Here is a 57,671-nt window from a genome sequence, read left to right on the forward strand (position 1 = left end):
AAGTGTTTTGGGGAGGACTACTCTAGTGTAGTAAGTATTATTTCTATTTTTTGAAAGGTACATATTGATTGTTGATCCATAGAGTTGATCTACAAAACAACAAAAAAAAAGCGTTTGACTTTAAATTTCTTTAAAATCAAACGCTTATATTTGGTGGAGCGGGGGGGAATCGAACCCCCGTCCAAAAAGCCTACATCCTCGGTACTACATGCTTAGTCGCTTATTTATTTAACCAATTAGACGCCAAGCGACAGGCTTCGTCATGGTGAGCTTAATACTATTTCGCGGTTCAGCCTTAAGCGTGCTTCCCTCGCTATCCTATTTGGGGTGACCATCGATCCTCTAACCAATAGGAGAGATTTCAAGGCGATGGCTAGCCTAAGCGGCTAGTGCGAACGTATCGTCGTTAGCAATTATAGTTTTTACGGCTTTTTACCAGGCAAACCGCCCCTGGGCATGCACCTTGGGTTTCATGAATCTTGTCGAATCCTAGATCCGCCCCAAAGTTTACTTTTGTACTTTTTTCTATTCTATTTTGCTAATACTATTTCTAATATTATCATAGACTCGATATGCCTATAATCTCATTATACAACGCTAAACATGAATAGACAACGTGGTAATTTTTAACCACTTATCTAAATAATCAATTTAACGGTCTAAATTTTTATTCTTCATTAAACGGCCTTTATCAACAGCCCATTCTCTGTCTTTTATGTCGGAGCGCTTGTCATGATCTTTTTTACCTTTACCCAGATAAAATTCGAGTTTTACCCAACAGGCTTTCCAGTACATCGCGGTTGCAATCAAAGAGTAACCGTCACGTTCAACAGCAGCAGTAATTTTCTCTAACTCTCTACGATTAAGTAATAATTTTCTATCACGATTTGGATCACATACCACATGACTAGAGGCGGCATTAAGTGGCGATATTTCAGATCCTAATAAATAGGCTTCACCGTTTTTTACATGGACGTAACAATCAGAGATGTTAACTTTACCACTTCTTATGCTCTTTACTTCCCAACCTTGCAAGCTCATACCACCCTCAAACTTATCAGTTAGGCTGTAGTTGTGCCTCGCTTTTTTATTTAAAGCGATAGTATTGCTATTGGATTTATTTTTAGATTTCTTTTTAGCCATTTTTTGTTCCATTTATCGTTGCTATAACAAGCAGCAAGCGCGGTGATTATACCGACATAAAGGCTTATTTACATGGCAAATTAGTGTTTTTTATAAAAATGACCAGATTAATGCGGTTTTAGCTGCATTTTGTTATGATAGTGCCATTATTTGCTGGCCAATAGGTGAAAAAAGGTGGAGAGAGAATGCCAACCATAAGTCGTAGTGCGTTAGTTATGCACAGTGTTGATCAAATGTATCGGTTGATAAATGATATTGTCGCTTATCCTACTTTTTTACCTGATTGTAATGACAGTAAAATTATTTCTCAAGATGAAGATACGGTTACCGCAGCTTTACTTGTATCTAAGGGCGGTTTAAGTAAATGGTTCACCACTAAAAATACTATGGTTTCTAATGAAAAAATAAAACTATCTTTAGTTGATGGACCCTTTAAAAGCCTCGAAGGCTATTGGTTACTAACACCCTTGTCAGACGAAGCTTGTAAAATAAGCTTAGAGTTAGAGTATGAGTTTTCAAATAAACTTGTTTCATTAGCCTTCGGTAAAGTCTTTGGTCACTTTAGTAACAGCTTAGTGCAAGTGTTTACTCAACGAGCAAAAGAGATATACGGAGTTAATGTCTCATTATGACTTTAGCTAGTTCCGCGTTAAATAGTGCTGATGATGCATTAATAGATGATAAAATCACCATAGAAATTGTCTATGGTGTTCCGCATAAACAGAAAATATTAACCTTATTACTTGCTGCTGGTATAACAGTAGAGCAAGCCGTTATTGAATCAGGAATAATCGATTTATTTCCTGAAATTGATTTAACGGTAAACAAGGTTGGCGTGTGGAATAGAGCAGTAAAGCTAACTGATACGGTAAATGATCTTGATAGAATTGAAGTGTATCGTCCGCTGATTGCAGACCCTAAAGATGTAAGGAAGCGTCGTGCAGAGAAAGCTAAATTAGAAGGGCGAGCGGATAAAACCACCGGTGGTCGGGTTAACCCACTACGGGTAGATGCAAAGAAATAGTGATTCAATAACCGCTATATTCAGACAATAAAAAACGGCATAAATGCCGTTTTTTGTTGCAAGATTTTAATCTCTGCTAAATTAGCTTAATTAAAAGTAATGCTAATTATTAAGCGTCTCTTTGTTTTCAGCAGGCTTACTTTCTATAGCCTTATCTTCCATCGGCTTAACCTCTACAGCATCAGCTTGCTCTGTGCTGAACTTGCTGGTATTGGCCGGCTCTGCTTGTTCTGCAGGCGCATTGAACGGGGTATTAAACTTTTCAGAAAGTTTAAAATCCCCGGAAGCTGAAATTAATTTGTCGTCGGAAAAGTTAATGGTGAACTGTTTTCTTTTATCGAATTTTTTACTTCGGCCAGATTTCAACTTGTAGATATAATTCCAAGTATCATCATTGAAAGCGTCTACAACAACCGGGCTACCGAGAATAAACTTAACTTGCTCCTTGGTCATACCCACTTGCAGTTTATCAATACTTTTTTGCTCAAGGTAATTTCCTTGTGGAACATCGTAGCGATACACCCAACTAGAGCAGGCAGATAACGTCAGGGCTGTGATAACAATGGCAACACGAAAATACATAAAATTTATTTACCTTAAAGTAGCGCTAAAAAATAGGCTAAAAGTGTGAGCAGGGATAATACCCAAGCCCAGCTTGGATGCAAAGCTATTTATACCAATCGGACTGATTTTTTGCTCACTTAGCGAGAATTAAAAGGCTTAGAGGCAAGGCATTGATTGAAGATAATGGTTATTCCCTTATCAAAATCAATAACGCTGCATGTAAGCCTTTACCTTTTATTAGGTACTCGCCCTTCGGGAGCTCATTAGCAAACTGATAACATCACAAAATGTATGAAATATAGAATAACTATGTTTAATCCATTTTGTTTGTTCTAAGCTCGCTAGTGCAGCTCTAAGTTGGTCAATTAATTAATCCGTTTGGTATTATTACATCAGTTAAAAAAACGCTATTTACACTACGCTATTGAAAGTAAAAATATTACTGTTATTAGCGGCTTCATTTTATTGAAGCCAATCGCAGATAAATGCAGTTAGCTAGCTAATAGCTCTTGTGCATTTGCTAAGCTGTGCTGTGATATTTTATCACCAGCTAACAAGCGAGCAATTTCTTTGACACGGTTTGACTCACTTAGTTCACTTACATGGGTTTCTGTTAATTCACCATCGGTTGTTTTACTGACAAAAAGTTGTTGATGACCCTTACAAGCCACTTGTGGTAAATGAGTGACACAAATAACTTGGGTGTTTTTCGACAACTGTTGTAGTTTTTTACCGACCATGGCAGCTGTTGGACCGCTAATACCAACATCCACTTCATCAAAGATTAATGTTGGGGTAATAACTTTATCAGCCAGAATTACCTGCATGGCTAAGCTGATACGTGATAATTCTCCACCTGAAGCAACCTTGTGCATAGCCTCAAGTGCTTGACCTGGGTTAATACTCACTTGGAAACTAATATTATCAGCACCATTGGTACTGATAGGTTCTTTGCCTTTATTACAGTCATTCGGGGTGTGATTGTCTTGTAGCTTATTACTCTCAACAGCAATATAAAACTGACCATGGGGCATATTTAGCTCTTGCATGCTTTTACTTATCCGCTTGCTCAGGCTTTGCGCTGACTTTATTCTTGAAGCTGATAGGGCAGCTGCACTTTCATAATAATGCTGTTTAGTCAGTTCTAACTCTTCAATAATGGTATTAATTCGTGTTTCATCACCCGATATTGAAGCAAGTTGCTGCTTTAATTCACTATGAAAGTTAACTAGTTTTTCTGGAGACAGTTGATGTTTCTTCGCTAATTGTAAAGCGGTGGAATAACGTTCTTCAATAATGGCGTAACTTTGTGGGTCTAACTCTAATTGCTGGTAATAGTGTTTTAAGTCGTTATTTGCTTCATCTAATTGAATGAGTGTGTCAGCAAGTATAGTGGCGACATCGTTTAATTGATTATCAACCCGCGCGATGGAACTGATATTTTCGCTACATTCTCGAAGTGAGTCCAAAATATTGAAGTTATCATTTTCAGAGAGAATCTGTAGTGAACTTAGCGTTGAATCGAGCAAATCTTGGGCGTTACTGTGCCTTTTATAATCTTTTTCTAGCGTGGTAAACTCATCTGGCTGAAGAGAAAACTCATCAAGTTCAGTGACTTGATATTGAATGAGTTGCTGTTCAGCTTCGCGTTGTTGCTTACTTTGCTGTAACATTTCTAGTTCTTTATTGAGTTTATGCCATTGTTGCGCGTAATGTTTTACCTCGCTAAGTAACCTTGGATGATTAGCGAAGTTATCGAGTAAACGGCACTGTTGATTGGCTTTAACAATAAGTTGATGATCATGCTGGCCATGGATATTAATTAATAGTTGGCCTATTTCTTTTAATTGCACCAAGGGCACTTGGCTGCCATTGATATAAGATTTTGAACGGCCTTCGGCTGATATCACGCGGCGCAGTATACATTCGCTGTCATGCTCGGCAAGAAGCTCATGCTTTTTTAACCAAGCTTTCGCCATTTTATTTTTTTTTGTTTCAAAGGTTGCTGCTAAATCGGCTTTTTTGCAGTTTGGCCTAACAATATTGGTTGTTGCTCGGTCACCTAAACATAAACCTAAGGCGTCAATGGCAATAGATTTACCCGCGCCAGTTTCACCGGTAATTGTCGTCATGCCCGCTTGCCAATCAATATCTAATGAACGGACAATGGCGAAATTTTGAATGTTAAGTTGCAGTAGCATAGTTAACCTTTAGCATGAATACAAAACCAGTACCTGTTAATTTATACAGTAACTGAGTTTTATTCAAGCTTATTTGAAACTATTGGCTTATTTTTTGATAGGTGTCTAACCGTTATTTATCTGTAGAGTAGATAAAACGGGCTAATAGAGTTTATTACCCCAACTTAATTTATTTCTTAATACGTTAAAGTAATTGTGATCAAGGGGATGAATTAAGCGAATACTGCATTCGCTCTTTTTAATAATAACTTCATCGCCAGGCATTACCGATAAAATCACATGACCATCACAACTTACTTGTAAATTTTCATGGTTATCATTGGCGAGTATCAATTTAATCTCACTATTACCATCGACAACAATAGGACGACTGGTTAGCGTATGCGGAAACATTGGTACCAGTGATAGTGCATTAAGGTTAGGAGTTAAAATAGGTCCGCCAGCAGACATTGAATAAGCCGTTGAGCCAGTTGGAGTGGACACTATTAAGCCGTCAGAGCGCTGGCTAAACATAAAGCTACCATCAATATAAACCTCAAACTCGATCATACTGGCAACTTTACCGGCATGCAGTACCGCTTCATTAACGGCACTGTTTGAGCTTTTCAGTTTGCCATGGCGATACACTTCAGCTTCAATAATAAAACGTTGTTCACTGCGAGACTCACCCGCGAGTATTTGTGCTAGCGGTTCGATAATTTCAGCAGGTGAAAGATCGGTTAGAAAACCTAAGTTACCGCGGTTCACGCCAATAACTCCGATATCAAAACAAGCAAGCACCCGAGCAGCGCCGAGCATGTAGCCATCACCACCAACAACAATGGCTAAATCTGCTTGCTCACCAATGTCGGTTAATTTACCGATGGTCATATTTTTTATATCGAGTGATTGTGCTACAGACTGTTCAACAATCACGTGATATTTATTAGCTAATAAATAGTCATGTAAGGTTTTTATTGTGGCACTGGCACCATCGTGATTTGGTTTGCCAATAAGGCCTATAGTTTTATATAATTGAGCCATAACGATTATTTACTTAGTTTGCTAGGTATAGGGGCAGTTTCGCTGGATTTTATCCGCTTGTAAAGTTCACTTTTTTATAAAATGTATTAAATCACGCTTGAATCCTTTTTCACAGCCCCCATAATGTTTGCATTAGTTACACAAATTGAGGTTTATTCCATGACAACAGAGTCAAAAAACAACGAAGAAGAGTTAAATGCTGAGCAATTAGCCGATGACATTGTAAAGCAAGTTGAAGGACAAGTAGAAGAGCAGGCTGAGCCTGTTGCTGAAGTGATTAGTGCTGAGCAAGAAAAAATTAACGAGTTAGAGTTAGCGTTAGCTGCAGCAAAATCTACTGTTGCCGATCAAAAAGACTCGGTTATTCGTGCTAAGGCAGAAGTTGATAATATTCGCCGTCGCGCAGCGCAAGATGTAGAAAAAGCACGTAAATTTGCTTTAGAAAAATTTGCCGGTGAAATGTTAACAAGCGTTGATAACTTAGAACGTGCTTTACAAAGTATCGATAAAGAAGATGAAAGTAACAAAGGTATTATCGAAGGTGTTGAATTAACCCTGCAAGGTTTAATTTCCTCATTAGAAAAATTTGGAGTAAATGCGGTTGATCCAAAAGACCAACCTTTTAACCCTGAACTTCATCAAGCCATGTCTATGCAAGAAGTTCCAGATGTAGCGCCAAATACAGTTATTGCGGTAATGCAAAAAGGTTATGAGCTTAATGGTCGTTTAATTCGTCCAGCTATGGTGATGGTATCTAAAGCGGCACCGATTGTTGACGCTACGGCTTAACACCCTCTTTTAACAAGAGTATTAACAGATAGCGTTAACTTATTATTTTAAACGAGTTAACGTTGTTTAAATAAAAAAGCAAAGGTCTATGCCTTTGCTTTTTTTATATGTACTTTTTACCTACACACTTTTATGTATGAATCACGCTGAAAGATATTGGCGAAAAGCAGGTCTTTTACCATACCATACCATTCTTTTATTCGTGATTTTTATAATGAATCAACTGCTAAGAACCGTATCTTATATTTTTATTAGCTATTTAATTGTCATCAGTTTTAGTCTGCAAGCCTATGAAACAGCAAAACCTTGGCAGCTAAAAACCCAAGACGGGCAGCTAATTAGTTTAGCCCAATATAAAAACAAGCCAGTTATTCTCCATTTTTGGGCTACTTGGTGTCCTTATTGTAAAAAAATTCAACCCACCTTGGTCGAGTTACAAAAAAAATATCAAGAACAAGGCGTAGAGTTAATATCCATTAGCTTTAAAGAAGATGAAGGAACATTGCCCCAAGATGAAATTAACAGTAGAGGTTATTCTTTTATCACGGCGGTAATGGGAGAGGAGGTTGCTGAACTTTATGATGTTCGAGGTACTCCGACAACATTCTTCATTAATAGAAAACATGAAATCATTTTTAAAACGTCTAGCTCCAATAAAGCCGACCCTCGCCTTGAATTAGCATTAAAAGAAATAATTAAAATTTAAATTATGAACTGTGACCCTCATCATTAAAATTTATATATCTGGATAAATTAGCCTTAAGTCAATAACTCGAACTAAAGCTAAAGACAAGTAAGGTAAAAAATTACTCTGATGACGTTAATGTTATTTGTCGTTGTACGCTTCCCTGCGAGCAGGGTAAACCTCAAGGCTTGTTATTTTACGAAATTTTTTTTCACTATATTTCAACATAAAAGAAAGTTTTTTAAAGTTATCTATTGAAAAGCATTTCGCCGACCCCACTTACTATTCAACAAACAATTTAATTAATATTACTTTATCTTTTCCAGATAAAGACTAATGAATAGGAGCTCCCAAGATGGGCAAAATAATCGGTATTGACCTAGGAACAACTAACTCATGTGTTGCTGTATTAGACGGCGACAGTGTACGTGTTATTGAAAATGCAGAAGGCGATCGTACAACTCCTTCTATCATTGGTTATACGGCTGAAGGCGAAATATTAGTAGGTCAACCTGCTAAACGTCAATCAGTAACTAACCCTGAAAACACTTTATATGCTATCAAGCGTTTGATTGGTCGTCGTTTTGAAGACGAAGAAACCCAACGTGATATTAAAATTATGCCATTTGGCATTGTTAAAGCCGACAACGGTGATGCTTGGGTTGAAGTAAAGGGCGAAAAAATTGCGCCACCACAAGTATCTGCTGAAGTGTTAAAGAAAATGAAAAAAACAGCGGAAGACTTCCTTGGTGAAACAGTAACTGAAGCGGTTATTACCGTTCCTGCTTACTTTAACGATTCACAACGTCAAGCAACTAAAGATGCTGGTCGTATTGCTGGTCTTGATGTTAAACGTATTATCAACGAGCCAACTGCTGCTGCTCTTGCTTACGGCATGGACAAGCAAGAAGGCGATAAAGTTATTGCGGTATACGATTTAGGTGGTGGTACTTTCGATATTTCAATCATTGAAATTGATGAAATGGACGGCGAACATACTTTTGAAGTATTAGCGACTAATGGTGATACTCACTTAGGTGGTGAAGATTTCGATAACCGTTTAATCAACTATCTTGTAGCTGAATTCAAAAAAGACCAAGGCATGGACTTAACGTCTGATCCTCTTGCAATGCAACGTCTTAAAGAAGCGGCAGAGAAAGCGAAATGTGAACTTTCTTCAGCACAACAAACGGATGTTAACTTACCTTACATCACGGCTGATGGTTCAGGTCCTAAGCACATGAACATTAAAGTAACACGTGCTAAGTTAGAGTCTCTTGTTGAAGACATGGTTAAAGCAACTTTAGTACCGCTTAAACAGGCGCTTAAAGATGCTGATTTATCAGTAAGTGACATCGATGATGTTATCTTAGTTGGTGGTCAATCACGTATGCCTATGGTACAAAAAGCGGTAACTGACTTCTTTGGTAAAGAACCTCGTAAAGATGTTAACCCAGATGAAGCAGTAGCTTCTGGTGCTGCGATTCAAGCCGGTGTTCTTTCTGGCGAAGTAACTGATGTATTGTTGCTTGATGTTACACCTTTGTCTTTAGGTATTGAGACTGCTGGTGGTGTGATGACAAATGTTATTGATAAAAATACTACTATTCCAACCAAGCAATCACAAACTTTCTCTACTGCTGATGATAATCAATCTGCTGTTACTGTACATGTTTGTCAAGGTGAGCGTAAGCAAGCCTCAGCTAACAAATCTTTAGGTCAATTTAACCTTGAAGGTATTCCTGCTGCTCCTCGTGGACAGCCGCAAATCGAAGTAACTTTCGATATCGATGCTGATGGTATCTTGCATGTTACTGCTAAAGACAAAAATACGGGTAAAGAGCAAAAAATCACTATCAAAGCTTCTTCTGGTTTATCTGATGAAGAAGTAGAGCAAATGGTACGTGACGCTGAAGCAAATGCTGATGCCGATGCTAAGTTTGAAGAGTTAGTTACTGCACGTAACCAAGCTGATGGCATGATTCATAGCACTCGCAAGCAAATCGAAGAAGCGGGCGAAGAGTTACCAGCAGAAGACAAAGAGAAAATTGAAACAGCATTAACTGAGCTTGAAGAAGCAGTTAAATCTGATGATAAAGAAGCGATTGATACAAAAACTCAAGCGTTAATGGAAGCATCAGCTAAGTTAATGGAAATTGCTCAAGCTAAGCAACAAGCACAAGCTGCTCCAGAAGGTGCTGATCAAGCAACTGATGCTGGCGCACCTGCAGACGACGTAGTAGATGCTGAGTTTGAAGAAGTTAAAGACGACAAGTAATTAATTTTTTATTCGCTTAGCTGTCGTTATATCGCTTAATTTCTGCGGCGAAGGTACTCACGTATAGTCATACGCTCTGTGCCTTCTTCTTGAACTAAAGCGATATAACTTAATCTTAGCGAGTAAAAGAGTTAAGCTATGTCATCTGTACTTGTATAGAAAAATAAAGCGTCGATATTTCTCGGCGCTTTTTGTGTGTAAAGCATTAGTAAAATAATTTTTATTTGGTGCTGATTTTCTTGATTTTTTATCGTGACAATAGAATAAATCACGGAGAAATGAAGAAAATTAGCCTCAATCAACTTGAAGTAAAGAAACAGATTTATGTCAAAACGTGATTATTATGAAACTCTAGGGGTTAGCCAAAGCGCCACTGAGAAAGAAGTCAAAAAAGCCTATAAAAAGTTAGCAATGAAGTATCACCCAGATCGTACCCAAGGTGATAAGGCTAAAGAAGAGACGTTTAAAGAAGTTAAAGAGGCCTATGAAATCCTCAATAACGATCAAAAACGTGCTGCTTATGATCAATATGGTCATGCTGCTTTTGAACAAGGTGGTCACGGTGGTGGCGGCGGTGGTGGTTTTGGCCAAGACTTCGGTGATATCTTCGGCGATATTTTTGGCGGCGGTGGTCGTGGACGTCAACGCCAGCAACGTGGCTCAGATTTACGTTATAACGTAGATTTAACACTTGAAGCTGCGGTTAAGGGTAAAAGCTTAGAAATTAAAGTACCTACCTATGTTAGTTGTGATCCATGTGACGGCTCTGGTGCTAAAAGAGGCACTTCGGCTAAGACTTGTAGCACTTGTCACGGCCACGGCCAAGTACAAATGCGTCAAGGCTTGTTCGCTGTACAGCAAACGTGTCCTACTTGTAGTGGCAAAGGTAAAGTTATTGCCGAGAAGTGTACTTCATGTCGCGGTCAAGGCCGTGTTGAGAAAACTAAAACTTTATCAGTTAAAATTCCACCAGGTGTTGATACCGGTGATAGAATTCGTTTATCTGGTGAAGGCGAGGCGGGTGAGCATGGCGCCCCTGCAGGCGACTTGTATGTACAAGTGAATGTACGTGACCACGAGATATTTGTTCGTGATGAAAATCACTTATATTGTGAAGTGCCAATTAGCTTTGTAACAGCTGCTTTAGGTGGTGACATTGAAGTGCCAACACTTGGCGGTAAGGTTAAGCTGAAGGTTCCGAAAGAAACACAAACAGGTAAAATGTTCCGCTTACGTGGTAAAGGTGTTAAGTCAGTACGTAGTTCTACTACCGGTGATTTAATGTGTAAAGTGGTTCTTGAAACGCCTGTTAACTTATCAGGTGATCAAGCTGACTTATTACGTCAATTAGAAGAGAAAATGGCGAATAGCAGTAAAAAACACAGTCCAAAAGAAACTGGTTTTTTTGATGGTGTTAAAAGGTTCTTTGATGACCTGAAAAGCTAAATCATTATGTTAATACTTTAAGTATTAGCTCTGTGATAATAAAAAATCCCGCGTTATTAAACAATAACAGCGGGATTTTTTATGCTTTATTTTTATGGTATAAAATTAAAGCTGTTACTCGTCAAAATTTGGCAGTACGCCACTGCGGCTATGATCAAACACCAGTGATGTTTCTACTGTAGTGACTTCTTCGCGTGAGGTGATGTTTTTGAAAACAAACTGGCGTAAATGCTCACTATCTTTAACCGACATGTGAATGTAGTAATCATAACTACCACCCATGTGGTATAAATTTAATATTTCGGGATACATCAATAAATCATCACGTAAGCTATTAACTATTTCTTCTGAATAAGGCTGCAAACGTATAGCTGCAATGGCTTCGATATTACCGCCAATGGTTTTTAAGTTAACATCGATAAACGCACCCTTAATAACACCGCTTTGCTTTAGGCGCTTTACTCGCTCTAAACACGTAGAGGGGGCAATACCTATTTGGGCTGCAAGTTCTTTATTCGTAATATCTGCATCATCATATAGTATGGTTAATACTTGTAAATCGATGCCATCAAGCTTTTTCATTAGTCACCCGTGAATTTATTACCGCTTCTTTCGCTAAATATTACACTTAATGCAGGTAGAGAGACTAGTGAAATATAGGGTTTATTTGAATTTTTGACGTGAAAAGTTAAATTATCCGAATTATTTTTAGACTTTAGTCAGTATTCCTGTGTTGTAGCGTGATAAAAGCGTTACAAATATACATAGCGATAATGTTTGCCAGTACTATCCTTTGTGACATATTATGGCGTTATATCTTTCGATATGATTACTTCTAGCTAGAAAAATAAAAAAGGTTAACTCTATGACTTTGCTTTGGATACCCTTGTTATCCTTACTTGGCAGTATTATTTCTTCAATGACGGGTAAATTAACACGTAATCAATCTACTGGTTTGACGTTGTTAATGCCAATCACCGCATTATTAATGACGATTAGCTTAGCGCCTGCTGTTTTCTCTGGCGAAGTTATTCGATCAACATTTTCCTGGATCCCTTTACTAGGTATAGATATCGCTTTTCGTTTAGATGGCTTAGCGCTGCTGTTTGTATTTATGATATTAGTCATTGGCATATTAGTTATTTTTTATGCCCGTTATTACCTCAGTAGTAATGACTCTATGCCTAAGCTTTATGCCTATCTGATGTTATTTATGACGGCGATGCTGGGTATTGTTATGTCAAATAATGTCATCCAGCTGTGGTTCTTTTGGGAACTTACCAGTATTAGCTCATTTTTGTTAATTAGTTATTGGTGGCATAAAGCAGAAGCGCGTAATGGCGCAATAATGGCTTTAACTATAACCGGTGGTGGTGGATTAGCATTATTAGCTGGTTTGCTGTTGTTGGGGAATATCGTTGGTAGTTATAATTTAGATATTATTTTAGCCAGCAGAGATATTATTCAAGCACATGACTGGTATGAAGTAACCTTAATATTAATACTACTTGGCGCTTTCACTAAGTCAGCACAATTTCCTTTTCATTTTTGGTTACCACATGCGATGGCTGCACCAACACCGGTCAGTGCTTACCTGCATTCGGCCACTATGGTCAAGGCAGGGGTTTTCTTATTAGCGCGTTTTTATCCGGCTTTAGCGGGTACTGATATATGGTTTATTATTGTCAGTTTAACCGGGCTAGCGACATTATTGTTTGGCGCATATGTAGCGTTATTTAAACATGACTTAAAAGGTTTATTAGCCTACTCGACCATTAGTCATTTAGGTTTGATCACCTTACTCTTTGGTTTGGATACCAAGCTTGCGGCAGTAGCGGCGATATTCCATATAATCAATCACGCAACTTTTAAAGCCTCGTTATTTATGGCAACCGGTATTATTGACCATGAAACCGGTACCCGTGATATGCGAAAAATCAATGGTATGTGGAAATTTATGCCTTATACCGCTACGTTGGCAATGGTTGCGGCAGCGGCGATGGCTGGTGTGCCACTGTTAAATGGTTTCTTATCGAAAGAAATGTTTTTTGCTGAAACTTTACATCAACAGTTGCTTGGCTCCATGTCTTGGCTTATTCCAGTTCTTGCTACTATTGCAGGGGCTTTTGCGGTGGCTTATTCAGCACGCTTTATTCATGATGTTTTCTTTAATGGCGACCCTATTGATTTACCCAAACAACCCAGTGAGGCACCAAGATACATGCGGTTGCCAATCGAAATACTGGTTGTTTTATGTTTAGTGGTGGGCATAGTGCCAAACTTTGTTATCGACGACATTTTAAAGTCAGCTTCCTTTGCTGTACTCGGTGGCTATGTACCTGAGTTTGAAGTTTCTTTATGGCATGGTTTTAATTTACCACTATTGATGAGCGCGATAGCAGTAAGCGGTGGTTTGTTGATGTATACCCAGCGACATTATTTGTTTCAATTTCATGCTTCATTGCCGTCTTTGAACGGTAAAAAACTGTTCGATAATAGTATTAGTGCGCTGACTAAATGGTGCCAAGTTAAGATACACACTATAGAAAATGGCTCTTTACAACGCTATTTAGTGTTGATGTTTGTCGTGGTGTTATTTTTTGCTGGCTGGCCATTATTTGAAATGAATCAGTTAAGCGGGCAAAAACCCCTGACTCCGGTTGATGTTCATAATGCGATGGGGGCAGCATTATTAATGATAGGTGCAATTAGTACCGTGATTTGGTATCGCACACGAGTGATATCATTACTGATGCTCTCAGTCGTGGGTTTAATGGTGTCTATCGCGTTTACTCGCTTCTCAGCACCCGATTTAGCCTTAACCCAATTAACCGTTGAAGTAGTCACCGTTATTTTACTTATGCTGGCATTGTTTTTCTTACCACAGAACTCGCCAAAAGAATCTAGCTCTATGCGTGTGTTGCGTGACCTAGGCATATCTGCCGGTTTAGGCATTGTAATTGCGAGTATTTGTTATGCATTAATTACCCGTCCACTTGAGTCAATCTCAGACTTTTTCTTAGCAAATGCTAAAACAGGTGGCGGTGGTACTAACGTTGTTAATGTTATTTTGGTGGACTTCCGTGGCTTTGATACCCTAGGTGAAATTTGTGTATTAGGTATTGCCGCGCTGGGTATTTACAAGCTTTTAATTAACTTACCGTTATATATTCCTGCTACTGATAGTGAAGGGCGGCCTTGGGCGAAAGAACGCTACCCGGTGTTATTGGCTAGTATTTCTCAATCCTTACTACCGTTAGCATTACTGGTATCGTTTTATATTTTCTTACGTGGCCATAATATGCCCGGTGGTGGATTTATCGCTGGCTTAGTGACCGCAGTAGCCTTTATTTTGCAGTACATAGCGCATGGCTCAAACTGGATTGCTGAGCGCTTAACCATAAATTATCGCAAAATTATTGCCTCAGGCATTGCTATTGCGCTATTGACTGGTGTTGGCAGTTGGTTCTTTGGCAGACCTTTCATGACTACTTGGTTTGAATACTTTGATATTCCTTTTATTGGCGAAATTGAACTTGCCAGTGCCTTGGTATTTGATATTGGTGTTTATATTACGGTTGTCGGCTCTACCTTAATGATTTTGGCAAGTCTCGGTAAATTAACTGCAAATGAGCCGGCTAATGCTCCTAGTAAAGAGGTAAATATTTAATGGAATTACTTTACGCATCCAGCGTTGGCGTTTTAGTGTCTTGTGGCGTATTTTTAATTTTACGCTCTAGAACTTTCCCTGTTGTCTTAGGGTTAACTATGTTTTCTTACGCGGTTAATTTATTTCTTTTCTCTTCTGGACGACTTAGCCTTAACCAAGCTGCGGTACTTGGCACCAGTACAGAATATGCTGATCCACTGCCGCAAGCTCTAGTGTTGACCGCTATTGTTATCGGTTTTGCCATGACAGCCTTTGTGGTTATTTTAGCAATCAGAGGGCGAACAGATTTAGGCAACGACCATGTAGATGGTCAGGTGCCCGACACAAAAAACCACAACAACGACAATAATAACAAGGTTAAAGTATGACCCAGCATTTAGCCTTTTTACCTGTCTTATTGCCTATGTTGGCAGGTGTTATTTTATTAACGTCACTTTTTGGTAAGAATATAACCAGCAGAAGAGTTACGTCTGTAGTACTAAGCACAATCACCTTTTTAGTTTCATTGGCTTTATTACTAAAAGTTCAAGCCGATGGCACTCAAGTTTATGCAATCGGTGAATGGAGCGCACCTTTTGGTATTGTGCTGGTAGCTGATCCGTTATCTACCTTGTTAGTAAGTTTAACTGCCTTACTCGGTCTAGTATGTGTTTTATATGCCAGTGCGGGAGATGATGAAAAAGGCAGCTTCTTTCATCCTTTAGTGCACTTTTTAATTTTAGGTGTAAATGGTGCATTTTTAACCGGTGATATATTTAATTTATTTGTATTTTTTGAAGTGTTACTTATTGCCTCGTATGCATTATTAATGCATGGCGGAGACAAAAGAAATACCCGCGCAGCCTTACACTATGTGATTTTGAACCTGGTCGGCTCGGCAATATTTTTGATTGCTCTGGGTGTGCTATACGGTGTCTTAGGTACACTTAATATGGCTGATATGGCGCAGAAAGTGGCACTTCTACAAGGTGATGATGTCTATCTAGCTAAGATAGGTGGACTGTTGTTACTGGTGGTGTTTGCTTTAAAGGGCGCTTTGTTACCGCTACATTTATGGTTACCCAATACTTACGCTACCGCTATGCCTGTTGTCGCGGCATTATTTGCCATTATGACAAAAGTCGGCGTTTACTCAATGATGCGTGTTTATACGCTAATTTTTGGCGATGAAGCCGGTGAGTTGAGTCATATGGCGCAAACTTGGATGTGGTGGTTCGCAATGGCAACTATTGCAATGGGCGGAGTGGGTGTCTTAGCGAGTAAAGATTTAAGGAAATTAACCGCCAATTTGGTGATTGTATCGGTAGGTACTTTAGTGGCGCTGGTTGCCGTACAAACCGTTGAAGCCAGTTCTGCCGCTATCTATTACTTAGCTCATTCAACGTTAGTTACTGCAGCACTATTCCTGTTAGCTGATTTAATTGGCCGTCAACGTGGTGAAGTTGCTGACCGTATTACTGCCGGTCCTCCTGTGGCTCAGCCAAGGTTGTTAGGTGTTTGCTTCTTGGTTGCTGCTATTGCAGTAATAGGTATGCCACCATTGTCTGGCTTTATTGGTAAAGTATGGCTGCTGAAAGCAACCTTAGATGCTGAATATACTTTTGTTTTTTGGCCGCTTTATTTATTGGTAAGTTTAGCAATATTGCTTAGTGTGGCTAAAGCTGGCAGTACTGTTTTTTGGCATCATCAAGACTCACTCATAGAAAGTAATGCAACTGAGAGTGCTGAGCAAAGCCGCGTTCACCCTGCACAGCTAGCGGCATTGATTATTCTTATTGCTGGTGCGCCATTGATGACTATTTTTGCTGGACCATTAAGTGAGTATGCAATTGGCGCAGCTAGCCAATTACATGACTTTAACAACAATATTAACGTTATCCTTTCAGGAGGTCATTAATGCGGTCACAAATGCGCTTAGAAGCAAAATTTAGATGGCTACCGACTCCTTTAAGGAGCCTGTTATTATTTATTGTCTGGTTATTATTGAATAACAGTGTCTCACCAGGGCATATTGTCTTAGCTGTTATTTTAGCCATAGTTATTCCATTGGCGACTAGCCCATTTAGGACTAAGCAGCCATTAATTCTAAAACCCGGTTTGGCGTTTCGTCATTTAATGCTGGTTCTATATGACATCATTACGGCCAATGTTCAGGTTGCTATTTTGATATTAGGTCCTAATAAAAAATTGACCCCTGGGTTTGTTAAGGTACCGCTAGATTTAACACATGATATGCCTATTACTATTTTGGCGAGTACAGTGTCATTAACACCGGGCACGGTCAGTGCTGAAGTGTACCCTTGGCGAGAGTGTTTAACCGAAGGTAAAGAACCAGAAGAACGTTTTTTACTGATACACGTGTTAAACCTTGAAGATGAACAGGCCTTAATAAAAACAATTAAGCAACGTTATGAAGCGCCTCTTAAGGAGATATTCCAATGCTAGAAACTGTGATTTTAATTGTCTTTGCCATGATAGGTTTATCGTTATTATTAAATGTATGGCGTTTATTAATCGGCCCTTCTGTCCCCGATAGGATACTTGCACTCGATACTATGTATATCAATACCATTGCCTTGATCATCTTGTACGGCATGAGTATGGGCACGGCATTATATTTTGAAGCCGCGCTGTTAATAGCAATGCTAGGATTTGTCAGTACAGTAGCAGTATGTAAGTACCTGCTACGCGGCGATATTATCGAATAGATAGTCGAATAGATAGCCGAATAAAAAACGAATAAAAAGACGAATGAAAATTCGAATAGAAAATAGAATAGGAACTTAGCTCATGATTGAATGGATTATTTCAATATTATTATTAATTGGTGGTTCTTTTGTACTGGTTGGCTCTATTGGTTTAGTGAAAATGCCTGATTTTTTTATGCGCCTTCATGGTCCAACTAAAGCGACAACCTTAGGCATGGCATTATTGTTAACTGCTTCAATGATCTTTTTTAGCTCTACACAAGCAGGATTTAGTGCTAAAGAAATACTTATCTCGCTATTTCTCTTACTAACGGCACCGATCAGTGGCTATATGATGATTAAAGCGGCCATTCATCATAAACTCGATAGTATAGATCGCACTAAAGGCATAGATAACATCGAAGATGATGTTTAATGTTTTGTAGCTTGTTGACTTATGGTAATCAAACTAGCGAATGTCAGCTAATACTAAGTAATGTAAGCTAAAGTTAGGTAAGGCTAAGTATGAATAAGTACTTCTTAGTTTTGCCAAGTTAGCAGTCAATTTATTTTTGAAGATAAAAAATCCCTAACAGTTTTAATTGTTAGGGATTTTTATTAGCGGCTACTGTTAGCCAGAGCATAGCTTGATAACAGTTATATTATTAAGCAGCTCTTAAGTAAAAGTTAAAAGTTAACGGTTACTTCATTTGAACATGCAGATGTTGCATCACAGATTTGGTAAATAAACTGGTTGCCATCTATGCGACGTTCACGGTCACGATAAATACCCGCATTTTCAACGGTATCAATTTTTATACCATTACGGAAGATATCTACCATATCAGCTGTAGTACCTTGCCAAGTAATATCAACACGTAAGCGACCTAAACGAGATTTATATGCACGTTTAACCGCAGCTTCAATATTGGCTGATGATACACTTACCGACATAGTTTCGCTGCTGTTTAAGCCTTCACTATCAGTCACGGTAAGAGTAACGTCATAGTTACCCGTTGCTGCGAAAGTATGCACAGGATTTTGTTCAGTCGATACTGTACCGTCACCGAAGTTCCAGTCCCAGCTAACCATATCGTCATTTCTATCAGAGCTATTATCAGTAAAGGTAGCGGTTAGTTGTTCAGCTTCATAAGTAAAGCTAACCTCTGGTGCGCTCGGTAGTGCTTCACCAAGACCAGTAATGGTAAGTGCCCAATTATTTAGTGTTCCGGTGTCAGCTGCCGCATTATCGCTAACAGTTAATACCCAGTCGCCAGTTGCTACTTCGCCATTGAATGCAGCTGAACTAAAGGTACTATCGATGTTATCGTTGCTGCCACCTGAGCCACTGTGTAATGCTGCAGTACTACCTGCAGGAGAAGTTAACATAACCGTTAAATCACCAATCCAAGTGTGAGTGATATTTACATAAATATCAGAGGCAAATACGGTAATATCATCGGAAACATTAATGCTTGACGTTATACCTGTAGCATCGTTGTCTGGAATATTAACAAGGGTGTCATTAGTGTAAGTAAACTCATTCAAACCTTGTGGGTTAACCATTAAGCGAACGGTAGATTCTTTGACCAAATCACCACTGGTTGCTGTTACCGTAAAGCTATATTCGCCCCATTGTGTTTCAGCTGTGGTTGGCACTGTTAATTCAAATGTAGCTCCAGGCGTTGCGGTATCGGTTGATAGTGTTGCGCCACCTAATGAATCCGCTAAAGTTAGATTAACTTCGCCAGTCCAATCGGCAATTGAACCAACATCGAAACTGTAAATCGCTGTTTCGCCGGCTGTAATAACACTTGAACCAGGTGTTGGTGATAGTGTGAAGCCAGGGGTTGGATCGGCATTTTCAAGTGCACTTCTAACGTTTAAGCGTTTACCTGATACAGTTTTTCCGGCAAGTGCGGCGTTATCATCACCTGAGCTCATCAATAACGCTTTCATTTCAACTGCGCTTAGTTCAGGGTTCACTGACCATGCTAGCGCTGCGGCACCAGTTACGTGTGGCGTAGCCATTGAAGTACCTGAAAAGGAAGCATAGCCACCACCTGGTACTGTTGATAGAATGTCTGAGCCAGGCGCACCTAAATCAACTGTGGTTAAACCCCACTGTGAGAAACCAGACATGTCATCAGTATGCGTTGTACTGGCGACGGATAGTACTGAGTCATGTGGATAGCCAGAAGGATAGCTTGCTTGTGCATCATTGTCAGAAGCACTGTTACCTGCAGCTGCAACAAATAGAATATTCGCTTGTTCAGATGAAGTAATTGCGTCAGAAAGTGCTTGGCTAAAACCACCGCCACCCCAGCTATTGTTGGTTGCACGTACGTTTACACCATTATTTTTTAAATCAACAAAATAATCAATACAGGTTAAAGCATCTGAAAGGCTACCTGAGCCAGATGAATCAAGGAATTTACAGCCAATAATTGAAACATTGTGGTTAACACCAACAACACCTAAACCATTATTGCCTGTTGCACCGATAGTACCTGAAACGTGACTGCCGTGTCCTTGATCATCCATAGGATCACCAATACCGGTAATAGCATTGATACCATGAATATCATCGATATAGCCATTACCGTCGTTATCAATACCATCACCTGCGATTTCTGCAGGGTTAGTCCAGATATTTGCCATTAAATCGGGGTGGCTATGATCAACACCAGTATCAATAACACCAACAATCACATCATGACTACCTGTTGAGATATCCCATGCTTCAGGCGCATCGATATCAGCATCTGCTACACCACCTGTTTGACCTGTATTATTCATACCCCAAAGATCAGCGAAGCTAGTATCGTCAGGCGTTACGCTGGCAGTAACAATATAGTCAGGCTCTGCATATAACACCGCTGGATTTTTACGCAGCTTTTCAAGGGCATTTTTTACTGAAACACCATTAAGGCTGAATTTCGCTATGCGGCCTTTTTTTAAGTTGCGATATTTATCATCTATTTCATCATTGTTTAAGTCCGAAATTCTTGCTTGGACAATGCTACGAGCATTGCGTCGGTCAAGTTTAGATGCAGTGTCTTTATAGACAACAATAATAGAGTCTGACTTATAACTAGGGCTTTGTGCTGAGCTGAGCTCTATTGATGCATTCGCCAATACAGGTATTAACGCTAATGTTAGCGCTGATAATTTTGCTTTCATTTTTTGCTCCATGTTTTAATTAATATCATGTTTAAAGTATTTTTAACCTAGGGGGTAATTACTAGGCAGTATGCTTTTATTTTAACTTTTCTACTTACTATGGATTTGTGCAACGTCATTACTTTAATCATAAAAATAGGCTTGTTTCTATAGAAAGCGGATAAACACGACTTTTTCATGACTTTAAGTGGCGTTTCTAATGGTTTTTACTACTTTTTTACTACTTTTTATTTAGTAGTTATTAGAGTGACTTTACTAGTCCTTTTGTATTGGTTTTTGATTTTCAATCTACAATTCTCTTTAGGGATTTTGTATGTTTATCGTTTATCTATCTGTTTTAATAGCTTTAAATTGGAATACTAAAATAGGGTGATATTTATTGTTAACAGAATGTTGTAGAGTTTTTAACGCAACGAACTAAAGCTAACTTAGCTTATGTTTGGATTGTTTAGGTTTGTGGGGAGAATCTAGATGAAGTGCTTATTTATAATTGTTTAGTGATTGTGAAAAGCCGAAATAACACCAATTAAGTTAGGTGTTATATCCATCGATAAGGTCAGTTGGCTACAGTGATATAGATAAAGGTATTTACCATAAAACCTTTGCATAACACGACAAAATTATCTTAATAATACTACTTGTTTTTTTAACCATACCATTGGTTATTGTTGTTAAAACTACTATGGAAAGATGAAAACGACACTAGCAGTTAAAACCATAAACTGCTTATCTATTAAAAATAATCTTTGTGAGTTAATTGTTTGCTTACATAAAACAAAAAGAATAGGGATATATTGTGAATTTTAATAAATCAATAATCACTTGTGCTGTTGTTATGGCACTCGGTCTAAGTCAAACGGCTTTTGCGGCTGAAGCAGCGAAAGAAGAAAAATCAGTAGCTGCTATTCAATCAGATCTGATGGTTAATGCCTTAGGTAATGTGATTATCTTGTCACAAACTTCTAGCGAAGGTTCAAATGTTGGTAATGAAACGACTATTTTTCAAGAAGGTGATGTAAACGGCACGGACTTTACTGTAATAGGTGAAGGTAATGTCGCTGAAATCATTCAAATAGGCACTGACAACCTAGTCGTTGGTACTTTTAATGGCAATAATAATGAGCTCTACATTGCACAAGATGGTGAAATTAACGAAACTGAAAATAACGTCACAGGTGATGAAAACAGCGTTGAAGTGACTCAGCTAGGTGTGGGTTACTTAGGTTTTGGTAATCGTGCGATCAACGAAATAGTTGGTGATGGTAATGAAGTTGTTATTGACCAAGGTGAAGGCGGTCATTGGGCTATTAACTCAGAAATAACGGGTTCTAATAATACTATTGATATTGTGCAAGATGGTGAATGGAATGAGAGCTACTTAACGAGTATTGTCGGTGATGACAATGCCATTGAAGTGACTCAAGATGGCTATTGGAGTGTTACAACTATCTCTTCGATTGAAGGTGATGCCAATGAGTTATCGATTGAACAAGAAGGCGATCGAAATAAGATTACTATTGCTTCAATTGAGGGCGATGAAAAAGAAATTTCTATCGACCAAGAAGGTAATGACAACATCGTTGAATCTTCGATATATACAGGGATGTCTAACTCTGTAGATGTCATGCAAAACGGTGATGGCAACAGTGCCAGCTTTGATGCCATTGGTGATGATAACGACTTTAATTTCATCCAAGTAGGCGACAGCAATATTAGTTACATTGCTACTATTGGTATGAATAATGAGTACAGCTCTGTGCAAGTAGGTGACTTAAACGAAAGCCATGTGATGAACTTTAATGGTGATGATAACGACATTGACGTGATGCAATCAGGTAGTGAAAATGTTGTTGTTGTGCAAGCTTCAGCTGAGAATAATGAGTTACTTACCAGCGAAAATGATATCGATATATCTCAAACAGGTTTTGCTAATGACGCTGTAGTTATGTTGAGTACGATTATTGATAGTAATGCAAATACCATTGATATTGATCAAACAGGTGAGCTGAACTCATTAGATATTTTAGTTGAAGGTAGCAACCATCAAATTGGTATCGAGCAAATAGGAGATGAAAACTTAATCACTGGCGAGGGTGGTGACACCATGCTCATCGGTGGCAACAATATTACCTTTAATATCAGCCAAATAGGTAATGGCAACATTGTTGAAGGCTCCTTTATCAGTGATTCAGGTGTAGTTTCTATTACCCAACTAGGTGATTGGAATACTGCTGTTATTGTTCAGCAATAATTGCAATTAATAGGTATTTGAATAAGGGGCTTATGGCCCCTTTTTTCTATCATAATATGACTAAATATATATCTTCCTTGTTGGTAGCTATTACCCTGTTATTTACTTCTTTTTGCCATGCGACTAGCGAAGTCGAAATTGGTGGTTTGCTACTTGATAATACGAAGAGCCGTTTAGGTCATGATTTTTATCATGAGTTCAGTCAGTTATGGCGAGATATTCCTAATACGCAAGGTATCAATGTGCAAATAATTGAGCAACTTGTACCAAGGGCAGGTACTAGACTTAGCCTTAGGCTGAATGGTCGAACCATTTATGTTACCCATTTTGGCCGCCGGCAAACACCTGTTAAAGAAAAAGTAGAACAAGCGATATTTATATTGATTGATGCCATGAAAAGGTCTCAATATCAACAGGATAGTCTTGATATGGCTGGAGATGGTTGGTAGTCATTAATAGAATCAGAAAGGTAGTAATAATGAAGAAGTTAATTTTGGCGTTAGTGATTAGCATTAGCGTAAGTGGTTATACATCGGGTTCTGAATTGGTTTACAAACCCATTAACCCAAGTTTTGGTGGCAGCCCATTAAACGGCAATTTTTTGTTAGGTAAAGCGCAAGGCCAAAATAAACATAAGGCACCGCAAAGTACGAAAAGCTTTGAGGAAAAAGTAGCCAATGCCATTGAACGTGCAACTATCAGCGATATTGTCCGAAAATATAAAGATACAGTATTAGGTGAAAGTGCGGTCATTAATAATGCTGAAGATAGTACTTTTATTAGTGGCGATTATCAAATTGATATTTTATCGTCTAATAGTGACACTATCACTATAGAAATCACTGATTTATTGACAGATAAAGTGACCATAATTGAAATACCGAAGTTTGGGTAACTCAGTGAAAAACTCAATGAAAATGCCAATGAAAATAATTATGCTAGTAGGCTTACTCAGCTTATTATCGGCCTGTAGCGTACTTGAATCGACCAGTCGCCTCATTCCGCCAGACAAGTCGTTAGCGACAAAGATGATGCCATTAGAAAGCTTTAAGGAACTTAAGGCGCTACCTAAACCTAAAGGCGCAATACCTGTTTCGGTTTATGCTTATCGAGACCAAACCGGTCAATACAAACCACAAGCCAATGTAAGCTCATTCTCTACCGCGGTAACACAAGGGGCAACATCTATTCTGATGCAAGCATTAAGCGATTCTGATTGGTTTTTACCGGTGGAACGTGAAGGTTTACAAAATGTATTAACTGAGCGAAAAATTACCCGTGCGGCAAATAAAGCTAACAAAGCCACAGAACATATTGAATTACCGCCATTAACTTCGGCAAAAATACTCCTTGAAGGCGGTATTATCAGTTATGACTCTAATACCAGGACCGGTGGCTTTGGTGCGGAATATTTCGGCATTGGTGCTTCTGAGCTTTATCGTGAAGATCAAATAACGGTTTATCTGCGTGCCGTTGACGTGCGCACAGGACAAGTACTGGTGTCAGTATCAACCAATAAAAAAGTATTGAGTCAAGAAATGCGTGCTGGTTTTTTCCGCTATGTTAGTTTTAAGCGCTTAGCTGAAGTTGAAGGCGGCTTTAGTGACAATGAGCCTATGCATGTTTGTGTGCAACAAGCGATTGAAAAAGCCATTACCGAATTAGTGATTAAAGGTATAAAGAGAAACGTTTGGCGCTAATATTTAATGCGTTTGTTACAACTATCACTATAGCTTAAGTTTTTAGTTGCTTCGATATAAAAAAGCCAGTGACTGATCACTGGCTTTTTAATGTGTTAACCCACACTAGGATGGGGCACTTTTATATTTTAATTGATAGTAACGGCATAATTTAATGTCCAACTAATCAATTCGATGCGATTTCTGGAACTGGTTTTTCGAAAAATACTGTAGAGGTGGGTTTTTACCGTATTAGGGCTGATGTGCAGCTGATCGGCAATTTCTTGATTTTTGGCTCCCGATGAAACCAAGCCAATTATGGTGTTTTCTCGTCGGGTAAGCCTAGGTAAGTGTGTGAGTCTCTTTGGGTCGAGAGCTGAGAGCAAGCTCGGTCGTCTCTCTTTTTTAAGTAGCTCATTCAATGCACTATTCATCGTTTCTCGCTTAAACCAGCGCTCATTTTTTTGTAGTTTGGTGATACCACGTAAGATAATATCAAGACGATCATTGAGGTAAAAAATACCGGCAAGGCCTGATAATAACAACTTCTTTTCATCGAATTTATTTTTTGGCGCATTAAAAAAAATAGTTCGTACGTTATGTATTGTTTTTTGTATGGCTAAGGGAATAACATCACCCCAAGTGCTGTGATATAAATCAATAAAAATTAAATTATAGCTTCTGCTTTGGCTGTCATCAGGTAATGATTTTTCTACTGTGGTATCAATGTTACAGGTTTGCACTAAACCAGTAAAATGATGAATTGAATGATGAAACTCTCCTGTATTGATATTATTTTCGCTACCACTGATTAAAAAAAAGGCCTTGAGTTTAGGCGTATTAATTAAGCCCATATATGATATCTTCCTTGATGATAATTTGTATATCTTTAAAAACTGACACTACTGTTAATTAATACCATGATACATTGATAACAAGCTATCTATATTTACATAAATGTAACATTTACGTGTACAGGTAAATACGGTAAAACCTCTAGCGGTAAATAATTGCCTGGCTAGCAACATACAGGGTTAAGATGATTTGACCTTGAGTAATGAAAGCTTCGACAGTTTCATAAAAATAGCCAGTGCAAGCACTAAGGCTTTTAGTTAGAATATGCTTTTTATTTTCACCTGCACTGCGCATGCCATATCAATATCAAGATTTAATCCGTATTTTTAATCATACTTTCACTACCAGCATGAATACTCAGTTGGTTAAAGGGGAGGATGAGCCTTTATATGCGCCAATAAGTGACACATGCGAACATCACCGCATAATTTTTGCTCATGGTTTTTTTGCGAGTGCTTTACATGAAGTTGCACATTGGTGTTTGGCTGGAGCTTCGCGGCGTTTATTGGAAGACTTTGGTTATTGGTATATTCCAGATGGGCGTGATCAAGCGCAGCAACTGAAATTTGAACAAGTAGAAATAAAGCCACAGGCAATTGAATGGGCGTTTTGTGTTGCTGTAGGGAAAAAATTTGATGTCTCGGTAGATAACCTATCTGGCACGGGTAATACTGACCGTGTTGCATTTAAACAGGCTGTTTATCAGCAAGTGGAAATTTACTTAAGCTCAGGCTTCCCCCGTGATGCACAAATATATATTGCAGCGCTGGCTGACTTTTATCAAACGCCATTACCATTAACCAGAGTACAGTTTACGCTGTAGCATTAAGCAGATAAAATCATGAAAAAATTTAAGCTAGGTTTAGTGATCAACCCTATTGCCGGCATAGGTGGTAGTGTTGCTCTAAAAGGCAGTGATGGCATGGTTATGCATGCCTTAGCCTTAGGGGCAAAGCCCCTTGCCAATGCACGAACAAAATTGGCGCTGGAAATATTACTGCCTTATCAAGATGACATTGTAATTTATACCGCTAATGACCAAATGGGTGAACAGTGTGCTCGTGAGTTAGGTTTTAGCGTTGAAGTGCTTTATCAAGCAGAACACAAACAGACGAACAGCGCAGATAGCCAGCAAGCCGCACAGGCTTTACTCAGCCAAGGGGTAGATATTATATTATTTGCGGGTGGCGATGGCACTGCCCGAGATATTGCCAATGTTGTCGCCAGTGATGATAATGATTATCAGCAAGTGCCAGTGTTAGGTATACCGGCGGGTTGTAAAATTCATTCTGGTGTTTATGCCATAACGCCTAAAGCCGCAGGTCGTATTATTGAATTGATGGTCACCAAGGAGTTAGTGACGTTAACCACTGGTGATGTCATGGATATCGATGAGAGTTTATTTAGACAAGGTATCGTTAAAGCCAAGCGTTATAGCGAGATGAAAATTCCCAGTGAATTACGCTATGTGCAAGCCGTTAAATCGGGCGGTAAAGAAAGTGATGAATTTGTGCTGCAAGATATTGCCGCCAATATTATCGAAGAAATGAACGATTATGATGATAGGCAGTTTATCATCGGCTCTGGCTCTACTACTGCTTTTTTAATGGCAGAATTGAATCTTGTTAATACCTTGCTCGGTGTTGATATAATCACAGAGCAGTCACTTACCGCCGCGGATGTCACTGAAGCTGAACTCTTTAGAGCGATCACTGCTTATCAAGGTATTAGCAAACTGGTTATCACCTTAATTGGTGGCCAAGGTCATGTTTTTGGTCGAGGTAATCAGCAATTAAGTCCCCGTGTCATTCGTGCTATTTTAGCGCAACCAGGGGGCCGTGAGAATATTATCATTATCGCCACTAAAGCTAAATTAGCGGCTTTGGCAAATAAGCCATTGATTAGCGATACCGGCGATAGCGAGCTAGATCAGCTGCTCGCTGGATTTATGCCAATAACGACAGGCTATAAAGACCAAGTGCTTTATCCACTTGCTAGCCCTCAGTAAAAGTAACAATAATTTTATAACTTAACATATTTAAAGTGATTTACATGCCAACAAATACAAGCTCTTCAAACAATTCAAGTGAGAAATTAACGACCATTGCCGATTTTTATCAGTATTTAGATGGTTTATTCGATCTAGATGATACTGACAGTGATACATTATTTTCGGGAGGTTACTTGCGCGGATTATTTTCTCTAGTGGCTACCGAGTTTGGCGATGAGAGCCAAGCTATTACAAGTGCCTTGGTTGCAGGAGTAAACGAAAAATTAACTCAAGCTAAAACCGAATTATCACCACAAGATCACGCTATAGTGACTAATTTTTGGCTGAAGGTTCAACAGCGGTTTCCACTTTAGTCCAAGCTTTACGCACTTTTATATTTATAATGAGGGGTTAGTGATTGATGTTACTCTTTTTTAGAGAGCTTTTTTCTAACAAGTTGCCCGATGATTTACCCGCTCTAGTGCTATAAAGTTGCACCAGCTCTTTAAAACTTACTTGGGTCAGTGTTTCGCTTTGCAGTAAGTGAATGTATTTACTAATATTTTTTTTGCTAATAAGAGCTAGTTCAAAGCTATTGTAGCGTTCATCGACAAAAATATTATGACTTATGCCTTGCTCTTCATTAGAAATAGCCATTATTGCCATAGCTCCCATCATAAAGTGGCCGCCAATACTTGCCGTCAACTTACGGTTATTTATGCTTATTATTGCTTTTGGCGTCCAATCAAAACCACCTACTATAATATCAACACCTGCTAGCTTGCCGCTGTCTTCAATAGCGTCAACAACTGCTAAGGCCATATGATCAGAGGCACACCAAATGATGTTGATATTAGGATAGCGTTTTAATAATCCTATTGTCTTTTGATAGGCGTCCTCTGCAGACCAGCCAGCATGAACAATTTGCGTTAATTGAGCACCACTCTCCTTGATTGCCTTTTGTAATCCGCTATTTCTTAAGTTAGATTCTGAACCAAAATGACCACTGATTCCGGCGACAATAGGTTTTTTGTTAGCGCTTTTAACCATATTTATCAATGATTTTGCAAGCATGTAGCCAGCATTGCTATTATTGAAATATATTTCACCAAGCCAATTTTTATATTTACTGCCAGGAGTACCAATAAGGGTCTTTTCTTCTTTAGCTATGGTTTGCTCTAAGGTTATTACTTTCACTTGTTGCTGCTGGAGAAAATCCATAGTTAATTTTGCATGGCCAGGATAGTTTATTAAGACAATGTAATCTGGGGCTGGGTTCTGCTCAAAGTACTTTGTTAACTCTTCTAATTGGAAAAAACGCGTGCCATAACCATGAATAATTGCTAAGTCAATATTTAGCTCAGTAGCGGCTTGTTTGGTTATCAGCTCTATTTTATGCCAAAAAGGGTCGTTTTCAATGGATGGGTTAACAAATAAAACTCGTATTTTATTGGACGTGTTTTTTTCAGTGTTACTTTCGCCAATATTACCTTCAACACTACTTTCAGCAATGTTATTTTCAGTAATGTTACTTTCAGAAATTTCAGCTTCGCTTGCCAAAGCTGAATTACAAAATAACCCCACCATCATTACCAGTGTAAACTGTTGTAATGAATTGATAATACTGGTTATTGTTTTGATGTTTTTGAACATAGTGAGAAAAAATTCGATGGGTATTACCTACAGCATACACGATCTTTACTCAGAGACTTTTCTTTTAATAATGTCTCTGATGATAAAGCGGTTAGGGCTTAAGTTAAATATCATTTGGTTATCCATAGGGTAGGGAATGTTACATAACTCGGCTGTTAAAATATCGGCAGCTAACGGCGCTGAGCACAGGCCACGGGCACCAAGCCCAAGTAAAACATAGAGGTTATCTATACACGGCGCAGGCTGACTGTATTTCCAATTCTTATCTTTGGCTAAATGTGGATAAGCTTTTATATGTTCACTGATATTGGGCACTGCGCCAACTAGGGGCAGGTGGTCTTGCGACATACAGCGTAATCTCGCCTTACGGGCAGAAATATCTTGTTCTTGCCAATTTATTGTCGCCGATAACTCGGGTAAACACTTGTCTAACATAGTTAAGTTATAGTTATCATCAGCCTTATTCGGGATGATATTGGTATCATTTTTCTGAAAAGTTGCACCTATACAGTGGATGCCTTTATTTTCTGGGGTTAAGTAGCCTTTATGACATATAACGGTAGCTAGCTTATTTATCTTGCTATTTGTCGTCATACTGGTGATTTGACCGCGGGTAGCTGTCAGTGGCAGGGATTTTAGTTGCTCAATTTCAATTGAGTCTGCGCCGCCGCAGATGACCAAAACCCTGGCGTTAAATTCGCCTTGTTTACTCGATAAACGCCATGAGGTACTACTTTCATTTGTGGTGCCGCTTTTATCAGCCGTACTGCTTTCTCCTACAGTGCTAGCTGCAGTTAAGCTAGGCACTTGTTGTATCTTAGTAATATGGGTATCGGTCACTATTTTTAAGCGGTTACTTGTTTTAGCCGCGTTAAACATTTTTTTAACTAAGTCTTGCGGTGATATCCAGCCGGCGTTAGGCATAAAAAGTCCGCCATAAGGTAATTCTATATTGGCAAGGTCACTGGCTTGTTTAGCATTAACACCATGGATTAGTTCTTTAGGCCAAGTATTCAGCTGTTCAAATGTTAATTGTCTTTTCGCTAATGCTGATTTATAAGATACTTCTAATAAACCACACCATTGATGGTCGAATGAATGGCCTTGCTCAGCAATTTCTGTATAGAGCGCTTTAGCACGCCAGAAGGCCTGCTGATAAAAAGCACTGATATCATCTTTTTGTTGGTGCAATAAAGGGTATAAAGCGCCAATAGCATTACTTGAAGCACCTTGAGCAAGTGAGGTATCTTTACAATATAAGGTAACGTCTACCCCTTGTTTAGTGAGCGCATAAGCTAAGCACGCCGAAGCAATACCGCCGCCAATAATACTCACATGTTTAGGTTTTATAATCGCGGGTCTTAATTGGTAACCTTTATGTGTTAACGGGTTACTTTGCATGATAGCAACTAGCATCGCTTGGTCTTTATCGGCGGCTAATGGCTGTTCAAAGCGAAAGCCGATATCGCCTAGCTGTCTTTTTACAAAATCTGCTGTAGTACATGTGGTGAGTGTCGCTTGCTCTTTTGACAGCCGACCAATTTGAACAAATAAATCACTGCTCCACATGTCAGGATTTTTTTGTGGAGCAAAACCATCTAAATACCAAGCATCGACTAAGCCATGTTTTGAGCACCTTAGCGAAGAGTAACCTAAGGCTGCATCATCAAATATAAGTGTTAAACGTACTTGGCCATTTAAAAATGTTGCTTGAAACTCTTGTTCAAATTGCTCTACAGCACCTTCGGGGTAACTATTGGTGAGTGCTAAAGCTAATTGCTCTAATTGCGGCAATAGAGATAAAGACTGAACTAGTTGCTTTTTTGACAGCGGATATTTCTCAACACTAATGAAATGCAAGGGAGCAAGTGGTGTCGTTGAGGCTAGTTGCGCTTTTTGGTACGCCTGTAAGGTTAATAGAAAATTTAAGCCGGTACCAAAGCCTGTTTCAGCTACGGTGAAAGTTTTTTCTGCTGCTTGTAAACGTAGTTTTATGTGACTTTTTTGTATGAAAATAAAATCACTTTGTTGGTAACCATACTCTCTATCAAAATAAACTTCATCAAAACGCTGGCAATAAGGGCTACCATCTTCTTGGTAGGATAACTTACTGCGGGCATTTGTTTTATCTAGTTTTTTCATGAAAAATTCTTTTGCTTAAGTGATAGTTTTAGTGCATGTTTAAGGCTAGTTTACCTTATATATTTCATCCGATATATTGATATTGAACAGAAAATAACGATTGATAAGTTAAAATGTCATAGATAAATCAGAATGGATATCATATTATGGTGTACAAGTGTACGCTGGTTTACGTTGTGATGAGCAACTAGTACTACCAGTTCAACGGCTATTTCGAGTATAATAGCGCAAAATTTTATAATTATAGATGGTTAGTTAAATGAAACGTGTCGTAATAACAGGCTTAGGTATTGTCTCAAGTATTGGTAATAATACTGATGAAGTATTAGCCTCATTAAAAGCTGGTAAGTCAGGTATCACTCATTCTGAAAGTTTTGCGGAGCAAGGCTTGAGAAGTAATGTTTGGGGTAAGCCAACTGTAGAGATTAAAGATCACATTGACCGTAAAGCTGTTCGTTTTATGGGTGATGCGGCAGGTTATGCCTACATTGCTATGGACCAAGCAGTTAAAGATGCCAAGCTAACTGAAGAGCAAATCTCAAATGTTCGTACTGGTATTGTTGCTGGCTCAGGCGGCGCGTCATCAGAGAATATTGTTGCTTCAACAGATACATTACGTAGCCGTGGTATTCGTCGTGTTGGCCCTTATGCCGTACCTAAAACTATGGGTAGTACAGTGTCAGCTTGTTTAGCTACGCCATTTAAAATTAAAGGCGTTAACTATTCAATTAGCTCTGCTTGTGCAACGAGTGCTCACTGTATTGGTAACGCTATGGAGCTTATCCAATTAGGTAAACAAGATATCGTTTTTGCTGGTGGTGGTGAAGAAGTTCATTGGTCACTTGCTATGATGTTTGATGGCATGGGCGCATTATCAGCGGGTCGTAATGATACACCTGAACTAGCATCACGTACTTATGATGCTGACCGTGACGGTTTTGTTATTTCTGGCGGCGGCGGTATGGTTGTTGTTGAAGAACTTGAACATGCCCTTGCTCGTGGTGCACATATCTATGCGGAACTTGTCGGCTATGGCGCAACTTCTGATGGTTATGACATGGTAGCACCAAGTGGTGAAGGCGCGGTGCGTTGTATGCAACAAGCTATGCAAGGTGTTGAAGGTAAAATTGATTACTTAAATACCCACGGTACTTCTACTCCGGTAGGCGATGTTAAAGAATTAGGCGCAATTCAAGAATTATTTGGTGATGATTCACCAGCAATTAGCGCGACCAAAGCAATGACAGGTCATGCACTTGGCGCGGCTGGTGTTCACGAAGCTATTTACTCAATTTTAATGATGGAACACAGCTTTGTTGCGCCATCAATTAACATTGAAAATTTAGATGAAAAAGCACAGGGCCTAGATATTGTTACTGAAAAACGTGATGTTGAATTAGATCTTATTATGTCTAACAGCTTCGGTTTTGGTGGTACTAATGCCACCTTAGTAATGAAGAAATATAAATAAATTTATATTTTATCCGCTAGGCTGCTGATTTAGACAAAGTTACTCATGTGCTAAGTCATGACTTTCTAGCGATAAAAAAACCACATTAAGTAATGCTTAATGTGGTTTTTTCGTTTCAGAAGTGGTTTTTTCTAGGGATATCTGCTTGTCTTAATCTAGTACTTAATCGCTAAATAAGCGTATAATTACGCCCTTTAATGCCTCAAGCCAGTTAGTTAAAATCAATGAAAATATATTTTGATGAAAATATGCCTTTTGCCGAAGAATTTTTTAGTGAACTTTGTCACCATCGTTTTGCTAATAGTGATGGTAGCAATGACGTAGAGCAGGGCGAGTTAGTGCCGTTCTCTGGCCGCACATTAACCGCAGAGCAAGTTGCTGATGCTGATGTGCTATTGGTACGCTCAATTACTCAGGTTAATGAGCAGTTACTGCACCTTAACGATAAACTCGCCTTTGTTGGTAGTGCTACTATCGGTACAGATCATATTGATAAAGACTACTTAGCTAAACGAAATATCTCCTTTCATTCAGCACCAGGTTGTAATGCTGTTTCAGTGGCTGAATATGTTTTGAGTGCATTAGTGGTTTTAGCTGAACGCTATTTACTTGATTTATCGTCATTAACCGTCGGTATTGTCGGTGGTGGTAATACCGGTACTCGTTTAAGTGAAAAACTAACGGCATTGGGTATTGGACATAAAATATGCGACCCACTGCTTGCTGCAAAGCAGGCCCAAGAGCAGATTAACAAACAAGCGCAAGACATTAGCGAAACTGAAGTAGATAAACGCATTTATGTATCACTGCAGGAAGTATTAGCCTGTGATGTGATTTCCTTGCATGTGCCTAAGGTGGTTGGTGGTGAACACCCAACATACCAATTATTAAATAAAGATAATTTAGCACAGCTGCGCGACGAGCAAATATTGATCAGTGCTTGTCGTGGTGATGTTATAGATAACCACGCTTTATTGGCGCTTAAAAAGGCAGGGCATGGCTTAAAAGTTGTGCTTGATGTTTGGCAAGGAGAGCCCGATGTTCTTACTGCACTGATTCCTTTTACCGAAATAGCCACAGCACACATTGCGGGTTATAGCTTAGAAGGAAAAGCTCGTGGTAGTGAAATGCTCTATCAGGCATTATGTCAACAGCTTAAGGTTGAGCCGAAATATCAGCTAGCAAATTTTTTACCGTCAGCAAGTATCCCTACAATTGAAATTAATCAAGAATTTAGTCAAATACTACTAAACCAGCTTGTTAAAATGGTTTACGATGTTAGGCGAGACGATGCAATATTTCGTCAACAGTTATCAATACAAGGTTTTGACAGTTTACGTAAAAATTACCCCGTTCGCAGGGAGTTTTCCGCGGTTACTGTTAACTTGTCATCCAATACCGAAAGTGATGTGCCACATCGCTTAGGTTTTAGTAAAACGTCCAACTAGAGAGAGAATCATGGCACAGAAATTTGATGTATGTATACTTGGCGCAACAGGATTAGTTGGCAAAACCATTATGGAAATCTTAGAAGAAAGAGATTTCCCAATTAATAAACTTTATCCATTAGCAAGTGCTCGCTCTGCTGGTGAGATCATTGAGTTTAATGGCGAAAGTATTGAAGTGCTTGATGCTGAACATTTTGATTGGAGCCAAGCGCAAATTGGTTTCTTTTCAGCAGGAGGCGACATTTCTGCTAAGTTCGCACCAATAGCGGGTGAAGCTGGTTGTATCGTTATCGATAATACTTCAGAGTTTCGTTATGACGCAGATATTCCTCTTATTGTGCCTGAAGTCAACCCAGAAGCGTTAGCTGATTATCGCAATCGCAATATAATCGCGAACCCTAATTGTTCAACCATTCAAATGATGATGGCGTTAAAGCCTATTTATGATGCTGTAGGTATTAGCCGAGTAAATGTTTGTACTTACCAGTCAGTTTCTGGTGGCGGCAAAGAGTCTATGGATGAATTAGCCAAGCAAACAGCTGCTTTATTAAGTGGCAAGCCAGTAGAAAGTAAAAACTTTTCTCGTCAAATCGCTTTTAATGTAATTCCACAAATCGATGTCTTCTTAGAAAACGGTTACACCAAAGAAGAAATGAAGATGGTTTGGGAAACTAAGAAGATATTAGGTGATGAAAACATATTAGTTAACCCAACGGCAGTACGTGTACCGGTATTTTTTGGTCATGGCGAAGCTTTACACATTGAAACTAACTCACCTATTTCAGCCGATGAAGTTAAAGACTTATTAGAACAAGCTCCTGGTGTAGTGCTTTGTCGTAATGATGAAGACTTTCCAACCCAAATTGGTGATGCTAGTGGTAAGGATGATACTTATGTTGGCCGGATTCGTGAAGATATCAGTCACAATTGCGGCATTAATATGTGGGTTGTTGCCGATAATGTTCGCAAAGGGGCGGCAACTAATAGTATCCAGATCGCTGAATTATTGGTAAAAGATTATTTAAGCTAGTGAGCTAAGTTACTTAACTATATTAATTAAGTAACTTTAAGTTATATAAAGCTAAGAAAGATAAACAAAACTCGTCGAGCAATATAGTGCACGGCGAGTTTTTTTCGGTTAATAGCTCTATTAGCTCTAGATAAATAACTTATTACTCAGGCAAGCGCTGCTTATCCAGAGTACAAGTTAGTTAAGGCCTCTAGCTAATTATTTACAACGCTAGCGCATAGAGGGTTTTGTTTACGGAACAGTTACAAAAATAGAAGACTTATTGAGTGAATTTGCTATTATCTTGTTAGTTAATGATTTTTTGGAATAAACATTGCATTTTATCTTTGAGATAAGCTTTATCTGATAAAGGTGGAGTAAAGCGGTATTTTTTTGGCGCCAAAATATATTGATTAGCGCTCGTAACATAAAATAGTTAAATTAGCTTAATTAGGAATCCTGATGCAAAAATTATTACGCCTGTGCCTATGGCAGGCGATTATTATTGGCATACTCACTGCTCATTTCCCAGTTAGTGCAGAAGAAGAGCGCGGCATTCGCATGCGCGGGCCTAAAAGTAGTGATGTTTTTCCTTATGACCGTTATGGCCCCATCACCTCAAAAGATACTTTGTGGAATATTGCCACTAGAGTGAAACCTGATACTCGCTTGAGTGTTTACCAGGTAATGCAGGCGCTATATCAAGAAAACCCACAAGCGTTTGTTGATAGTAATATCAACCACTTAATTGAAGGACAATATTTAAAAATCCCATCGTTTAATAACATGATGGCGGTTAATACTGCAAGTGCGAAAAAGAAATCAGCCCGAGACAGTAAAACTTGGCAAAAAGCTCAACCGAAAGTAACTAAAAAGGTGTTAATCACCGAGCCTAGTGTTAATAAAAAAGATTTAGATACGGTAAAAACTCAAATCAACGAGCAATTGACAAAAATTGATAATGAACAGCAAAAGCGTTTAGAAACTATTCAAAATGACGTCTTAGACTCAATTGATGGCCTGCAAGCCATATTAAAAGAAAATGATCATTTACGTCAGCAACTGACCTCTTTTAATGACAAGCTTGGTGTTATGCAAAATGAGGTGGCTAAAGGCAAAGAAATCAAGTTGCAAATGGATGATATGATCAGGTTGCAGCAAGCCTTATTAGCAAAAGCGGAAGCTCGAGAAAAAGAACTGCTACTCGAAAAACAACTTGCCGAGCTAGCTGAGCAAGACATTACTTCAAGCTTGTGGTTTAAGATCGTTATGGGCACATTGCCAGCGCTATTAATTCTCGGTTTATTGGGTTTTTTGTTTAAACGTAGGCAACAAGTCTCAGATGAAGCATTTTTTAGTGAGTTAGATAGCAAAAAGAAAACACCTGCAGCTAAAAAAGCAACAGAATCGGAAGAGCTGCCACTTGATAATGAATTGTCATTAGACAATGAGTTGAGCTTGGATGATGAACTGGATTTAAGCGATGACTTATCATTGGATGATGAATTATCTCTCGATGATGAGTTAGATTTAGATGATGATCTTTCAATAGATCTCATTGAAAATGATGATGACAAGTTACTTGATGACGAGGTTATTCATTTAGATGACGATGATAGTCTAGATGATCTCGACGATCTTGAAGATATATTATTAGATGATGAGAGTGACAACGGTGTTCTTGAAGGCGGCGAACTAGCTCAAGATGACTTAGACTCCTTATTATCCGGATTAGATGATGACGCTCCAGACTCTGATAAGCCTTCAACCGATGATGAAAAAAATAAGCAAGAAGATGAGCTTGAAGGTGGTGAATTAAGTCAAGATGACTTAGATGACCTGCTTGGTGGTTTAGACGATCTTGATGATGACGACATAGCTGTTGAAGGTCCTAGTGAAGACAAAGTCGAACAACCTCTCGAACAGGTGAAAGAAGAAAAAATAGAAACGGCAGAGGTAACTGACCCAGATGATATCGATGCGCTGCTCGAATCAGTTTCTGATCAGGCAAATGATACCCCTGCAGATGTCACCGACCCAGATGATATCGATGCGCTGCTCGAATCAGTTTCGGATAAAGCAAGTGAAGCTCCTGCTGATGTAACTGATCCGGATGATATTGATGCTTTACTTGCCTCTGCTTCTGCTCCTGTTGAGGAAAAAGCCGAAGAACCAGTTGATGTAACTGACCCCGATGATATTGATGCTTTGCTTGCCTCAGCTGCTCCTGTTGCTGAAGAGCCAGTCGAAGAAAAAGCCAAAGAACCAGTTGATGTAACTGACCCTGATGATATTGATGCTTTGCTTGCTTCAGCTGTTGCTCCTATTGCTGAAGAGCCTGTCGAAGAACCAGTTGATGTAACTGACCCCGATGATATTGATGCTTTGCTTGACTCTGTTTCTGAACGGGAAAGTGTTCAGGCAAGTGATGCACCTGCCGAAGAAAAGGTTGCAGAGCCAATTGAAGACGTTGATGTCACAGATCCCGATGATATCGATGCGCTGCTAGCCTCTATGTCAGATAACGCTCCTATGCCGAAGCAAGCAGATGTGACAGAGCCAGAGAATCAAGAAAAATCTGATATGGCAGTGGCTGAACAAGATACTGAGGATAAGGCAATGGCACAAGATAGTGAATTAAGTGCCGAAGAGTTACAAATCCAAAAAGAAATCGCAGAAAATGAAGCTAAAATTGCCGAGTTTACTGCCGAATATGTCACACCATTTCTCACCGCAGACTTTAGCGATATTCTCGCTAAACAAAATGAAGCGGAGTTAGCTACTGAAGAGCCCGCGAGTACTGACAGCGTTGAAGTCGATGATGAACTAGATATTGATGCCCTCATTGCTGATACACAAAGTGAAGATGAAGTTGTTGAAAATGAGCAAGCAGCCACGCAAGAAGATATTGGTGATAGCTTAACGGATTATGTAGCAGATGAAGTATCTAATGAACAAAGTGATGAATCACTTACTGAGTCAGCATTAACTCAATTACTGGCAGAAGAAGCGTTAGATGACACGGCTGGGCAATCAGAAGAACAAGCAGAAGTAAGCCCTTTTGAAGGTATTGAATTAGCGCCTGATTTTTCTGATGAAGAGGTTTTAGCTGATCTATTGGCCGAGACGGCTGAATTGGAGGAAGAAGAGATCATTGAAAGCGCTGATGCTCTAGACATAATTGAAGAGTTAGATAATGTCGATTTTGATGAACTGCTGGCTAATATTGAAGAGGAGTCGGCTCCAAGTACATCAACTGATGATGAAGTTGAATTAATCCTTGATGATATTGGTGACGACCTCACTGAAGAAAGTCTTGGCGAAGAGAGTCTGCCAAGCGTAAAAGCAACAGAGGCAACACCAGACTATGTATCAGTTGATGATCTGCTCTCTGATACTTTCGATGAGGTTGGTACAGCAGAGCCTTACGAAAAAACCAATATTGATGTTGGCCTAGGACAGTTTGCTGAAAATGACAGTGGTATTGATGTTGATAAAGATGGCTCAATGTCGAGTAAATTAGATTTAGCAAAAATGTATATAGAAATGAGTGATGAAGAAAATGCTCAAGTAATCTTACAAGAAGTCATGGTAAAGGGTGATGCAAGTCAGCAAGTTGAGGCGAAAGCATTATTAGATTCACTGTAAAGCGCTAAATTTCCAGAGCAGAAAGTTAAGTATAAAATAGCCTAACTGGGTAAAATAAAGGATAATGTGCAGCGAAAACATTCTCCTTATTAGAAAGGCAAGTTTACATGCGTTACGCGTTAGGCATTGAGTATGATGGTAAAAATTATTGTGGCTGGCAACGGCAAAATAACGCTATCACAGTACAAGAAAAAGTAGAGAAAGCATTATCAATAATCGCTGATGAGCCGATAGCGGTTGTTTGTGCGGGGCGTACAGATACCGGCGTGAATGCGACTAATCAAGTGATTCATTTTGATACTTTAAAAAAGCGTAAAGATGTAGCTTGGACTTTAGGCGTTAATACCCACTTACCTGCTGATATTGCTGTTGCATGGGTAAAACAAGTTGATGAAGAATTTCATGCACGTTTTAGTGCCACCGCGAGAAACTACCGGTATATCATTTATAATAAACCGCTACGTTCAGCTATATTAAGTCATGGCATCAGCCATTGTCACTATGCCTTAGATGAAAACCTTATGCAGCAAGGCGCCGATTACCTTCTTGGTCAGCATGATTTTACCTCTTTTCGTACCGTACATTGTCAGTCTCATTCTGCGGTTCGCACGATAAAACATTGTCGGGTAACTCGACAGGGTGATTACCTTATTGTTGATATCAAGGCGAATGCTTTTTTACATCATATGGTAAGAAATATTGTTGGTAGTTTAATGCGGGTTGGACAATCACAAGAAACAACCGTTTGGATGCAAGAAGTTTTGTTGGCTAAAAATCGTTGTGTCGCTGGCGTTACTGCGCCACCAGAAGGTTTATACTTTGTTGATGTTGATTATCCAGAAACCTTCAATTTACCTAAAAGCCGTTTGGGACCATTGTTTTTATAGACAAAAAAGTTTATGAACTCACAGTTTCTTACTAAGCAGACCAGTTTTTTCTATATTCTATGGGGTATAGTATGGTCTAATGTTCGGTTTATAATTCGTATAACTTTAAACTAGAGTTTGGTGGGGTATTTCCATCAATAAACCGACAGATATTTCGTTGCAACAGGCAAAAATAAAATTATGAGCTGGATAGAAAGAATTCTCCCGAAAGCAAAAACGACACAAAAAAGTAATATTCCAGAGGGTGTATGGAGTAAATGTTCTTCATGTAATGCCGTGCTTTATAAAGCTGAATTAGAGCGTCAAATCTCAGTATGCCCTAAATGTGATCACCATATGCGTATCAGTGCACGTAAACGTATTGATAGCTTTCTTGACAAAGATAACCGCATGGAATTAGGTGAAGAGTTTGAAGCTCAAGATATCTTAAAGTTTAAAGACTCTAAGCGATATAAAGACCGTTTAACTGCCGCTAGAAAAAATACCGGTGAGAAAGATGCGCTGATTGTCATGAAAGGTGAGCTATATGGTATGCCTGTTGTTGCAGCTGCATTCGAATTTGGATTTTTAGGCGGCTCAATGGCTTCTGTAGTAGGAGCTCGCTTTGTTAAAGGTGTTGAGTACTGTTTAGAGCATAATGTACCATTTATCTGTTTCTCTGCCAGTGGTGGAGCCCGTATGCAAGAAGCGCTGTTCTCTTTAATGCAAATGGCAAAAACCAGTGCCGCTTTAGCGAAAATGAGCGAGAAAGGCCTTCCTTACGTGTCAGTATTAACCGATCCTACAATGGGCGGTGTATCAGCAAGTTTGGCTATGCTAGGTGACATTAATGTTGCTGAGCCTAAAGCACTTATTGGTTTTGCCGGTCCACGTGTTATTGAGCAAACCGTTAGAGAGAAGTTACCTGAAGGTTTCCAACGTAGTGAGTTTTTATTAGAAAGAGGCGCAATTGATATGATCATTGATCGCCGTGAAATGAAAACAACTATAGCTAGAATGCTAGGTAAGTTTATGGGCCAGGTTAGCGTAGTTGCTAAAGCAGAATAAGCCAATAGTAATTATTGTCTATTTAACTCAAATCAGTTGTTGATAGCATAAATGTTAAAATCAAATTCAAGCCACTATCAAGATTTCACCAATCTTGAACAGTGGCTTTATTATTTAGAAAACCTACATAGTACTGAGATAGACCTTGGTTTAGCTCGGATCGGCAAAGTTGCCCAGCGTTTAGCCATTGACTTAAGCTTTGCTAAGGTTATTACCGTTGCTGGCACAAATGGTAAAGGTACCACCTGTGCTTTTATCGAAAATGCCTTACTTAACGCCAAAAATCATGGCTCGCAAGATGGCATTGCTGTTTATTCCTCTCCCCATATTGAGCGTTTTAATGAGCGCCTGCGGATAAATAAGCAAGATATTGCCGATCAGCCGTTAATGGATGCTTTTAAACAAATTGAAGCTGTCCGTGCTGAGATTTCTCTTAGTTACTATGAATATACAACGTTAGCAGCATTGCTGGTGTTAATGGACGCTAAGCCGAGCTATATCATACTTGAAGTAGGTCTAGGTGGTCGCTTGGATGCAACTAACCTTATTGATGCCGATATCGCTGTGATCACGACCATAGATCTCGATCACCAAAATTTTCTAGGTAATGATAGAGAAAGCATTGGCTTTGAAAAAGCCGGTATCATGCGACAAGAGCAATACATTGTTATTGGTGATACCAGTGTGCCTAAGTCGGTTCTAGCCCATGCTCATTCGTTACAGGCCATTCATGGTGAAAACTTATTTTTACGCGAACACGAGTTTGTGGTTAAAAGTGAAAAGTCCCATTCTCATAGCCAATTGCATTGGCAGTGGCAATCTAAGAAAACCCAGCTAACCCAGCTAAAAACACCTTTTATTCCCCAAGATAACGTGGCGACCGCGTTAATGGTGTTAGAGAAACTCGATATTGCTCTTAGCTCTGAGTTTGTCAATAAAATTATTTCAATAACTAAAGTCCCTGGGCGAACAGAGTTAATACATCAAGCAAACCATTGTGATGTTATTCTTGATGTTGGTCATAATCCGCAAGCGACTCGATACTTAGCGGATCACCTTAAACGTTTAAAAGAGCAAGCTAGCTATGAAAATATTTATGCTGTAGTGGCTATGCTGGGAGATAAAGACATCAGCGCAAGTTTGTTATCACTCAAAGATGATGTTGATTATTGGTATGCAGGAGCACTTGATGTACCAAGGGCTGCCAGCAAAGAAACCATGCAAAAGAAGTTGGCAATGTTTACTAATGCGACTAATTGTTTTGACAATGTCGACCAGGCATTTAAAATGGCGAACATGCAGGCGAGTTCGTCTGACTTGATTCTTGTTTTTGGCTCATTTTTTACCGTTGCTCAAATCAGATCTCAGCTAATTAACTGTTAGTTAGGCCATATTATATTTGCCATTTTAGCTTAGACGTATTAACTTTGCGGTATTCATTTTGACTAACAGTTTTTCCGAATAGTTTAAGTTGTATTAATTAGGAGTGTCTCTTGTCTACACCGTTTCAAAATCGTCTGGTCGGTACTATTATTGTTGCCGCCGTGGTTATCATTTTCCTACCTGATGTACTTGATGGCGAAAAACAGTCACACCAAGCAGATTTTGAAGCTATTCCAAAGGCAGAAGTGTTCACAGGGAAATTAACTAACAAACCCTTTCCAGAAGATAAATTAGTAAGACAAAAACCTATAACTATTTCTAATGAAGAAGCCATCGATGAGCTTGTTCGTGCTCAGTCGATTGAAGAGTCGACGAAACCGTCAAGTAAAGTCAAAGATAAAGTAGCCGTTACTAAATCAATAGCTAAACCTGTAGCTAAACCGCCAGTAAAATCAAAGAGTCAGTTAAATAAAACATTACCAGAAAAAGCTATCGCCAAAGAGGCTTGGGTGATTCATTTAGGTAGCTTTAAAAATAAAGATAATGTTGCTCAGTTATTAAAAAAATTAAAGGCTAAAGGTTATATCGCTTTTACCAAACCAATCCAAACCAAGCAGGGTACATTAACTAAAGTCATTATCGGACCAGAGTTGATAAAGTCCGCTATGGTTAAAAAGCTACCCGCTCTGCACAAGCTTACCGGTATCCAAGGAAAAGTAGCGTATTTTAAACCAAGTAAATAACAGACATTTTATAAAAGGTTAGGCATTAATTGGCTAATTCTGATAGAATGCGCGCCTCTAATTTAGAGAAACTCAACGAGACACTCAAGTTATGGTTTGGATAGATTACGCCATTTTGGCCATTATAGGCATATCAACACTAGTTAGTTTGATACGGGGCTTTGTAAAAGAAGCAGTATCTTTAGTGATTTGGATCAGTGCCTTTTTCATCGCCAGTACTTTTTATGCCAACCTTGCTAATCTGTTAACCAACATTTCTGATCAATTCTTGCGTAATGCTGCAGCCGTTGCCATTCTCTTCATAACAACCTTAGTACTTGGTGCTTTAGTTAATTACCTTATTGGGCAACTGGTCAGTAAAACCGGTCTTTCAGGCACGGACCGTATATTAGGCCTAGTTTTTGGCGCACTTCGTGGCGTACTTATCATCAGTGCACTGTTATTTTTTGTTGATGCTTTTACCGGTGCGGCCACAACACAGTGGTGGCAAAGCTCACAATTAATCCCTGAATTTACCTTAGTGGTAGAGTGGTTTTTTGAGTACCTTAAAGGTTCATCAAGTTTTTTAACTTAGTTGTTGCTAGCAATGGCTAAGCTCATGCGGAGTCACTCCGTATACTGTAATTTATAGGGTATTATTTCAATATTCTATAACTCAATATTTATATGATGGTTCACATCATGCTAAGCACAATGCTTAGCGCATATTAATATTGTAATTAATTTTTTTGTGGAGAAAAATTTATGTGTGGCATTGTTGGTATAGTCGGTAAAACCTCAGTTAGTCAGTTGTTATATGACGGATTAACTGTACTTCAGCATCGTGGTCAAGATGCCGCAGGTATTGTAACTATTCATAATAATAAGTTCAGACTTCGTAAAGGCAATGGCTTAGTAAAAGATGTTTTTCATACCCGCCATATGCATCGTTTACAAGGTAATATAGGTATTGGTCATATTCGTTATCCGACTGCGGGCACTTCAAGCTCTTCAGAAGCACAACCTTTTTATGCAAACTCTCCTTTTGGCATATCATTAGCGCATAATGGTAACTTAACCAATGCTGAAGAATTAAGAACCTGGTTATTTAATGATGCTCGTCGCCACGTTAATACTACTTCAGACTCTGAGGTTTTATTAAACATCTTTGCCCATGAATTACAGCAAAGTGAAAATATTTCACTTACCCCTGATGATGTCTTTACTGCAGTAGCTAAGCTTCATAAACGAGTTCGTGGCGCCTATGCTACGGTCGCTTTAATTGTTGGCCATGGTATGGTTGCTTTTCGGGACCCGAATGGCATTCGACCTTTAGTTTTTGGTAAACGAGAAACTGAGTTGGGCGTTGAGTATATGGTTGCCTCTGAGTCAGTTGCTCTGGATGCTTGCTCTTTTGATTTTGTTCGTGATGTTGCCCCGGGTGAAACAATATTCTTTGCTGAAAATGGCCAAATCCACAGCCAGCAATGTGCTGAAAATCCAGTTTATAGCCCATGTATTTTTGAGTTTGTTTATTTTGCTCGACCTGACTCCACCATGGATAAAATGTCTGTCTATGCATCACGAGTGGAAATGGGCACTAAGCTTGGTGAGAAAATTGCAGACGAATGGCAAGATCTTGATATAGATGTTGTTATTCCTATCCCTGAAACGTCTTGCGATATAGCGCTACAAATAGCTCATCATCTTGACTTACCATACCGTCAAGGTTTTGTTAAAAACCGTTATATTGGCCGTACCTTTATTATGCCTGGTCAAGAACAACGTAAAAAATCTGTTCGTCAAAAGTTAAATGCTATTACCACTGAATTTAAAGGCAAAAATGTTCTACTGGTAGATGATTCTATTGTTCGAGGCACAACTTCAGAACAAATAGTTGAAATGGCACGCGCTGCTGGAGCCAAGAAAGTTTACTTTGCTTCTGCTGCTCCTGAAGTTAGATTTCCAAATGTTTATGGTATAGATATGCCAAGTGCTAATGAACTCATTGCTCATGGTCGTGAATTAGACGATATCTGTAATTTAATTGGTGCAGATAAGCTGATTTATCAATCTATTGGTGATTTAATTGCTGCTGTTGGCGCGGGTAACCCAGAAATAAAGTCTTTTGACACTTCAGTATTTGATGGTAATTATGTGACCAATGATATTGATCAGGCTTATTTAGAAAGGTTAGATGCGTTACGCAATAATACCAGTAAAGAAACATCAGATAAAAATGCTGACTCGATAATTGATATGCATAATGAAGGTGCAGAGTAACTTTTTACTCTTTCTCACTGTTAAGAATCAGCTGCTTTAATAATACGCAGTAAAAAAGCCTTATCTCTGTAATAGAGATAAGGCTTTTTAATGTCGCTCTGAGTTGTCTAGCTTAATGTAAGCTAAGAGACGAATTCAGGACCAAATCCCATGGTCCACATCATTGCGGTAAGCCCCATTAAGGCAACCAATAAAACTAAACCGCAAGTTACCACTGAGCTGGAGTAGATAAAGCCTTTTTCTTCCGGAATATTCATCATAATAGGAACGCCGGAATATAATAAATATATTGAATATACTACAGCTGCCAGACCGGCTAGTGCGACAAACCATAGTACTGGGAATAAAGCAGTAATACCTACCATAAGTAATGGTGTTGCTGTATATGCTGCAAGTTCAAGTGCTTGAACATAATCTGGTTTAGAGTCAAAAGTTTTCGCCATCCACTGAATTAAATAAGCTAAGGCGAAAACGCCAGAAATTAAAGCGAAATACATGCTCACAGCCATTATTTTAGCGCTTTCTACGCTTATTCTTATTGGATCACCTACGCCAATTGTCCAACCAATGTAGGCCGTAGCATAAAAACAGCATATCGCTGGAATCAAGGCTATGGTTAAAATATGCATCAAGCTATAACTTAAGCTTTCGTGGCGCTTTTCAATAACATGCCATTCTTCTTTAGGGTGAGTGTATAAGCCCCATATGTGGTTTAGTATCATAATCATTCCTCTCGCACGTAAATATTCGGAAAGTACTTTTTAGTCAAAATAAACAACAACAAATAATTAAGCCATCAGTACTCTTATTATTACTTCTTTATTTATGAAAGATATAAGATGATTCGTCAAGTGTTGCTGTAAAAATAAACAATAAAGCTCTATGGAAATAGCTTTTAATACTTTTTTGCGATAACGAAAATAATTTGATTTGAGTGAGTGCTAACTGATTTTTATACGTACAATTGACATTACTTCTATATCAAATCCGGCGACAACCTCAGTTTCAGGGTAATAAGTTAAATTGACTCTTTGTCCTTGCAAGCATTTATAAAGCTTTTTACGTTTGTATTTAAAGGGCACATCTATATTATCTAATATCAGGGTGTTGACTATCCAATCATCACACTCTCGCTGCACATGGGAGCTTACTTTCATATGTTCGCTATGCACCAACTTATCGTGTTTTTTAATAAGTTTCTGAGCGGAATTTTTATTGCTAAGCTTTTTTTTTATTATAGAAGGCATAAATTTAATCTATGTAAGCTAAAAAACAGATTTTGCTAGTATCTCAAGAAATAGACTTTTAAAATAGGGGGACTGGCATAAATGAACTGCCTAGTTATATAGAGCTGAGAGAACAGATGACTGAAGTAGAGCAACTATTAACACCGATATTAAAATTTCTATCATGTGAAACACCTGATGCTTGGATAGATGAAGCGAAGAAAAAAGTAAATTTACCGATCATTCTGCGAGATCATCTTGCCTGTGAGCTTAAAGCCGGGCAAACCGCTATGTTTCTCATTCGAAAATATGCTATTGATAAAGCCAGTCATAAGATCTTACTGGAATGGTTTGAACCTTATGAAGACTTTTTATATCGAAAGCGAGGTGATTTAGGATCACTTGCCAAGAAAAATAAGCTATCTAAGGGTCTTTTACCCAAAATTAGTAGCTCTCAAGGTAAGCCAGCTTATAGCCAAGATCTTATTGATAAAATGGTACTGTTAATTAGAGAAGAGTTGCATCATTTTTATCAAGTATTAGAGATTATGGTTAAACGGGATATTCCTTTTGATGGTCTTACTGCCGGACGTTACGCCAAAGGTATGCTCAAACATGTGACAACTTATGAGCCAAATGCGTTAATTGATAAATTGATTATTGGTGCTTACATTGAGGCACGTTCGTGTGAACGTTTCGCGAAATTAGCGCCGCATTTAGATGATGAGTTGAATAAGTTTTATGTGTCTTTATTACGCTCAGAAGCACGTCATTATCAAGACTATTTAGCTTTAGCAGCACAAGTTGCCGGTGAGGGGATAGATATTAGCGAGCGTATTGCTTATTTTGCTAAGGTAGAAGCTGAACTTATTTCTAGCCCAGATGAAGACTTTAAATTTCACTCTGGCACGCCAGTTTAAGTTATTGGTAACGCTTTAGCGGTTTTCGCTTTAACTACATATTGATTGAGAGAGTTAAAGCGATAAGATAATAGTACTTCTGGGAAGGGTTACTAAACTAAAGGGTGATTGAGCAATTCAATAGATTCAGGTGTGACTTTTAGCCAAGCACCTTGTTCGTACCAATCACCTAATACTATGCGTTGAGCATTTTCACCATTCGCCATTATTTCATGTACTGCCGGTCTGTGTGTATGACCATGAATTAATAATTGGCTTTGGTATTGCTCAAGGCATGTAACCACTTCACTTTCGGTGACATCCATAATTTCTTGCGATTTCACTGCCGTAGCAGCAGCACTTTGTTTTCTATAATTTGCCGCCATTTTTTTACGGATAAATAATGGCAGACTTTTAACGGCTGTTTGCCACCACCAAGACCGAGATTTTTTTCTAAATACCTGGTAATTAATGTCTCGCGTACATAAGGTGTCGCCATGCATAATGACCACAGTTTGACCATAAAGCTCGATAGTCTCGATTTCAGGCAGTAGCTGCATTTTTGCTTTTTTAGCGTAAGACTTACCTAGCAGAAAATCTCTATTACCGTGTATAAAATAAATTTTTGTGCCTATTTGACTTAGCTTAGTTAGCGCATCGGCAATGGTTTTAAGGTAAGGGCTATCATCATCATCGCCAACCCAAGCTTCAAATAAGTCGCCAAGGATATATAGCTTTTCGGCCTCAATGGCATCATCTTTTAAAAAGCGTAAAAAACAGGCCGTTATATCTGGCCTGTTTTCGCATAAATGCAAATCAGCAATAAAATACGTTATTGCTGATTTAGTTTTGTTAATCATTGTTTGCGGCTAAACTTATTCAACAATTGCTGATTCAATCAAAATGTCATCTTTTGGTACGTCGCCGTGACCATGATAAGTGCCTGTTTCAACTAAAGCCATTTTATCGACGATATCCATGCCTTCGACAACTTCACCAAATACACAGTAACCCCAGCCTTGTACATTTTCAGCGGTGAAATCTAAAAAGTCATTATCTGACAAATTGATAAAAAACTGTGCTGATGCTGAATGTGGCTCTTGAGTACGTGCCATAGCTAAAGTACCACGTTTATTACTTACACCGTTATTTGCTTCATTTTTGATACTAGCGCGAGATTCTTTTTCTTCTAAACCAGGAGCAAAACCGCCACCTTGTGCCATAAAACCTTTAATTACACGGTGAAAAATCGTGCCATTGTAGTGACCTTCTTCAACATATTGTTGGAAGTTTTTTGCTGAAACAGGTGCGTTATCGAAGTCTAATTCAATTTTAATATCGCCAAGGCTTGTTTTTAATATGATCATAATTGTCTCTTGTTTAGTTCTGATGAATTGTTCTGATAAATTAATTGCGGCAATTGTACGCTAACTTGCTATAAAGTGCATTAGTCTTGGTGATCCTTTAGATTTGTTCAGGTACAATCTACAGCCTAATCAAATGAAAATACTCAGTAGGAGTCATAAAATATCATGTTGCAGATTTACAACACCTTAAGTCGTCAAAAAGAAACCTTTACACCAATTAATCCAGGTAAAGTAGGCTTATATGTTTGTGGTTGCACAGTTTATGACTTATGCCATATTGGTCACGGTCGCACCTACATTAGCTTTGATAATATTGCCCGTTACTTACGATTTTCTGGGTATGAGGTGAATTATGTGCGCAACATCACCGATGTTGAAGACAAGATTATTAATCGTGCCCATGAAAATAATGAATCACCTGAAGCATTAACTGAGCGTACCATTGCCGCAATGCATCAAGACTTTGATGCCCTCAATATGGTTCGACCGGACTTGGAACCGAGAGTAACCACGCATATGGACGAAATCATTACTATGATTGAAACCTTAGTGGCGAAGGAGCATGCTTATGTTGCCGGTGCTAACGTTAAATCTACCGGGCAGGGTGATGTCTTGTTTGATGTCTCTAGTTATGCGGATTACGGCAAACTAAGTGGCCAAAACCTTGAGCAATTACAATCGGGTTCACGCGTAGAAGTTGATCAGTATAAACATAACCCGCTTGATTTCGTCTTATGGAAATCGGCTAAATCTGGGGAGCCTAGTTGGTCATCTCCTTGGGGAGAGGGTCGTCCTGGTTGGCATATTGAATGTTCGGCGATGAACGCGAAAGAGCTTGGTCATCATTTTGATATTCATGGCGGCGGCTCTGATTTAACTTTTCCTCATCATGAAAATGAAATTGCGCAAAGTTGTTGTGCCCTTGATACACCCTACGTAAATTATTGGATTCACACAGGTATGGTGCAGGTCGATCAAGAAAAAATGTCTAAGTCATTAGGTAATTTTTTCACTATACGTGATGTATTAACTCAATATGATGCCGAAACGGTACGATTTTTCTTAACGACAGGGCATTATCGCAGTCAATTAAATTATTCCACCGATAACTTAACGCAAGCGAGATCGTCAGTAGAGCGAATTTACACTTCGCTACGTGATGTAAATATCCCAAGTAATCATGTGTTAGATAAAGATTTAAGTTTTGTTAAGCAATTTTGCCAAGCAATGGATGATGACTTTAACACCCCACAAGCATTAGCAGTGTTTTTTGAAATATCGAAAGAGTTGAATGTTGCTAAAGCTGCCAATAATGAAGCCTTAGCTGGCGAATTGGCGGCAACATTAGTTGCTCTTGGTGATATTGTTGGTTTATTACAGCTTGACCCTGCCGCTTTCTTGCAAGGTGACAATGATAATGACGAAGTGGCTGAAATTGAGGCACTTATTGTCCAACGCAATCAAGCACGGATTGATAAAGATTGGGCACTTGCAGATGACGCTCGTGACAAACTTAATGCGATGAATATTGTGTTAGAAGATAGCGCCGGTAAAACAACATGGCGTAAAGCTTAAAAGAACTTTAGTGTTGATACATACTGCACTAAGCTACGAATATTATGCATTAAGTAATTATTAAGTAACAAAAAGGGTGAACACTGAAAGGTGTTCACCCTTTTTTATCTCTAAGCTTAAGTCTAAGTGTTTAATAAGTACGCTTTATTTTTTAGGCTTTAAAGCGAGTTATTATTGAGTCGCTTGTTCACATGCAATCAAAGTATTCTCAATTAAGCTGGCTACTGTCATTGGGCCAACGCCACCAGGCACTGGTGTGATAAATGCGGCTTTTTCTTTAGCAACATTAAATTCAACATCACCCACTAATTTACCGTTATCTAGGCGGTTAATACCTACATCTATCACTATCGCGCCTTCTTTAATCCATTCACCAGGGATAAAGCCAGGTTTGCCAACGGCTACCACAATAAGGTCTGCGTTTCGTACTTTACCTTCTAAGTCTTTGGTAAAGCGATGCGCTGTTGTTACCGTGCACTTGGCTAGTAAAAGCTCTAAGCCCATAGGTCGACCGACAATGTTTGAGGCGCCAACAACAAGTGCATCTAGACCTCTAGGGTCGATACCAGTAGATTCAATTAAGCTGATGATGCCTTTTGGTGTGCAGGGTCTTAGGCCAGGTTGTCTTAATACTAATTTACCGACATTAGATGGATGAAAGCCGTCAACATCTTTAAGTGGATTGATGTGCTCGATAATTAAATCAGAATTTAATGTTGCAGGTAAAGGAAGTTGCACTAAAATTCCATCAATAGAATCATCGTTATTTAATTCACTTACTAAGGCTAGTAATTCTTGCTCTGACGTTGTTATAGGTAAGTCATAAGAGCGGGAAACAAAACCAACTTCTTCACAGGCTTTACGTTTACTACCAACATAAACCTGTGACGCAGCATCACAACCAACAAGAATCACGGCTAAACCAGGTGCTCTTAGGCCTTTACTAATACGTAAGCTAACTTTTTCTTTAACTGAATCTCTAAGTTGTTTGGCAATTACTTTGCCATCGATCAATGATGCTGTCATAACTCTACTATTAGCCTTGGTTTAAGTAATAAAAAAACACGGTTATTTTGCCACAAACTACACCCGTATTGTAGGTTTACTTTACTTAACATTACCTCAAGATAAGTAGCGTTACATAAATGAGTTAATTTCTATTGGCATTGTTAGTATTGTATACAATAGTCAGCTGATATATAGATCAGAGCGTTTTTGTGAAATTAAGAATGAGTAAAGGTGACATATTTATTTAATAGACAATACTGAGTCATTACACAGACAACTTAATTAAATATCACACTAGGCGTAAGGAAGAGGTACCTCCATTGTTTCCCTACTAATAAGAACATTAATAATCTTGGCTTAAGTTAACTTAATAAGCTAAATGTTTTTTATATAAAGTGGAAATGATTTTAGTTGAAAATCAGGTCAAATAAGCGAGTAAATCACAGTCGCTAGCTGAACAATTCAACGACTTGTGTTAAAAACGACCGAACGGCATTTTTTTTATAAAAAAGGTTTGACTGAGGCTAAGCAACTCGGTAATATCCGCATCCGTTGAAACGAGGTGATTTATTACTTGTTGAAACAGCATAAATCGGTGATTAGCGCAGCTTGGTAGCGCACTTGGTTTGGGTCCAAGGGGTCGCAAGTTCGAATCTTGCATCACCGACCACTTTATTCTCTCTTTGTCATTCTGAAAATCCTCAATTTAATATTCAATACTGCCTAGCCTGCTTAAAATTTATAATTCTACTTGTTTTGTTATTTATAGCGGAAGCTAAAAAGTTGTTGTACACCTACTTGTTATACCTAAATCCTTATCCTGAGCGCGACTGTGCTCTGCTTTCTATTTATACCAATTCCATAAATTATTGCCCACTTGTGTTGGTTAAAATACTCCAAGGTGGCGTTGCTCTCAATCCCAATAGCCAGCTATTGCTCAATCAAGCGCCTTGCCCTGATTTATTTTCCCTACTCACAACAAGATCACAAACTTAATGTAAATGGTATTACTATGAAATGGCTAAGATCTTTCATCGATAAAATTACCCTTATGGCAAAAGTCAAACTTTGCACAAATGATAGTCAATAGTACTGAATTATTGACAATTTATACATAGGTTAAAACTTACACCTTGCAACTTTTTTTTTGCCTCGCTATAATTTGGCGTCATATTTTTGTAACAGGGCATCATTTTGTCACAAATTTGGTAAGTTTTATCAAATGTGTTGGCTATTAATTGGTGCGTAAAAAGCGTAGTACGCTAATTTTTGAGGTATTTAAATGCAAGTTTCAGTTGAGACTACACAAGGTTTGGAACGTCGTCTGACTATTTCTGTTCCTGCTGAGAAAGTAGATGTAGAAGTTAAGAATCGTCTTCGTCAAATTAGTAAAACACAGCGTATTGACGGTTTCCGTCCGGGTAAAGTGCCAGCATCAGTAATTCAGAAGCGCTATGGTAAATCAGTACGTCAAGAAGTTGCTGGTGAGCTTATGCAGCGTAACTTTGTTGATGCTATTGTTGCAGAAAAAATCAATCCTGCCGGTCGTCCTTCATTTGTTGCTAAAAGCAATGAAGATGGCAAAGCACTAGAATTTGAAGCAACTTTTGAAGTGTATCCTGAAGTTGAACTAAAAGATTTAGATAAAATCGCTATTGAACGTCCACAAGTAGACGTGACTGATGCTGATTTAGATGAAATGTTTGTTACGCTACAAAAGCAACACCAAACATGGAAAGAAAACAAACGCAAAACTAAAAAAGGCGATAAGTTAACACTTGATTTCACTGGTCGTGTCGACGGTGAAGACTTTGACGGTGGTAAAGCTGAAGGTTTTGAATTAGAACTAGGCGCTGGTCGTATGATCCCTGGTTTTGAGAAAGAAGTAACTGGCATGAAAGCTGGTGACGAAAAAACTATCAAGGTAACTTTCCCTGAAGATTACCATGCTGAAAACCTAAAAGGTAAAGAAGCTGAGTTTGATATCGTTGTTCATAAAACTGAAGGTCCTGAACTGCCAGAAATCAATGAAGAGTTTGCAAAGCTTTTCGGTATTGAAGAAGGTGGCGTTGAAGCTTTACGTGCTGAAGTAAGCAAAAACATGGCACGTGAACTAACACAAGCGGTTAAAGCTAAAGTTAAAACACAAGTTCTTGATGGCTTATTAGCTGGACATGCGGTTGACTTACCTTCAGCACTTGTTACTCAAGAAGTGGATGTTTTACGTCAACAAGCGATGCAACGTTTCAAAGGCCAAATGGACCCTAAGAACTTGCCACAACTTCCAGCTGAAATGTTTACTGAACAAGCTGAACGTCGTGTTAAAATCGGTTTACTTTTAGGTGAAGTAATTAAAGTCAATGAACTTAAAGTTGATGAAACTAAAGTTAATGAATTAATTGCGTCTGCGGCTTCTGCTTATGAAGATCCTAAAGAAGTTGTTGAATACTACGCTAACAATAAAGAGCTTATGCAACAGATGCAAAATGTTGCATTAGAAGAACAAGCGGTTGAGATTTTAGTTGAAAAAGCTAACGTTTCGGATAAAAAAGCTAGCTTCAACGACATAATGAACCCAGAAGCGAAGTAATTTTAAGTAAAGCTGAAGTTTATCGTCTTTAAAGTTAATTTTGCATTGACAATAGACTCAGCAATCGCTTAAATTTAATGGCTTGTATGGCAACATACAGGCCATTTTTATTTATTAAGGGAAGGTATACTCTTGTTTAACTCTCAAATTGGTTCTCAAATTACATCACAAAGTTCATCTCCGGTTTCATCACAAAGCAGTGCAACAGGTATTGAAAGCGCGTTAGTACCTATGGTTGTTGAGCAAACCCCTAAAGGTGAGCGTTCATATGATATCTACTCAAGGCTGTTAAAAGAGCGTGTAATCTTCCTTTGTGGTCAAGTTGAAGATCATATGGCTAACTTGATTATTGCGCAGTTATTATATTTGGAGTCAGAGAGTCCAGATAAAGATATTTTTCTCTACATAAATTCACCTGGTGGTTCAGTAACCGCAGGTATGGCAATTTATGACACGATGAAATTTATTAAACCTAATATCAGCACAGTTTGTATTGGCCAAGCGGCAAGTATGGGTGCGTTTTTATTATCAGGTGGTGAAAAAGGCAAACGCTATTGTTTACCAAATGCACGAGTAATGATTCATCAGCCGCTTGGTGGTTTCCAAGGCCAAGCATCTGATTTTGAAATTCATGCGAAAGAAATATTATTTATAAAAGATAAACTTAACGGTTTAATGGCTGAGCATACCGGTCAAACGCTAGAGAAAGTTTCTCAAGATACAGACAGAGATAATTTCTTAAGTGCAGAAGCAGCAGTTGAATATGGATTAGTTGACTCCATATTAGAACAACGTAACGATAAATAGGAATTCGGTGTATACTTAGCGGTGTAGATTGAGAATTAAATGGATTTATTGGTATTAAAAGTTTAGAGGTAGGGCATGACCGATATTAAAAGTGGTGGCGATAATGGTAAATTACTTTACTGCTCATTTTGTGGCAAAAGCCAACATGAAGTACGTAAATTAATTGCTGGTCCATCAGTCTTTGTTTGTGATGAATGTGTAGAACTGTGTAATGACATTATTCGCGAAGAAATTTCTGAAATTTCGCCAAAAGAAAGTAAAGAAGCATTACCTTCTCCTATCGAAATCCGGGAAAAGCTTGATGACTATGTTATTGGTCAGGATCACGCGAAAAAAGTATTAGCGGTTGCCGTTTATAATCACTATAAACGTCTACGTAAAGGTGATAACCACAACGGTGTTGAACTGGGTAAAAGTAACATCTTACTTATTGGGCCAACAGGGAGTGGTAAAACGTTATTAGCACAAACCCTTGCCCGTTTACTTGATGTGCCATTTACTATGGCAGATGCAACTACGCTAACCGAAGCTGGTTATGTTGGTGAAGATGTAGAGAACATCATTCAAAAGCTATTACAAAAATGTGATTACGACGTCGAGAAAGCTGAACGTGGTATTGTTTACATTGATGAGATTGATAAGATTTCTCGTAAATCTGATAACCCTTCAATTACCCGTGATGTTTCAGGTGAAGGTGTACAACAAGCGTTATTAAAGCTTATTGAAGGCACTGTCGCTTCAGTACCGCCTCAAGGTGGTCGTAAACATCCACAACAAGAATTTTTACAAGTAGATACTTCTAAAATTCTATTTATTTGTGGTGGAGCCTTTTCAGGTTTAGATAAAGTTGTTGAGCAACGTAATCATACGGGTACTGGCATTGGTTTTGGCGCGGAAGTCCGTGGTAAAGATCAACAGAAATCATTAACCGATCATTTAGCGGAAGTTGAGCCACAAGATTTAGTTAAATATGGTTTAATTCCAGAGTTTATTGGTCGTTTACCGGTTTTAGCAACATTAACTGAACTGGATGAAGAAGCACTTATTCAAATATTGCAAGAGCCTAAAAATGCCCTGACGAAGCAGTTTTCTGCATTATTTGATATGGAAGACGTTGAGCTAGAGTTCAGAACTGATGCTTTGCATGCTATTGCTCGTAAAGCAATGGACAGGAAGACCGGTGCTCGTGGTTTACGCTCTATTGTAGAAGCGGTTTTACTTGATACCATGTATGAATTACCTTCAATGGAAAATGTCAGTAAAATTGTCGTTGATGAAAATACCATTAAAGGTGAGAGTAAGCCGATTGTTATTTATGACAGTAAGCAAGATAAAGCTGCTTCTGAGTAATTTGTAACACGGTTATATCACTAGGTAAAAACTATTAGCCTCAAGCAGTAAGTAATTATTAATAATAATTACTTACTGCTTGAGGCTTTTTTGATCTTAGCAATAATAAATATAGGCTTTGGCGCTTTATTTTTTATCTATTGTTGAAAGTTAACAGCCTAGCCCCATATAGTTTCTATAGCTTTATTTTATTTATTAATTTTCTATCAATTAAAACAATTCCCGAGAAGAGTAGCCAATGAGTAAAGAATTATCTGGTGTCGTTGAGATCCCCGTTTTAGCCTTAAGAGATGTTGTTGTTTACCCGCAAATGGTTATCCCCCTTTTTGTCGGTCGTGAAAAGTCTATTCGTTGTTTAGATTTAGCCATGGAAAACGATAAGCAAGTATTTCTTGTTGCGCAAAAAGATGCCGCTATTGATGACCCTCAAGCTGAGGATGTGTACAGCACGGGCACAGTTGCCACCATTTTACAAATGTTAAAGCTACCCGATGGTACTGTTAAAGTATTGGTGGAAGGTGCACAACGAGCAAAAATAAATAAGTTCGTTGAGACTGAAGAGTACTTTAGTGCAGAAATTGAATATGTTGAGCCAAAAACCGACCTAGGTGATGATATTGAGGTATTGATCCGCTCAGCTATTTCTCAATTTGAAGGTTATGTAAAACTTAACAAGAAAATTCCACCGGAAGTACTCACTTCGGTATCAGGCATTGATGACGCTGAGCAGCTTGCCGATACTATGGCCGCTCATATGCCATTGAAGTTGGCTGATAAGCAAAAAGTTTTAGAAATTATTGATGTTAATCTGCGTTTAGAACATTTGATGGCATTAATGGAAGGCGAGATCGACTTACTGCAAGTTGAAAAGAAAATTCGTACCCGTGTTAAAAAGCAAATGGAAAAAAGTCAGCGTGATTATTATTTGAATGAGCAAATGAAAGCCATTCAAAAAGAGCTTAATGAAGGTGATGATGCTCCAGATGAGCTTGAGCAAATGGCTAAGCGCATAGAAGAAGCACAAATGCCAAAAGAAGCGAAAGACAAGACTCTTGCTGAATATCAAAAGCTTAAAATGATGTCGCCCATGTCGGCAGAGGCAACTGTTGTGCGCAGCTATATCGATTGCATGATAAACGTGCCGTGGAAAAAACGCAGTAAATTAAAGCGTAACCTTACCTTAGCTCAGGAAGTGTTAGACAAAGACCATTTTGGTTTAGATAAGGTTAAAGAGCGCATTTTAGAGTATTTAGCCGTACAACAAAGAGTAAGCCAATTAAAAGGACCCATTCTTTGTTTAGTTGGTCCTCCTGGTGTTGGTAAAACCTCGCTAGGTCAGTCTATTGCTAAAGCTACCGGACGAAAATATGTTCGTATGGCATTAGGTGGCGTTCGTGATGAAGCTGAAATTCGTGGTCATCGCCGTACTTATATTGGCTCGCTACCGGGTAAGTTAATCCAGAAAATATCAAAAGTAGGTGTTAAAAACCCGCTATTCTTATTGGATGAAATCGATAAAATGGCTTCTGATATGCGTGGCGACCCAGCCTCTGCTTTACTTGAAGTGTTAGATCCAGAGCAAAATACCACTTTTAATGATCACTATTTAGAAGTAGATTATGACTTATCTGATGTCATGTTTGTGGCGACATCAAATAGTATGGATATTCCTGGTCCATTGTTAGACC

At 38.7% G+C, this 57,671-nt stretch carries 49 protein-coding genes, 1 tRNA gene and 1 other RNA gene (1 of these 51 running past the window's edge); 36 read left to right on the forward strand and 15 right to left on the reverse strand.

The annotated features are described in order from the left end of the window. Window positions 1–151: 151 nt before the first annotated feature. Window positions 152–502: a transfer-messenger RNA gene (ssrA, locus tag HRT50_RS00315) on the reverse strand. A 149-nt stretch (window positions 503–651) separates the two neighbouring features. After that, window positions 652–1,143 carry an SsrA-binding protein SmpB gene (gene smpB / locus HRT50_RS00320; protein ID WP_291610157.1) on the reverse strand — a complete coding sequence of 164 codons (492 nt, stop codon included), beginning with the start codon at window positions 1,141–1,143 and terminating at the stop codon, window positions 652–654. Between the two features lie 185 nt (window positions 1,144–1,328). Here smpB and HRT50_RS00325 point away from each other — a divergent pair, with 185 nt between their 5' ends. Both HRT50_RS00325 and HRT50_RS00330 read left to right on the forward strand, forming a co-directional pair. Further along, entirely contained in the window at window positions 1,329–1,775 is a 447-nt protein-coding gene (locus HRT50_RS00325) for a type II toxin-antitoxin system RatA family toxin (RefSeq protein WP_291610160.1), read from the forward strand. Then, on the forward strand, window positions 1,772–2,167 hold the full coding sequence (locus tag HRT50_RS00330; RefSeq protein WP_291610161.1) for an RnfH family protein: 396 nt from the start codon (window positions 1,772–1,774) through the stop codon (window positions 2,165–2,167). The genes HRT50_RS00325 and HRT50_RS00330 overlap by 4 nt, the downstream gene beginning before the upstream one ends. A gap of 102 nt (window positions 2,168–2,269) precedes the next feature. On the opposite strand, the gene HRT50_RS00335 is transcribed toward HRT50_RS00330, so the two are convergent. From HRT50_RS00335 to nadK, 3 genes are all read right to left on the reverse strand, one after another. Beyond that, the gene (locus HRT50_RS00335; protein ID WP_291610163.1) at window positions 2,270–2,749 is read right to left on the reverse strand and encodes an outer membrane protein assembly factor BamE; all 480 of its coding nucleotides are present in this window, start codon (window positions 2,747–2,749) and stop codon (window positions 2,270–2,272) included. Between the two features lie 473 nt (window positions 2,750–3,222). Continuing rightward, on the reverse strand, window positions 3,223–4,932 hold the full coding sequence (gene recN / locus HRT50_RS00340; RefSeq protein ID WP_291610165.1) for a DNA repair protein RecN: 1,710 nt from the start codon (window positions 4,930–4,932) through the stop codon (window positions 3,223–3,225). 141 nt (window positions 4,933–5,073) lie between these two features. After that, window positions 5,074–5,955 carry an NAD(+) kinase gene (nadK, locus tag HRT50_RS00345; protein WP_291610167.1) on the reverse strand — a complete coding sequence of 294 codons (882 nt, stop codon included), beginning with the start codon at window positions 5,953–5,955 and terminating at the stop codon, window positions 5,074–5,076. A 159-nt stretch (window positions 5,956–6,114) separates the two neighbouring features. Here nadK and grpE point away from each other — a divergent pair, with 159 nt between their 5' ends. The 4 genes from grpE (at window position 6,115) to dnaJ (ending at window position 11,153) form a co-directional block, all read left to right on the forward strand. After that, window positions 6,115–6,744, forward strand: a complete 630-nt coding sequence (gene grpE / locus HRT50_RS00350) for a nucleotide exchange factor GrpE (RefSeq protein ID WP_291610169.1) — start codon at window positions 6,115–6,117, stop codon at window positions 6,742–6,744. 214 nt (window positions 6,745–6,958) lie between these two features. After that, window positions 6,959–7,450: a TlpA disulfide reductase family protein gene (locus HRT50_RS00355; RefSeq protein ID WP_291610171.1), complete on the forward strand. Its 492-nt coding sequence runs from the start codon at window positions 6,959–6,961 to the stop codon at window positions 7,448–7,450. 334 nt (window positions 7,451–7,784) lie between these two features. Beyond that, window positions 7,785–9,707 carry a molecular chaperone DnaK gene (gene dnaK, locus HRT50_RS00360; RefSeq protein WP_291610172.1) on the forward strand — a complete coding sequence of 641 codons (1,923 nt, stop codon included), beginning with the start codon at window positions 7,785–7,787 and terminating at the stop codon, window positions 9,705–9,707. A 324-nt stretch (window positions 9,708–10,031) separates the two neighbouring features. Continuing rightward, complete coding sequence (gene dnaJ, locus HRT50_RS00365; protein ID WP_291610174.1) at window positions 10,032–11,153, forward strand: molecular chaperone DnaJ; 1,122 nt, start codon at window positions 10,032–10,034, stop codon at window positions 11,151–11,153. A gap of 114 nt (window positions 11,154–11,267) precedes the next feature. On the opposite strand, the gene HRT50_RS00370 is transcribed toward dnaJ, so the two are convergent. Then, a complete protein-coding gene (locus HRT50_RS00370) occupies window positions 11,268–11,735 on the reverse strand; it encodes an Lrp/AsnC family transcriptional regulator (RefSeq protein ID WP_291610176.1) in 468 nt (155 codons plus the stop codon). 283 nt (window positions 11,736–12,018) lie between these two features. On the opposite strand from HRT50_RS00370, the gene HRT50_RS00375 reads away from it, so the two are divergent. From HRT50_RS00375 to HRT50_RS00400, 6 genes are all read left to right on the forward strand, one after another. Then, on the forward strand, window positions 12,019–14,823 hold the full coding sequence (locus tag HRT50_RS00375; protein WP_291610178.1) for a monovalent cation/H+ antiporter subunit A: 2,805 nt from the start codon (window positions 12,019–12,021) through the stop codon (window positions 14,821–14,823). Further along, window positions 14,823–15,191, forward strand: coding sequence for a Na+/H+ antiporter subunit C (locus HRT50_RS00380; protein ID WP_291610180.1), 369 nt, complete (start codon window positions 14,823–14,825; stop codon window positions 15,189–15,191). The genes HRT50_RS00375 and HRT50_RS00380 overlap by 1 nt, the downstream gene beginning before the upstream one ends. Continuing rightward, on the forward strand, window positions 15,188–16,720 hold the full coding sequence (locus HRT50_RS00385; protein WP_291610182.1) for a monovalent cation/H+ antiporter subunit D: 1,533 nt from the start codon (window positions 15,188–15,190) through the stop codon (window positions 16,718–16,720). Before HRT50_RS00380 ends, HRT50_RS00385 begins: the two co-directional genes overlap by 4 nt. A gap of 11 nt (window positions 16,721–16,731) precedes the next feature. After that, a complete protein-coding gene (locus HRT50_RS00390; RefSeq protein ID WP_291610288.1) occupies window positions 16,732–17,268 on the forward strand; it encodes a Na+/H+ antiporter subunit E in 537 nt (178 codons plus the stop codon). Further along, window positions 17,262–17,531 carry a K+/H+ antiporter subunit F gene (locus HRT50_RS00395; protein WP_291610184.1) on the forward strand — a complete coding sequence of 90 codons (270 nt, stop codon included), beginning with the start codon at window positions 17,262–17,264 and terminating at the stop codon, window positions 17,529–17,531. The genes HRT50_RS00390 and HRT50_RS00395 overlap by 7 nt, the downstream gene beginning before the upstream one ends. Window positions 17,532–17,613: 82 nt before the next feature. Next, a complete protein-coding gene (locus tag HRT50_RS00400) occupies window positions 17,614–17,946 on the forward strand; it encodes a Na+/H+ antiporter subunit G (protein ID WP_291610186.1) in 333 nt (110 codons plus the stop codon). A 251-nt stretch (window positions 17,947–18,197) separates the two neighbouring features. Here HRT50_RS00400 and HRT50_RS00405 read toward each other — a convergent pair whose 3' ends face one another. Beyond that, on the reverse strand, window positions 18,198–20,693 hold the full coding sequence (locus tag HRT50_RS00405) for a S8 family serine peptidase (RefSeq protein ID WP_291610188.1): 2,496 nt from the start codon (window positions 20,691–20,693) through the stop codon (window positions 18,198–18,200). 796 nt (window positions 20,694–21,489) lie between these two features. On the opposite strand from HRT50_RS00405, the gene HRT50_RS00410 reads away from it, so the two are divergent. Genes HRT50_RS00410 through HRT50_RS00425 form a run of 4 tightly spaced genes read left to right on the forward strand, consistent with a single transcriptional unit; the run spans window position 21,490 to window position 24,644 of the window. After that, a complete protein-coding gene (locus HRT50_RS00410) occupies window positions 21,490–22,944 on the forward strand; it encodes a curlin repeat-containing protein (protein WP_291610190.1) in 1,455 nt (484 codons plus the stop codon). A gap of 32 nt (window positions 22,945–22,976) precedes the next feature. Next, a complete protein-coding gene (locus HRT50_RS00415) occupies window positions 22,977–23,393 on the forward strand; it encodes a CsgE family curli-type amyloid fiber assembly protein (protein WP_291610192.1) in 417 nt (138 codons plus the stop codon). Window positions 23,394–23,422: 29 nt separating this feature from the next. Beyond that, entirely contained in the window at window positions 23,423–23,839 is a 417-nt protein-coding gene (locus tag HRT50_RS00420) for a curli assembly protein CsgF (RefSeq protein ID WP_291610194.1), read from the forward strand. Between the two features lie 28 nt (window positions 23,840–23,867). Next, window positions 23,868–24,644, forward strand: a complete 777-nt coding sequence (locus tag HRT50_RS00425) for a CsgG/HfaB family protein (protein WP_291610290.1) — start codon at window positions 23,868–23,870, stop codon at window positions 24,642–24,644. 128 nt (window positions 24,645–24,772) lie between these two features. Here the strand turns inward: HRT50_RS00425 and HRT50_RS00430 are convergent, their stop codons facing one another. Next, entirely contained in the window at window positions 24,773–25,477 is a 705-nt protein-coding gene (locus HRT50_RS00430) for a LuxR C-terminal-related transcriptional regulator (protein ID WP_291610196.1), read from the reverse strand. A gap of 293 nt (window positions 25,478–25,770) precedes the next feature. Between HRT50_RS00430 and HRT50_RS00435 the strand changes: the two genes are divergently transcribed. The 3 genes from HRT50_RS00435 to HRT50_RS00445 are packed head-to-tail and all read left to right on the forward strand — an operon-like array spanning window position 25,771 to window position 27,842. After that, window positions 25,771–26,301, forward strand: a complete 531-nt coding sequence (locus HRT50_RS00435) for an elongation factor P hydroxylase (protein ID WP_291610198.1) — start codon at window positions 25,771–25,773, stop codon at window positions 26,299–26,301. A gap of 18 nt (window positions 26,302–26,319) precedes the next feature. Further along, a complete protein-coding gene (locus HRT50_RS00440; RefSeq protein ID WP_291610200.1) occupies window positions 26,320–27,486 on the forward strand; it encodes an ATP-NAD kinase family protein in 1,167 nt (388 codons plus the stop codon). A 44-nt stretch (window positions 27,487–27,530) separates the two neighbouring features. Beyond that, window positions 27,531–27,842 (forward strand): YfcL family protein, encoded by a 312-nt coding sequence (locus HRT50_RS00445; protein ID WP_291610202.1) that lies wholly within the window; start codon window positions 27,531–27,533, stop codon window positions 27,840–27,842. Between the two features lie 37 nt (window positions 27,843–27,879). On the opposite strand, the gene HRT50_RS00450 is transcribed toward HRT50_RS00445, so the two are convergent. Together HRT50_RS00450 and mnmC are read right to left on the reverse strand one after the other, a co-directional pair. Then, window positions 27,880–29,121 (reverse strand): ABC transporter substrate-binding protein, encoded by a 1,242-nt coding sequence (locus HRT50_RS00450; protein WP_291610204.1) that lies wholly within the window; start codon window positions 29,119–29,121, stop codon window positions 27,880–27,882. Window positions 29,122–29,166: 45 nt separating this feature from the next. Then, window positions 29,167–31,263, reverse strand: coding sequence for a bifunctional tRNA (5-methylaminomethyl-2-thiouridine)(34)-methyltransferase MnmD/FAD-dependent 5-carboxymethylaminomethyl-2-thiouridine(34) oxidoreductase MnmC (gene mnmC, locus HRT50_RS00455; RefSeq protein WP_291610206.1), 2,097 nt, complete (start codon window positions 31,261–31,263; stop codon window positions 29,167–29,169). Window positions 31,264–31,522: 259 nt separating this feature from the next. On the opposite strand from mnmC, the gene fabB reads away from it, so the two are divergent. The 10 genes from fabB to purF all read left to right on the forward strand — a co-directional run bounded on the left by fabB (window position 31,523) and on the right by purF (window position 45,161). Further along, entirely contained in the window at window positions 31,523–32,734 is a 1,212-nt protein-coding gene (gene fabB, locus HRT50_RS00460; protein ID WP_291610208.1) for a beta-ketoacyl-ACP synthase I, read from the forward strand. Between the two features lie 224 nt (window positions 32,735–32,958). Continuing rightward, a complete protein-coding gene (locus HRT50_RS00465) occupies window positions 32,959–34,182 on the forward strand; it encodes a 4-phosphoerythronate dehydrogenase (protein ID WP_291610210.1) in 1,224 nt (407 codons plus the stop codon). Window positions 34,183–34,192: 10 nt separating this feature from the next. Further along, window positions 34,193–35,212 (forward strand): aspartate-semialdehyde dehydrogenase, encoded by a 1,020-nt coding sequence (locus HRT50_RS00470; protein WP_291610212.1) that lies wholly within the window; start codon window positions 34,193–34,195, stop codon window positions 35,210–35,212. Between the two features lie 441 nt (window positions 35,213–35,653). Further along, window positions 35,654–38,839 (forward strand): FimV/HubP family polar landmark protein, encoded by a 3,186-nt coding sequence (locus tag HRT50_RS00475; RefSeq protein WP_291610214.1) that lies wholly within the window; start codon window positions 35,654–35,656, stop codon window positions 38,837–38,839. A gap of 107 nt (window positions 38,840–38,946) precedes the next feature. After that, on the forward strand, window positions 38,947–39,726 hold the full coding sequence (gene truA / locus HRT50_RS00480; protein WP_291610216.1) for a tRNA pseudouridine(38-40) synthase TruA: 780 nt from the start codon (window positions 38,947–38,949) through the stop codon (window positions 39,724–39,726). 180 nt (window positions 39,727–39,906) lie between these two features. Then, complete coding sequence (gene accD, locus HRT50_RS00485) at window positions 39,907–40,773, forward strand: acetyl-CoA carboxylase, carboxyltransferase subunit beta (RefSeq protein ID WP_291610218.1); 867 nt, start codon at window positions 39,907–39,909, stop codon at window positions 40,771–40,773. Between the two features lie 51 nt (window positions 40,774–40,824). Continuing rightward, window positions 40,825–42,156, forward strand: coding sequence for a bifunctional tetrahydrofolate synthase/dihydrofolate synthase (gene folC, locus HRT50_RS00490; RefSeq protein WP_291610220.1), 1,332 nt, complete (start codon window positions 40,825–40,827; stop codon window positions 42,154–42,156). Between the two features lie 110 nt (window positions 42,157–42,266). Beyond that, window positions 42,267–42,899, forward strand: a complete 633-nt coding sequence (locus HRT50_RS00495; RefSeq protein ID WP_291610222.1) for an SPOR domain-containing protein — start codon at window positions 42,267–42,269, stop codon at window positions 42,897–42,899. Window positions 42,900–42,990: 91 nt separating this feature from the next. Then, complete coding sequence (locus HRT50_RS00500; protein ID WP_291610224.1) at window positions 42,991–43,473, forward strand: CvpA family protein; 483 nt, start codon at window positions 42,991–42,993, stop codon at window positions 43,471–43,473. A gap of 170 nt (window positions 43,474–43,643) precedes the next feature. Then, on the forward strand, window positions 43,644–45,161 hold the full coding sequence (gene purF / locus HRT50_RS00505; RefSeq protein WP_291610226.1) for an amidophosphoribosyltransferase: 1,518 nt from the start codon (window positions 43,644–43,646) through the stop codon (window positions 45,159–45,161). A gap of 122 nt (window positions 45,162–45,283) precedes the next feature. On the opposite strand, the gene HRT50_RS00510 is transcribed toward purF, so the two are convergent. Together HRT50_RS00510 and HRT50_RS00515 are read right to left on the reverse strand one after the other, a co-directional pair. Continuing rightward, complete coding sequence (locus HRT50_RS00510) at window positions 45,284–45,883, reverse strand: Yip1 family protein (protein WP_291610228.1); 600 nt, start codon at window positions 45,881–45,883, stop codon at window positions 45,284–45,286. Between the two features lie 219 nt (window positions 45,884–46,102). After that, window positions 46,103–46,408 (reverse strand): hypothetical protein, encoded by a 306-nt coding sequence (locus HRT50_RS00515; RefSeq protein ID WP_291610230.1) that lies wholly within the window; start codon window positions 46,406–46,408, stop codon window positions 46,103–46,105. A 116-nt stretch (window positions 46,409–46,524) separates the two neighbouring features. Between HRT50_RS00515 and HRT50_RS00520 the strand changes: the two genes are divergently transcribed. After that, window positions 46,525–47,307 (forward strand): tRNA isopentenyl-2-thiomethyl-A-37 hydroxylase MiaE, encoded by a 783-nt coding sequence (locus tag HRT50_RS00520; protein ID WP_291610232.1) that lies wholly within the window; start codon window positions 46,525–46,527, stop codon window positions 47,305–47,307. 92 nt (window positions 47,308–47,399) lie between these two features. Here the strand turns inward: HRT50_RS00520 and HRT50_RS00525 are convergent, their stop codons facing one another. Further along, window positions 47,400–48,146 (reverse strand): UDP-2,3-diacylglucosamine diphosphatase, encoded by a 747-nt coding sequence (locus tag HRT50_RS00525; protein WP_291610234.1) that lies wholly within the window; start codon window positions 48,144–48,146, stop codon window positions 47,400–47,402. Between the two features lie 15 nt (window positions 48,147–48,161). Then, entirely contained in the window at window positions 48,162–48,653 is a 492-nt protein-coding gene (locus tag HRT50_RS00530; RefSeq protein ID WP_291610236.1) for a peptidylprolyl isomerase, read from the reverse strand. Between the two features lie 165 nt (window positions 48,654–48,818). On the opposite strand from HRT50_RS00530, the gene cysS reads away from it, so the two are divergent. Further along, window positions 48,819–50,228, forward strand: a complete 1,410-nt coding sequence (cysS, locus tag HRT50_RS00535) for a cysteine--tRNA ligase (protein ID WP_291610238.1) — start codon at window positions 48,819–48,821, stop codon at window positions 50,226–50,228. Between the two features lie 171 nt (window positions 50,229–50,399). Here the strand turns inward: cysS and folD are convergent, their stop codons facing one another. Beyond that, on the reverse strand, window positions 50,400–51,254 hold the full coding sequence (gene folD / locus HRT50_RS00540; RefSeq protein ID WP_291610240.1) for a bifunctional methylenetetrahydrofolate dehydrogenase/methenyltetrahydrofolate cyclohydrolase FolD: 855 nt from the start codon (window positions 51,252–51,254) through the stop codon (window positions 50,400–50,402). Window positions 51,255–51,829: 575 nt separating this feature from the next. Between folD and HRT50_RS00545 the strand changes: the two genes are divergently transcribed. From HRT50_RS00545 to lon, 5 genes are all read left to right on the forward strand, one after another. Beyond that, window positions 51,830–51,906: transfer RNA gene (locus tag HRT50_RS00545), tRNA-Pro, on the forward strand. A 612-nt stretch (window positions 51,907–52,518) separates the two neighbouring features. Then, window positions 52,519–53,826 carry a trigger factor gene (gene tig, locus HRT50_RS00550; protein ID WP_291610241.1) on the forward strand — a complete coding sequence of 436 codons (1,308 nt, stop codon included), beginning with the start codon at window positions 52,519–52,521 and terminating at the stop codon, window positions 53,824–53,826. A gap of 159 nt (window positions 53,827–53,985) precedes the next feature. Further along, the gene (gene clpP, locus HRT50_RS00555; RefSeq protein ID WP_291610293.1) at window positions 53,986–54,633 is read left to right on the forward strand and encodes an ATP-dependent Clp endopeptidase proteolytic subunit ClpP; all 648 of its coding nucleotides are present in this window, start codon (window positions 53,986–53,988) and stop codon (window positions 54,631–54,633) included. Between the two features lie 75 nt (window positions 54,634–54,708). After that, window positions 54,709–55,983 (forward strand): ATP-dependent protease ATP-binding subunit ClpX, encoded by a 1,275-nt coding sequence (gene clpX, locus HRT50_RS00560; RefSeq protein ID WP_291610243.1) that lies wholly within the window; start codon window positions 54,709–54,711, stop codon window positions 55,981–55,983. A gap of 238 nt (window positions 55,984–56,221) precedes the next feature. After that, window positions 56,222–57,671, forward strand: partial view of an endopeptidase La gene (lon, locus tag HRT50_RS00565; protein WP_291610245.1) — the 5' portion only. The gene runs 899 nt beyond the window's last position; the window shows 1,450 of its 2,349 coding nt (coding positions 1–1,450); its start codon is at window positions 56,222–56,224; its stop codon lies off the right edge, out of view.

This window comes from Colwellia sp., assembly GCF_013215345.1.
In the GTDB taxonomy this organism is placed as follows: domain Bacteria; phylum Pseudomonadota; class Gammaproteobacteria; order Enterobacterales; family Alteromonadaceae; genus Colwellia.

Coding starts and splice junctions, on each gene's coding strand:
- smpB (WP_291610157.1), bottom strand. CDS start 1,143: ATGGCTAAAAAGAAATCTAAAAATAAATCCAATAGCAATACTATCGCT.
- HRT50_RS00325 (WP_291610160.1), top strand. CDS start 1,329: ATGCCAACCATAAGTCGTAGTGCGTTAGTTATGCACAGTGTTGATCAA.
- HRT50_RS00330 (WP_291610161.1), top strand. CDS start 1,772: ATGACTTTAGCTAGTTCCGCGTTAAATAGTGCTGATGATGCATTAATA.
- HRT50_RS00335 (WP_291610163.1), bottom strand. CDS start 2,749: ATGTATTTTCGTGTTGCCATTGTTATCACAGCCCTGACGTTATCTGCC.
- recN (WP_291610165.1), bottom strand. CDS start 4,932: ATGCTACTGCAACTTAACATTCAAAATTTCGCCATTGTCCGTTCATTA.
- nadK (WP_291610167.1), bottom strand. CDS start 5,955: ATGGCTCAATTATATAAAACTATAGGCCTTATTGGCAAACCAAATCAC.
- grpE (WP_291610169.1), top strand. CDS start 6,115: ATGACAACAGAGTCAAAAAACAACGAAGAAGAGTTAAATGCTGAGCAA.
- HRT50_RS00355 (WP_291610171.1), top strand. CDS start 6,959: ATGAATCAACTGCTAAGAACCGTATCTTATATTTTTATTAGCTATTTA.
- dnaK (WP_291610172.1), top strand. CDS start 7,785: ATGGGCAAAATAATCGGTATTGACCTAGGAACAACTAACTCATGTGTT.
- dnaJ (WP_291610174.1), top strand. CDS start 10,032: ATGTCAAAACGTGATTATTATGAAACTCTAGGGGTTAGCCAAAGCGCC.
- HRT50_RS00370 (WP_291610176.1), bottom strand. CDS start 11,735: ATGAAAAAGCTTGATGGCATCGATTTACAAGTATTAACCATACTATAT.
- HRT50_RS00375 (WP_291610178.1), top strand. CDS start 12,019: ATGACTTTGCTTTGGATACCCTTGTTATCCTTACTTGGCAGTATTATT.
- HRT50_RS00380 (WP_291610180.1), top strand. CDS start 14,823: ATGGAATTACTTTACGCATCCAGCGTTGGCGTTTTAGTGTCTTGTGGC.
- HRT50_RS00385 (WP_291610182.1), top strand. CDS start 15,188: ATGACCCAGCATTTAGCCTTTTTACCTGTCTTATTGCCTATGTTGGCA.
- HRT50_RS00390 (WP_291610288.1), top strand. CDS start 16,732: ATGCGCTTAGAAGCAAAATTTAGATGGCTACCGACTCCTTTAAGGAGC.
- HRT50_RS00395 (WP_291610184.1), top strand. CDS start 17,262: ATGCTAGAAACTGTGATTTTAATTGTCTTTGCCATGATAGGTTTATCG.
- HRT50_RS00400 (WP_291610186.1), top strand. CDS start 17,614: ATGATTGAATGGATTATTTCAATATTATTATTAATTGGTGGTTCTTTT.
- HRT50_RS00405 (WP_291610188.1), bottom strand. CDS start 20,693: ATGAAAGCAAAATTATCAGCGCTAACATTAGCGTTAATACCTGTATTG.
- HRT50_RS00415 (WP_291610192.1), top strand. CDS start 22,977: ATGGCCCCTTTTTTCTATCATAATATGACTAAATATATATCTTCCTTG.
- HRT50_RS00420 (WP_291610194.1), top strand. CDS start 23,423: ATGAAGAAGTTAATTTTGGCGTTAGTGATTAGCATTAGCGTAAGTGGT.
- HRT50_RS00425 (WP_291610290.1), top strand. CDS start 23,868: ATGAAAATAATTATGCTAGTAGGCTTACTCAGCTTATTATCGGCCTGT.
- HRT50_RS00430 (WP_291610196.1), bottom strand. CDS start 25,477: ATGGGCTTAATTAATACGCCTAAACTCAAGGCCTTTTTTTTAATCAGT.
- HRT50_RS00435 (WP_291610198.1), top strand. CDS start 25,771: ATGCCATATCAATATCAAGATTTAATCCGTATTTTTAATCATACTTTC.
- HRT50_RS00440 (WP_291610200.1), top strand. CDS start 26,320: ATGAAAAAATTTAAGCTAGGTTTAGTGATCAACCCTATTGCCGGCATA.
- HRT50_RS00445 (WP_291610202.1), top strand. CDS start 27,531: ATGCCAACAAATACAAGCTCTTCAAACAATTCAAGTGAGAAATTAACG.
- HRT50_RS00450 (WP_291610204.1), bottom strand. CDS start 29,121: ATGTTCAAAAACATCAAAACAATAACCAGTATTATCAATTCATTACAA.
- mnmC (WP_291610206.1), bottom strand. CDS start 31,263: ATGAAAAAACTAGATAAAACAAATGCCCGCAGTAAGTTATCCTACCAA.
- fabB (WP_291610208.1), top strand. CDS start 31,523: ATGAAACGTGTCGTAATAACAGGCTTAGGTATTGTCTCAAGTATTGGT.
- HRT50_RS00465 (WP_291610210.1), top strand. CDS start 32,959: ATGAAAATATATTTTGATGAAAATATGCCTTTTGCCGAAGAATTTTTT.
- HRT50_RS00470 (WP_291610212.1), top strand. CDS start 34,193: ATGGCACAGAAATTTGATGTATGTATACTTGGCGCAACAGGATTAGTT.
- HRT50_RS00475 (WP_291610214.1), top strand. CDS start 35,654: ATGCAAAAATTATTACGCCTGTGCCTATGGCAGGCGATTATTATTGGC.
- truA (WP_291610216.1), top strand. CDS start 38,947: ATGCGTTACGCGTTAGGCATTGAGTATGATGGTAAAAATTATTGTGGC.
- accD (WP_291610218.1), top strand. CDS start 39,907: ATGAGCTGGATAGAAAGAATTCTCCCGAAAGCAAAAACGACACAAAAA.
- folC (WP_291610220.1), top strand. CDS start 40,825: ATGTTAAAATCAAATTCAAGCCACTATCAAGATTTCACCAATCTTGAA.
- HRT50_RS00500 (WP_291610224.1), top strand. CDS start 42,991: ATGGTTTGGATAGATTACGCCATTTTGGCCATTATAGGCATATCAACA.
- purF (WP_291610226.1), top strand. CDS start 43,644: ATGTGTGGCATTGTTGGTATAGTCGGTAAAACCTCAGTTAGTCAGTTG.
- HRT50_RS00510 (WP_291610228.1), bottom strand. CDS start 45,883: ATGATACTAAACCACATATGGGGCTTATACACTCACCCTAAAGAAGAA.
- HRT50_RS00515 (WP_291610230.1), bottom strand. CDS start 46,408: ATGCCTTCTATAATAAAAAAAAAGCTTAGCAATAAAAATTCCGCTCAG.
- HRT50_RS00520 (WP_291610232.1), top strand. CDS start 46,525: ATGACTGAAGTAGAGCAACTATTAACACCGATATTAAAATTTCTATCA.
- HRT50_RS00525 (WP_291610234.1), bottom strand. CDS start 48,146: ATGATTAACAAAACTAAATCAGCAATAACGTATTTTATTGCTGATTTG.
- HRT50_RS00530 (WP_291610236.1), bottom strand. CDS start 48,653: ATGATCATATTAAAAACAAGCCTTGGCGATATTAAAATTGAATTAGAC.
- cysS (WP_291610238.1), top strand. CDS start 48,819: ATGTTGCAGATTTACAACACCTTAAGTCGTCAAAAAGAAACCTTTACA.
- folD (WP_291610240.1), bottom strand. CDS start 51,254: ATGACAGCATCATTGATCGATGGCAAAGTAATTGCCAAACAACTTAGA.
- tig (WP_291610241.1), top strand. CDS start 52,519: ATGCAAGTTTCAGTTGAGACTACACAAGGTTTGGAACGTCGTCTGACT.
- clpX (WP_291610243.1), top strand. CDS start 54,709: ATGACCGATATTAAAAGTGGTGGCGATAATGGTAAATTACTTTACTGC.